The following is a 57,671-nucleotide window of genomic DNA, read 5'->3' as shown; positions in this document are numbered from 1 at the left end:
ATCAGCGCAACTGCTTTATAGTTGGGATTATGCAGGCTATCTCCCAGTTGTGCAAGTGTGGTAAAGTCCTGTACTCCCTGTGCATAAAAGTTGCTCCATATCGTTTGAATACTGGTGGCAGCTGGAATATATTTATCAGGATCAGTATACTGGATCTTAGACCAGTACTGTACATACAGCAGGCTGGTTTCCATAGCTGCATCATTGCCCCAGTAAGTATCTATATTTGCTTTGATCCCGTTAGAGAGCAGGTAATCCGGTTGTGCCGTTTGCGCTTCATTCGGATTTCTGTTTATGCGTTCCAGCTCTTTCTTGCAACCTGATAATATCAGTACTGCACCTGCCAGCCAAAATATATATTTGAATAATTTCATGATCTTCTGTTTAATAATTGATTAGAACGATACTTTCAGATTAACCCCCAGACTGCGTACAGTAGGGATCTGCAACGTTTCCAGTCCCTGCCCGTTGCCAGTATTGAAAGCGGTTTCAGGATCTATATTTGGTACTTTCTTATCGATATACCAGAGGTTACGAGCCGTTACTGTAAAGTTTACCGCCTGTAGTCCCAGTTTGTGACTCAACTCCTGTGACAGGGTATATCCGAGTCTTACTTCGCGTAGCTTAATAAAAGAAGCATCATATACACTGCTTTCATTCAGAGAGCTGTTGTACACCGCTTTATAATAACGCTGTGCAGGTAAGATGGCTTCATTCTTTTTACCATCGGCAGTTACACCATTAAAGATGATACCATCATGATATACTGTTTCGCCATTAGGTGAAGCGGATGTATGATTATCCAAACGTACCGCCGTTCCCTGCTGATTGTTATTTGCATAGTAGTAAGGAATACCTCCATGCTCTTCATCTCGGCCGGGAAGACTTGCAGCCAGCACACCTGTATAAATACCAGTGTAGTTAGTACCAGACCAGATAGAACCACCCTGACGGGTATCAATCAGGAAGCCGAGAGAAAATCCTTTAAAAGAGAAGCTGTTGTTTACACTGCCGGTCCATTTTGGCGTAAAGTATCCGAGGACTTTCTTATTATCATCAATAACAGGTGCACCACTTGCACTCACCAGAATCTGGCCCTGGTCATTGCGTTTGTAAGCCTTTCCGTATAAAGCACCATAACGTTTTCCTTTGCTGGCCAATACCTGTATGTTACCGGAACTACCCAACACATAATCATTCAGAAGACCTTGTTTATCTAACTCTATTACCTTACTTACATTCCTTGCATAGTTGAAATTCACATCCCAACGGAAACCGGAGGCAGAGGAAACTGGTGTTACCCCTAAGGTTACTTCTATACCATGATTATCGATCTGCCCACCATTCAATTGCCGTTGTAAACTTCCTGTCGTCGGACTTACATCCGCTAGTAATATCTGGTTAAAGCTGCTGGAAGTATAATAGGTAATATCTGTTCTGATACGATTATCTAAGAATGCGGCTTCCACACCTACTTCCGTAGAACGGGTCAACTCAGGTTTCAAGTCAGGGCTGTAATATTTATCGCTAACTGTTTCCAGCGGATAGCTACCAAAAGGCTGACTGAAAGGGTAAGTTCTGATAAGTCTATATGGGTCAGTATCTCCTCCCACCTGTGCCCAGCCACCTCTGATTTTCAGGAGTGATAATACGGGACCGGAAATATGCAATGCTTCACTTAATATCACACTTGCATTCACAGAAGGATAGAAATAAGAGTTGCTGGTAGAAGGTAATGTAGAAGACCAGTCATTACGCGCAGTGAAATTCAGAAACGCATAATCCCTGAACGCAAGTTGCGCAGATGCAAATGTGCTGTATACTTTTGCACGGGTTAAAACACTGGTAGAAACAAGCGGATCTCTGGAGTTGTTAAGTGTATATACATCTTTTACTGCCAGTTTAGGTGCCTGCTGATAGTTTTGCTCATATTGATTTGTACGGATGTTACCACCTACTAACGCATCAAGATTGAAATCGCTGTTCAGCTTTTTATTCGCATTTAATGTAAACTCCCCATTAGTTTCTGTTACCACATAATTATCTTCTGTGTAAGAACCGAAGGGAGTACCATTTGTATAATAGGCTACTTTATATTTACGCTTATCATTGTAAGTATCTGTACCTACACGAACATTTGCTGTAAGCCAGTCCTGGATCTTGTAAGAAAGGCGTGCATTACCGAGGAAACGGTTACGCTGCTGGCCAACAGTATTTTCATTCTGAATCCAGTAAGGATTGCTGTAATAGCTATGGTTCCAGTTGAAGTCCGTACCATCTGCATTTTTATAATTACGCAGCAGGCGGGTATCTACCTGACGACCAAACCATATAAACTGCAGGGTTACACTGTTACCACGTCTGCCATCCACACCAGGCAGATTATCTGCACCCGCTTTTGTATAGTTGGCAAAAGTGCTCAACGTTAACTTAGGCGTAATACGATAAGTATTGTTGATAGTAAAAGTATTACGGGTGATGCCTGTGTTAGGCAGGATCCCTGTTTGTTTAGTATTATTGTAAGAAAAACGGTAATCCATTTTTTCATTACTACCACCAACAGACAATCCATTATTCAGTGTGTAGCCGGTTGTATAAAAATCTTTTACGTTATCTGGATGTGCTACAAACGGCACTGCTTCTCCCTTAGAAAAGAATTGTTTGATCAAACGGCCATCCATTTTAGGTCCCCAGCTTTCATCCACACCGTCATTCAGTCCACCGCCTTTACCATCTACATAAGAAAACTGTCCGCCGGAACCCTGTCCGTATGAGTTCTGGAAAGATGGTAATACCAACAGGCTTTCAAAAGTAGCGCCCGAATTCACGGTAATTCCCAGTCCTTTCTGTCCTTTGCCGGTTTTTGTTTTGATTACAATCACACCTGCAGATGCACGGCTACCATATAATGCAGCAGCATTTGGCCCTTTCAGTACGCTCAGGGATTCAATATCATCCGGGTTGATATCTGCAATGGCATTAGCAAAATCACGACCGGTACCTACCCCCAGCTGTTTGTTATCTACCGGTAATCCATCTATAACAAATAGGGGCTGGTTGTTACCAGCAATGGAAGTTTCGCCTCTGATGATAATACGGGAAGACCCGAGGTTACCCTGACTGTTGGTAACAGTTACACCGGCTAATTTACCTGCCAGTGCATTTACCAGGTTCGTTTCCTTTGCCTCAGCAATATCCTTTGATTTCAGTTCCTGCACTGCATATCCCAGGGAACGCTTTTCCTTGGTAATACCTAATGCAGTTACCACCACTTCGTGTAACTGGCTTTCAGTACTCTCAAGCGCAATGTTGATCGTTTTACTGTTGCCCGCCACCTGGTCGATGGGAGTAAAACCGATAAAAGAAAAACGGAGTGTATCTGTAGCACTGGCTACGATAGAGAACTTTCCGTCAGCATCAGCCTGCGTACCACGGGAAGTTCCTTTTACGGAAATGATAGCACCCGGTATACGCTGCGCATCCGATTTGGACGTAACTACGCCGGAAATCCTGTTCTCCTGTGCGTGAGCCAATTGGAAGCCCATTAATAGCAAGAGCAAGATCCTGCCGGCTTTTTGTAATTGTTTATTCATATGTATCAGTTTTAAAGAATGGAAGGCAAAGAAATGCCCGGCCGCCAGATTAGTGGCAGCAATTCGCAATGGTTAAATTATTTAGTAATTGATGATTAGTTACAGCACCCGTGAGGTACCATGCATGACTGGTAAATTGAATCCGTTGGCCTTGTACAGAGGTCTGTGGCAGCGCCTCTATGTACAATATAGGTAATGAACATTATCTCTTCTTTGCTTTGAGTACAGCAGCAAATTTAACATACATTTATTAATCTACAAAACACGTAGACTAAATAGGACAAAATAATATCTAAAGAGGTGCAAATAGAGTTAGACGAGGATATTTATTCTTCCACCAAACCCGCATCCTGTAATAATTTTTTAATGGCGGGGTCATTTCCATACTGAGCAATGGGTGTTTTCAGATTCTTAGCATTAAGGCTTAGCTTATCAAACCGGGGATCAAAAGAGGCGGCAAAGGCATTGCCATAAATGAGGTTTGTCCAGGTATGATAAGGTTCATAACGCCCATATCCACGGTATTGCCAGAACTGGTCCATGTATTGGGTAAACTGCTGCAAGGCATCCCTGAACTCTGCTTCTGTGATCTTTGCTACCGGGGTATGGCGTTTCTGTTCCTGCAATTGTTCTTTGCGGAACAAGGTGATGCTGAAATGAGTCCCTGTATCTTTTTTAGCTGCGGCTACCGCTTCATCCTGGGTTTTGTATCCGTCATCGGCTCCATCAGCGCAAAACATTTGTAAGGAGTCCTGCTTCCTGAAATATTTAAGGGTAGTACAGAAATAGAGATTATCTGCAGATAAAAAAATCATATATACCCTGTCATTGGCATTCACCTTCTTTATAATCTTCAGATGTTCCTGTTCGCCATCCTTTCCCGGCTGCCCCATCATTTTCACCTGTCTGAAAGCAGGGTCCATCCTTTCCACAATCAGCTCATCATCATTGATAGTGAGATGGCATAAAGGAGCTTTGCCGGTGCTGTAAGTATACCACTCACCCTTCTGAGCAAAGGCCGCAGGTGCTATTAAAAGCAGCAGGAAATAGAAACATCGTAACATAATTATTCACTCTTTTGCATGATACTGAATAAAATCTTCTTTTCTTCTTCATCCAGATTTGTGCCGGTTGTGGAATCGGCAGGAATAAAATGTCTTTTAAATGCTTTGATAGTAGCTGTGCTATCTCTGGTATCATATCCTACTATCCGCAATGCCTGTAAAGCATTAAAACCTTCCGGCACTATAACACCAGTGGTATCATACCACAATCCGAAACCTTTTCCGGCCAGTTCCTGCCAGGGGAAATAAGCGCTGGGATCTACCTTTCTGGAAGGAGCAATATCGCCATGCCCAATGAAATTAGCAGTGGGGATATTATACCGGTGCCGTAAGGTATCCAGCAATATCAGCAGGCTGTTGATCTGTTGTGGCTGGAAAGGGGAAAGACCATCATTATCCAGCTCAATGCCAATAGAGCCGGAATTCATATCCGTAACGTTCCCCCATTTGGATAGTCCGGCATGCCAGGCCCGTAGGTAATCGTTCAGCATATGATGCACGGAACCGTCGCGGCACACTACATAATGGGCACTCACCTGTGTGCGTGTTAATGTAAAGGTGCGGAAAGTTGTATCGCAGGAGCCTTGTGCCGTGTGATGAATGATCACATAGTTAGGCTTCCGCATGTTAAAGTTCGTTGTCCCGATCCAACCGGATACCGCAGGTGCTTCATTCACTGGAAATGGGGACGGTTGTTGCTTCAATATTTTCGCGTACTGTTTGGCCTGCTTCCGGTATACTTTATTGGTGGCGCTGTAAGGTTGTTGCGCACAACCGTAAATGGTAACTGCAGCCAGCAGCAATATTAAATGGGAAAACATTTTCATTTGTCCTTCGTCTGATTACAACCTAAGGTAATGATAATCCGACAATTCAGTTACAATGTGAAAGGACGCATGAGGCTAATCTGTTCACAAACGGGTATGAAAGTCTCTGAATCCGGGTTGATAACATTAGGCAAAACTGTTTCTAAAATCAACTGATTTACAATTATTAGGAATAGGCTGTCAGAAAGAAAGCATTGTAAACAACAATTAGTAGCGTTCTTACTGATGTCTTACCATAATGCAGGATATAAGCAATAGTCGTTAAGGAAAGTTGATAGTGAGTAGCACCTTTAGTAGGTGTTTGGTCGGTGGTTGATCGGTGGTTGTTCGGTCGTGACCGATCAACCACCGATCAACCACCGACCAAACACCTATCAACCACCTATCAATCCTTCAAGACACTTCGAACTTTCTCCGAAGACTCTCCGAACTTTCCCAGAACTTATCAGGAAGATCCCTGCAGGTTGTATTAGTCATAAATAGCTATTCACGAGGGAGAGGTAACTGAATAAAAAATGGGCGTATCAGAAGTATGATACGCCCATTTTAAAGTTATTAGCCTTTTTATCTCAAGGCTTGTTTTTCAACATATAAAGCCTCTGAAATCTTATTTCAACTCCTGGGAAAGAGAATAAGGTGCGTCTTTATCAGCAGTACCTCTGTTCTTGTTTGGCAGAGCATCCATATCAAAAGTAACTACACCGCCTTTCATAATCGCATTGTGATCTACCCAGTTATTGGCATAAGGAGCATTGTTAAATTTCACCTCCTTCACATAACGGTTAGTTGCACTATTGTTAGGTGCAGACAATACCAGTTCCTTGCCATTTTCCAGGCGAACCGTTGTTTTTTTGAACAACGGAGCACCGAGTACATACTGTTGTGTACCAGGGCAAACCGGATAGAAACCTAATGCACTGAATACATACCAGGCAGATGTTTGTCCGTTATCCTCATCACCACAATAACCATCAGGCGTAGCTGTATACAGGCGGTTCATTACTTCCCTCACCCAATACTGCGTTTTCCATGGCTGTCCTGCATAATTATATAGGTAGATCATATGCTGAATTGGCTGATTACCATGCGCATACTGTCCCATGTTCATAATCTGCATTTCGCGGATCTCATGAATAGTACCGCCATAGTAGCTATCATCATACACAGGGGCCATCGTAAATACAGAATCCAGCATCTTCACAAACATATCTTTACCACCCATCAGGTTCTGTAATCCCTGGATATCGTGGAATACAGACCAGGTATAATGCCAGCTGTTACCTTCAGTAAATGCATCGCCCCATTTGAAAGGATTGAATGGCACCTGGAATTTGCCATCCTTATTCTTACCCCTCATCAGCTTTGTTTCAGGATCAAATACATTTCTGTAGTTGCGGGCCTGTTTGGCAAATCTTTCTATTTCAGCAGCAGGGCGTTTCAATTCCTTTGCCAGCTTGTAAATGGTAAAGTCGTCATATGAATATTCCAGTGTACGGGCAGTATTCTCATTAATATCTACATCGTAAGGCACATACCCCAGTTCATTGTAGTATTTAGCACCTTTACGACCTACAGAAGTAAGCGGGCCTTCGTTATTGCTGTTTTTAATGAGAGCTTCATAAGCAGTATTGATATCAAAGCCTCTTACACCTTTTAAATAAGCATCTGCAATAAGAGAAGCTGAGTTGGAACCGATCATACAATCGCGATGTCCGGGACTTGCCCATTCAGGCAACCAGCCACTTTCTTTGTAAGCATTTACCAGGCCTTCCATAATATGGGAGTTCATGGAAGGATACATCAGGTTAAAGAATGGGAAGGTAGCGCGGAATGTATCCCAGAAACCATTGTCTGTGAACATATACCCTGGTAATACCTGGCCATTGTATGGACTGTAGTGCATCACTTTACCCTGTGCATCCATTTCGTAGAACTTACGGGGGAACAGCATGGTCCGGTACAGGCAGGAATAGAAAGTGCGTACCTGCTCAGAAGTACCGCCTTCTACTTTTATTCTGCCCAGTTCTTTGTTCCAGGCTTCTTTTGCTTTTGCTTTCACTACATCAAAAGAACTGGTTCCCACTTCCTGTTTCAGGTTCAGGGCAGCCTGTTCAGGACTGATAAAGGAAGAAGCTACTTTTACGTTTACCTTTTCACCCTTTATGGTTGCAAAACCGATCACGGCGCCTACATGGTTTTCCTTTGCTTCTGCCTGTCCCTGCTTCAGCACACCGTTTGTAAAAGTGGCTACATAGGTAAAGGGTTTGTCGAAGGTCAGCTCGAAGTAGTTTTTGAAATTAGCAGGTACGCCACCACTGTTTTTAGTGGTATAACCTATGATTTTATTTTCAGCAGACAGCACTTTTATGTAGGAACCCTTATCCAGAGCATCTATCACTACGAATGCACTGTCTGTTTTAGGAAAAGTAAAGCGTATAACCGCCGCTCTTTCTGTAGGTGTGATTTCGGTGGTCACATCATGATCTGCCAGGTATACACTATAGTAGTAAGGTTTGGCAATCTCAGCCTTGTGGGAGAACCAGCTGGCCCGTTCGTTCTCATTGAACTTTACCTTGCCGGTTACAGGCATAATAGCAAACTGACCATAATCATTGATCCAGGGGCTGGGTTGGTGGGTTTGTTTAAAACCACGGAGCTTGTCGGAATCGTATGTATAAGCCCAGCCGTCTCCCATTTTTCCGGTTTGTGGCATCCAAAAATTCATGCCCCATGGACAGGCAATGGCCGGATAGGTGTTACCGGTGGACAGTGAGCCTTTGGAGGCAGTTCCCATAAGTGGGTTTACCCACTCTACGGGATCAGCTACGCTGTTCACTGTTTGAGCCTTTACGCAGCAGGAAGCCAGCATAAGGGCGGAAAAAACGAATGTTTTCATGTTGAGATCTTCTGGAATTTTAGCATGTATAAAGTCTGTAAAAATAGCTTTTCAAGGGATAAAATACGGTTTATTTTATAAACGGCCTAAATGGCATATTAGCGCCAGCAGTAAGGCTAAATTGTTTTAGCATTAGCAAAAAAGGGGTGTATTTTCTTTCGAAAAAAAATTAATCTATCAATTATAGATAGCAGACTAAACTTTACCTATAAAAAAAGAGTCAAATCGACTGATTATAGGCATTCACCGATTAAAAATCAGTATATACTTTTTTTTATACCGATTAAACACATTCTGTCGTTAGTTTGTAAAGGGATAATTAATAGTAAGACGTTTTTGGTGCAATGCCTGGCAATCATTCTGCCTATGTCAAGTCAAAAGTTCGAAAATGGCCATTGTATTACAGATGAATGTTCGACAATCATTATTTCGGTGTCATGTGACCCCAAATCTTCCATATGTTTTAAAATTATATCATGAATAGATCTTTTACCTCAGTCGCTTTAAGAGTGGCGCTCGTTAGTGCCTTTTGCAGCAGCATGTTCGTAGCCTGCCGTAAGGATACCAAATCCAGCCAGGATAACAATGGTACCGGCACTACCACGACTGCTGTTACAGATGAAGATTCCCTGAAATATCTTATGTACCGGACAATGCAGGTAACCTATGTAGATGGTGGCCGTAATACAACTACTACCCTTCCTACTTATTACTGGTATTCAAATGTGCCTACCCTGGACCCGGTGAGCAGCACCTATGTAACCGCAGAAGACCTGCTGACTGTCATGAAAACATATTCCAAAGGAACAGGCAGCACTGCATTGGACAGATATAGCTTCCTGGACCGTACAGGCGATTTATCTACCGCATTACAGGATGGCGTTTCTGAGGTAAATCCCAAAGTAAGCGCTACCGGCAGTTACGGAATGGAAGTGAGTTATGCCTCAGATGGTACTAAAACATACCTCTACATTCTGTATGCGGATAAAAACTCCCCGGCAGGCTTACAAGGCCTGACACGTGGTGATGAGATCACCGCAATCAACGGAGATACCGCAATCTCTTACGACGGTTCTACCGGAGCCCATACTACCAAAGTTATTAATGCTATTTACAAATCAACCTCTGTTACCCTTAAAGTAACCAAAGGCACTACGAATACAAGCGATACCTACACTATCAACGCCGGATCATACAATATCAACCCGGTACTGTTTGATACTACTTTCACCGTTGGCGGACAAAAAGTGGGATATTTCGTTTTCTATACTTACACCAGCACTGTTAATACAAAAGGAGCGTATACCAATACCAAAACAGTACTGGATGCCTTATTCAGCAAGTTTAAATCGGCAGGCGTCACAAATATGATTATAGATCTCCGTTATAATGGCGGCGGATCTGTAACTACGGCAGAATACCTGGATAGCGTACTTGCTCCTGCCGCAGCTGCGGGTAAACCAATGTATTATTATCTCTATAATGATAAGCTAACGACCAACATGTCATATGCCGGGCTGGAGTCCAGCGTTAACTTCCCAGCCAGCACGGGAGGCTTTTCGCTCAATAATGTATTCTTTATTACAACAAAAAATACGGCTTCTGCAAGTGAATTGACGCTGAACAACCTCAAACCATACATGAATGTGAAGCTGGTGGGAGACAGTACTTATGGCAAACCGGTGGGATTCATCACATTTACTATTTCAAAGTATGACAGCACACATACCGAGAAATACCTGGCCGACCTTTACGCAATTAACTTTGCGACTGAGAATGCTAACCATACAGGTGGTTATTTTTCAGGAATTGCACCAGACCAGCAGGCAAATGATTATATCAATGTACCCTGGGGCAATTCCCATGACGACAACCTGGATTATATATTCAACTATATAAGCAACGGAAGTTTCACAAGAACATCTGCCAGTGCCCGTCTTGCAACACAGAGCGCACTCAATCTGAGGGCTTCTCTCCCAACATCAATAGCATCCCCACGCTTTAATGGTATGGTGGACTATAGGCTGGGTAAACGCCTGAAAAACTAAGACAGACTAAAAGCCAGGTAAAGTAATTACCTGTGCTGATCGAAATAATTAATGCTGAGTGCAGTCCTCAATACCTGTATGTCCGCTGCCGTAAGCAGAGGGGTTTTCGAAACAACGGAAGCCTCTTCTAATTGCGGCAGCGTTCTTATTCCTACCACTGCAGAACTTACTGCCGGATGTTCCAATACAAATCTCAGGGCAGTCTGTACCGGCGTACGCTCCTTGCCAGACAAGGAAGCTACGGCCTTCGCAGCGGCTGAGATCTCTTCTTCTTTATAACTGAAGTACGGCTCAGCCGGTTTACCAGCCAGCAGTCCTTTGGCAATGGCTCCTCTTACCAGCAGGCCTACATGCTCCTCATGCAATAATGGCAACATGCTTTCTTCAGGACGTCTGTCCAGCAGGCTGTATTGCATCATTACACTCACTATGTTTGAACGTTTTACATATTCACGGATCACATTCGGCCGCATAGAGGAGATTCCATAATACCGGATCTTCCCTTGTGACTGCAACAGTTCAAAAGTAGCGACGATATCATCTATAGGGTCTTCCATGGTACCACCGTGCAACTGGTAAAGATCGATATAGTCTGTTTTCAGTCTGCGTAAACTGCCTTCAACAGCTTTCATGATATAATCCTTACCTGGATTCCATTCCCAGCCACTGCCATCAGGTTTCCACTGGTTGCCTACTTTGGTGGCAATAATGGCCTCTTCCCTTCGTCCTTCCAGGGCTTTACCAAGCTGTTCTTCATTATGTCCATGCTGATAGAGATCGGCGGTATCGAAAAAGTTGATACCGTTGTCCAATGCAGCATTCACCAGGGGAATATTCTCCGCGGTATTATTGCTTAATGACATACAACCAAACCCGATTTCACTGATATCAAGATTAGAGTTGCCCAGGATTCTGTAATTCATACTCCTAAGTTAAGTATTTATGAATTTCTTGTTAGCGTTTCCCTTTCAGGGATTGTTTTTATAAACCCATCAACCGGCTTATTGAGATATTTCATCCTTGTATATCTCATTGCTTTAACCACCCCTTTAATCTGAAAAGGCTCTTTCAATGCTTCTTTATGCTTAAGTTTTAATACCAGGCACTCAGTATTATTCTCCTGAAATAACTCATGATCAGGCGGATATACCTCTTTCCGGGGTTTCCAGTCATGACCCGTAATTTCATATATTACAGGGATGCCTTCCCCCTCAATATACGGTGCACAATACCCGAGCAAACCGTTTCCCAGAGACGGAAGAAATTTTTCAAAACAAAACAAGGGGGCTTTAGTCTCTTTCAGATAATTTATCAGACTGGTATTGCCTTTTGCTATATAGGGAATGAATATAAATACTTCCTCTTTCCTATAATCCGTTCTTGTGTTATGATAAGCTTCCTTAAATAATGTGGCTACATCCTTGTTGACAATATTGGAAATATAATCTCTGATCAGGGAATTGGTGGACACCTGTCCCGGATTTAATGCTATCCCTCTCACTCCTTCCTGCTCATTTTGAGCCATAAGATTTTTAAACTGCTTCAGTGTTCCCTGCCCTGGGTAAAAAACTACAGTATCCATTACTTCTGTACGCTGCCTGTTCTTTTTGTACTCACTGTCATTTACTTTATTTCTTAAATAATACATACGGACCAGATCAATAGGATGTGGAAGATCCGGCTGATCTTCATTTTCTGATTCTACTGTTCTGTAACGGGCGTCAAAAAGATAGGTGAGGTACGTTTTAGCGGGATAATCCCTTTTCTGAACTTTTAAAATAATGTCGGGACGGAAGGCTTCAATGTTGTTCTCATCATATTTATCATTGTACGATAATTCCATACTTAATTCCAGTATATCACCATTCCCAAATTTAAACTTGAATCTGGCGTTCATCTTCTTATCCGGCAAAAAACCAAACTGAGCGAGCGTTGGTTCCGGAACCTTTACCATCTCAATCAGTTCACAATCCAATGATTTAATTACTTCTGCCATATTCAGGAAACACCAGAGTTTATATACATAAGGACTATCTTTTAGCTCCAATGCGTTCAGCCCTTCAAACAATCCATATCCTTCATTTAATTTCTTCCAGTCATCCAGCAGCCCATCATATCCTGATTTAAGAGATAATACATGCGACATTGTCCTGATCTCACTTATATCACTTACAGATTGAAAAAAAGGATCGTCCTGTAATACCCATAATGCCTTCTCCACAAATTCCAATTGCCCTTTATACTCATTTGACATTCGTTTACCTGACTCGGATTTTTTTACAGACGGATAGATTTGCCGAAACTTATTAATGACATCCCGAAGAATAAATTTCACTACACGGTTATCATTATTATCTTCCAGCTTCCTTCCCCTGGGAATCATAAAAAACTTATGGGGATTACCTCTAAACCTGCTCATTTTTGCCGCCAATGCCGGTTTAGGAGAACTCACCTGCTCCTCTTTTCCCCATACTTTATTTTCTGTTCCCGAAATATGTGGATGGTCCAAAATATACTGAAAATGTTTAAGGAGGCTATTGTAGATATTGTCAAAAACAATCCACCATACAATCTCATGATATTCTCCGGAAATATTATAAAAGGAATGATCTGTAATTTTAATATAATCAAGGATCAGACGGGGATAAATCCTTTCAATATCCTTTATCATCAATGGAACATCTCTCTTTAAGGCCACCATTGCAGAGAAAACATCAAACCGGAAAACAACCGTTTTAGGAATAGTTCCCCTAACGTAATTAATGTTCAGTTCAAAAGAACCCATGCAGTTTCTGAATTCGAGATTGCCAAAAACAATCGGACACCCATGTTTAGTATACTGTACTTTAAAAACGCGTTCTACCTCTTTATTCTTTGAATAGATTTTAGGTTCTGAGATATCTCCTATAAATTCAATGGAGATCAGGTATTGCGTATTTTCAAAGAAAACCGGATAGTTGGCAGATTCTATCTGCCTGTTTTTCGCCATACAGCTTTTCGGGTCTATTATAGAAAAGTCCCTTAGCAGTGGCATATCTGAAAATGAATATGCTGTTGCGAAATACTTCTCTGTATTTCTGCTTTTTGCTTTATAGAATGTCTCAGAAAAAATACGTTCCGCGTCCATATATTCCTGTGAAATCTCCAGCAAAAAATCTGCGTGATCAATTATTATTATATTCATATTAATTCCAAAATGAGGTGTATCCTGAATTACTTAGCTGGTGCAGCATTTGTGTCAGTTTCTTAGAACTCGCCGGAAACTTATACTTAATCTTTTGCAGCAACTCTTTAATTATATGCATGCATTTTTTCTCATTACCCTCAATCCTTGATAATATTTTCATCATGATCATTTCATCAAGGCAGATATTTAACCAATTATCCTGCGGTGTATCCGGTGGCAGTAATTCCTCATTATGTGCACAGTAGATCAGTATTTCATTCCTTACGCGATAGGCAAATCTGAAATGGGAATTAAGTAATACAGCATTTATATTTTCCAGTTCTTTTATCACTTTACGACTAACATCAAGGTGCTTATGATAGGCTGTATTTACATCATGAAACTTGTTATTTAAAAATTCTGCATTGATATAGTTTGTCGTGTATTCCCCGTTATCATCCGATACTTCAAGTCCCTCTTTCATATTAAACTCATTCATCTCTATTGTCATAGCCCTGTCCAGTACCTTACGACTAAAAGCATGGGTAGTTTCATCCATATTTACAGTACCAACTACCACAAGATTAGGAGGCAGTGTAATGCCCGATGAAAGAAACTGCAGGCATAGTGGTTCATTATCCTTCAATCCTATTTTTCGCCAGAATAAGGCATCTTCTTCGCTATACAACTGTATATCATCGCTGCTAATAAAAGCTTCCGAAATAATACGTCCATCATTGAACTGCCGGGTTTCAAGAATGCTCAGATACTCTGCAAAATATTGTTCCACCTTGGCTAGGTTCATTTCATCCAGACATAAAAAGAACGGTACATGTGAATAACACCAGGCTTTTACAATAAAGCGCATAAAAGCTGTAACATTATATTTCAGGCTACCAGCCCTCTGTGTGGCATAACCAATTAGCTCTGAAGAGTCGTACCAGTCAGGCTTTACCTTTATCAGCTCAAAATTTCCCGGTTTATCACTATGCTGCAATTCTTTTTCAAAACATGCTTTATATGCGAGAGACTTTACTAATCTTGTTTTCCCCACTCCGCTTATCCCTGCCAGTAGAACAAATGGCTTAGTTTTGATCGCCATTAAAACCTGCCGGTATTTATCATTAAATTTTATGGTAGCCGGGATTGTCTCTACACAGGCAACTTCTTCCTCCTGATAGTCTGTTTCAGGCTCATACACGCTTGGAGTTCCGTATAAAGAAATTTCTTCTTCTATTTCAGAACACTCCGGTATTTCTGTGCGTAAGAGCAACTCCTTATTACAATACTCCAGCAATTCATATGCGTCTCCCTTTCTGAATATTAATTGTAAGTCATTGACCCTTGCCAGTCTGTCTTTAGGTCTGCTAATCTCTGCATTCCAGAGAGGATAAATCTGGTTCCGACCCAATGGCCTTCTCCAATCCCATCCGGGAGGTATAATCATCTGATCCATTACACGCAGCTTTTGTAATACATCATTTTTTCTGGCGAAATACGTTTGCCCTTCATATTCAAAGCCCCATTCATTTGTAGATAAGTTAGGCAGGGTATATACTTCCTCTCCCGTAAATACTGTAAAAAATGCTTTATTCCTGGGCTTATGGATACAGAAGATCATGTCACCGGTATTGTAATCACCCAGCTGATGAGAGCAACAGAAAAGATATTTCTCATCATTGGATATGAGGTGAGGATAATTGCTCCTGCTCCCTTGCCTGATTTCACATATTTTAACGTTCTTCATCTTGCATGTTTACAGCAAAAATATAGATTTACCAGTACACAAAAAACATACAAATCGATGATTACCAATATGTTGTAACTAAAATCATCATATTGACAACAGACATATTGTATCGATAATTATCTAATCATGAAAAACTTATGTATCCCTCTGTTTATAAGCATTTGGCCTAAATTGATTTTTTTTGGAAATTTTTCTACATTTTGCACGTATAACCTTGGTCGAATGGCTCGAATGATTGTCATTAACCCATTTTTGTAATTATTCTTTATGGAGCAGGTACAGATCGGCAAATGTGTTTATATCATTAACACAGGAAAGAACCTTTATAAGATCGGCAAAACCGGCGATCTTCAGAAAAGACTGGCATCCTATCATACCCATCTACCCGTTATGTTTCGCGTGGTCAGGCAATATGCCTCTGCAAACATGTCAGACCTTGAGGAATGCCTTCACATCATTTTCCAGCACAAAAGAGTAAAGGGTGAGTGGTTCGAACTCAGCAAAGACGATCTCGTGATCTGCGATAACATTGCCCGCAATTATGCATTAACCAATTTGCATAAACAGGCCAGGAAGTATGCAGTAATTCATTACAGTGATAATCCGCTGTTGCAGGTAATGGAAGCTAATGAAAAGTACCTGCAGGATTACTCCCGTGTAGCCCAGGATATTGAACTTGGATTAAATACAGATGAAGTATTTGAACTACATGAAGGCACGGTAGCCAAAGCTGTGATTGAAACTGTACGCCGCCTGTTAAAATACCGTACCCCCAATTCCGAATTCCTGAGCAAATGGCTGGAGATTGTAAATGACCTTGGCTGCGGTATGAGCGAATCAGCCATACTGGAAAGGTACAAAGGACAGATAAGCCGTACTACTGTTCAGATGATCAAACGCATATTAAGAAATCAGCTATATTAAGTTCCCTGCAGAGATAAAGTCATCCTTCGTTCATCCTCCGTTAAAAAACGAAGGATGAACGAAGGATGACTTTATCTCTTTACGACCTCTTCAATATAAAATGTTAAAATAGACTATTTGTTAAACCTCAACGTTAGATAGATATCTAACTATAAACATGCAATAATTAAGAAAATGAAAAGCAGGATATATATGCTGACAATGCTTATGGCCCTTGTAAGCATCTTAGCAGTAAACAGCGCATCCGCTCAACGCGGTGGGGGAAGAGGGCACGCATCATTTGGAGGAAGGGTATCTGTCGGTGTTGGCGGTGGTTTTTATGGTGGCGGCGGTTACTACCACGGCGGGGGGTATTATCATGGCCCCAGATATTATGGGCCCCATTATTACTACAGACCTTACTTTTACGGTCCTCCAATAGGGCTCCGTATCGGTATACTGCCTTATGGCTTCCTGACTTTTAATACCGGCTTTGGCCCGTATTACTATTACGACGGTACATTCTACCAGCCATATTACGATCAGCAAAAGAATGAAGAATACCAGGTAGTAGATCCTCCAATGGGAGTAGTAATTCCTTCCCTTCCTAAAGGTGCTAAAACGGTTGTAATAGACGGTAACACCTATTATCAGAAGAACGGAACCATCTACCAGGAAGTGCAGCAAAATAATGTAACCAAGTATGTGGTAGTAGGTAAGGACGGACAACTGGATACAGGAGATCAGCAGCAGGAGCAACCGCAGAATAATACAGCACCTCCACAGGAGCAGGTGATGGCACAGTTGCCTGATGGTTCAAGAGGAGTAGAAATTAATGGCCAGCAATTATATGTTTCTCCTGATGGGATGTATTACCAGGAAGTAACAAATCCGGATAATTCCAGAGGTTACAAAGTAGTAGGTAAAATGTCGGCAGAGAATTAAGTAATAGGGAGAACAAATTTTATGGGTGGAATATGGTAGTTCGCTGCTATATTCCACTTGTCTTTTTTAGCTGAAAGTGAAAGACATTCTTTAATATAACAAATTAACAAATATTACCTTTCTGTTACGATTGTGTCTAAAATTCCACACAATGCTTCTTTTATTGAGAATATTTCAGTAGCTTTAACTAGCTTTTAACATTTATGAGTGCCTAGCTCTTAATGTATCTCAGAATAATCGATAACCATCTTTATTTTATTTTTATGGAGCCCTTATCCCGCAATCAAAAAAAAGAAGCCCGGCAGGGAATTTCCCTTGTGCAGTTGTTATATTCTTTTCAAGTTCAATTAAGTCATGTTCAATTGTTGTAAACGTATTGATGCCTTAAAAGGATAATCTTTTCACCCCCTTTTATTTCTTTATGCTGTTAATAAACCCGGTAACAGGTCTTTTCAACATGTCGAAAAAGCATCAAACCACTCTGCTGCCATTGCAATTGTTTATGTTCGGGAATCTGGCAGTTTAGCCTTATATACTCCACATTATGAAAACACATTCCAGTTCGTAAAAACAGGATGGGATTGCTTTGTATACATGTAGCCCAGGCATCCCGGATTCAACAGAAAAAGTAAAGTATTACAGCGGTATTAAATAACACGATGATTGCCTAAATCATGGTACGGGCAAAATATGCCCGGAACCAAAATCAAAACCCATATGAAGACACCTGCTATTATCGGGATCACCCCCTTTGAAAGTCCTGATGTAAAACTCGCACTGGCCCTGGCAAAAGCAAAAGCTTTTCCCGTGTTACACCTTGGACGCAACAAGGCTCTTGCCATTGAAGCACTGAAAGAATTAACCCTGAAAAGCGAACAGAATTTTGGAGTATGCTTTTCCTCATCAGATCTTTCAGATCTCCCCCTCCCGGAACAGGTTTCCATTGTAATTGCTCCCTATGGCATTAAACTGGCAACCAGGAAAAACGTACAACTCTTTTATCAGGTGCACAACCTCTCCGAAGCCTTGCTGGCAAAGGCAGACAAGGCTGATGGGATCATCGTTAAAGGAAATGAAAGCGCTGGCAAAACCGGCGAAGAATCTGCTTACATCCTGTTCCAGCAGGTAGTGAAAGCACTACCTAATACGAATATATGGGTACAGGGTGGTGCAGGTATCCATACCACTGCAGCACTCATTGCTACAGGTGCAAAAGGTGTAATACTGGACAGCCAGTTGGTGCTGTTCCCGGAATGCAATGCGCCCGCAGCCATCAAAAATGTATGTGAGAAATTAAATGGCAATGAAACCCGCATCATTGATAACTTTCGTGTACTGGTTCGCCCGAACTCTCCTGTTATCCCTGAAAATGCACAATATACAGATCTGGAAAAATACCTTGGACCTATTGATCTGGATAAAGGCTTACTCCCATTGGGACAAGACATTGCCATTTCAATCGATCTGGTTAAACGATATAAAAAACTCAGCAGACTGATTACAGGTATGCTGGAAGGCATCCGTGGCCACCTCCACCAGGCAAAGACATTAAATGTAATTAGTCCGGGAAATGCGCTTGCACAGGAACTAAATATCCCTTATCCTATTGCACAAGGACCCATGACGCGGGTAAGTGACGTACCTGCCTTTGCTGAAGCAGTGGCCAATGCGGGTGCATTACCATTTGTGGCCTTGTCCTTATTAAAGGGAGAAAGTGCCCTGCAGCTCATCCAGCAAACAAAGCAACTGGCCGGCGACAAAACCTGGGGTGTAGGGATTCTTGGATTTGCACCACAGGAATTGCGCGACGAGCAGATAGAATATATTAAACAAGAGAAACCTCCCATTGTATTGATTGCCGGCGGCAGGCCCTCTCAATCCAAAGCACTGGAACAAATGGGTATCAAATCCTTTCTGCATGTGCCCTCCGCTTCATTGCTGGATATGTTCCTGAAAGAAGGAGCCAGAAGATTTGTTTTCGAAGGCAGGGAATGCGGCGGCCACGTAGGCCCCTTATCCAGCCTGGTGTTATGGGAGAAACAGATAGACCGCTTATTACTCGAAGATCATGCGGATCAACTGAATATCTTCTTTGCCGGTGGTATCCACGATTCCCTGTCTACCGCTTTTATTTCCGTAATGGCAGCGCCACTGGCAACGAAAGGAGCCAAAATAGGGGTACTGATGGGTACAGCCTACATCTACACAAAAGAGGCTGTTGAATCAGGCGCCATCCTCCAGCAATTCCAGGATCAGGCAATTTCTCATACTAGTACCGTGTTACTCGAAACTGCGCCCGGTCATGAAACCCGGTGTTTGCAATCGCCCTTTACACATTTTTTCAATGAAGAGAAACGCAGATTAATTACGGAGAATCTGGATAAAAAAGAAATATGGGGACGCCTGGAACAACTGAATGTTGGTCGACTGAGAATCGCGGCAAAAGGTCTCGACAGGAAAGAGAATGACCTGGTAACAGTTGATCTCAAACAGCAGGTAAATGATGGAATGTATATGATCGGGCAGGTAGCTGCATTGAGGAATGAGATCGTTTCCATGACCGAATTACATAAAGAGGTAGCGGAAAATAACTTCAAACATATCCAGGCAGCCGTTTTGCCGGCACCGTTATATGCTCCTGAGAAAGCGTTGGACGTTGCCATTATAGGTATGGCCTGCATTTATCCTGGTGCAAAAAATATTGAAGAATACTGGAGTAATATTCTTGAAGGGAAAGACTGCGTAACTGAAGTACCAGATGAGCGCTGGAATAAATCATTATACTGGGATCAGGAATCTACTGATGGTAATAAAACACCTTCTAAATGGGGTGGCTTCATTCCCCGGATCGACTTTGATCCGGTTGCCTTCGGGATTCCTCCGCAGTCACTCGCGGCAATTGATCCTACACAATTACTGAGTTTACTGGTAGCCAAACAGGCACTTGAAAATGCAGGCTATGGCAATAAAGATTTTAATGCGGAAGATGTATCTGTAATCATTGGTGCAGAAGGAGGAAACGACCTGGCTAATAACTATGGATTCCGCTCCCTGTACCGCCAGATTTTTGGCGAAATGCCGGCAGAACTGGATGATGCATTACCTAAACTGACCGAAGATTCCTTCCCTGGTGTACTCGCCAACGTTATATCCGGTCGCATTACCAACAGGCTGAACCTTGGAGGAAGAAACTATACTGTAGATGCAGCCTGTGCTTCCTCCCTCGCGGCAATTGACCTCGCATGCCAGGAACTGATCCTCGAAAAGTCAGACATGGTGCTGGCAGGTGCCGCAGATCTTCACAACGGGATCAACGATTACCTGATGTTCTCAAGTACGCATGCATTGTCTAAAACCGGCAGGTGCGCTACTTTCGACTCCGCAGCTGATGGTATTGCATTAGGAGAAGGAGTTGCTATGGTGGTGCTGAAAAGACTGGCCGATGCGAAAAGAGACGGCGATAAAATATACGCAGTAATAAAAGGAGTAGGTGGTTCAAGTGATGGCAAGAGTCTGGGACTAACTGCTCCACGCAAAGCCGGGCAAATAAAAGCACTGGAAAGAGCATACGAACAAAGTGGAGTATCCCCTGCCGCGCTGGGCCTCGTAGAGGCACATGGTACCGGCACAGTAGTAGGCGATAAAACAGAATTAAGTGCTATCTCCGATATGCTGATCCAGTCGGGCGCAGTGGCCGGACAAGCACACCTGGGTTCCGTAAAAACACAGATAGGGCATACCAAATGTGCAGCCGGACTGGCAGGACTAATCAAAGCTGCACTCTCTGTATACCACGGTGTTAAACCTCCTACCCTACACATAAAAGCGCCTAACAGTTATTATAATGCATCTACCAGCCCCTTCCTATTTAATACTGAAGCAGGGTTATGGATGGATGATCAACGGCTGGCAGGTGTAAGCGCCTTCGGCTTTGGTGGTACTAACTTCCATGCGGTAATAGAAAATGAAGGGAACCAACCGGAAGACAATACCATTATGAAATCATGGCCTGCAGAACTCTTCGTATTCAGGGGAGATACGCAAGCCGCCATGAAACAACTGTTACAATCTGTACGTGCCATCCTGGAGAACAATGATACCATCTCCCTGAAAGATATTGCTTACAGCCTGCTCGTTAAAAACGATCAGCCCATCCTTTTATCTATCGTAGCAAGTAACAGGGAAGACCTGATGCTGAAAATAGAACTTGCATTATCCGGTGCTACCGCGAAAGAGATCTATGCTACACAGCCATTGGAAGGTAAAGTGGCATTCCTGTTCCCCGGACAGGGCAGCCAGCGGATCAACATGGCCAGAGAACTGTTCGTTGCATTTCCGGCCATGCGCAGATTGCTGAAAAACAATCCTGCCTATGAAAAGATCCTCTTCCCGAATGCGGTATTCAATGAGGATGCTGCTAAAAAACAAAAAGAGCAGATCAAAGATACCCGTGTTGCTCAACCGCTGTTAGGCATCGTAGATCTCGCCATTGCCAACTTCTTAAAAGAGCTGGGCATTCAGCCGGACATGGTGGCTGGACACAGCTATGGAGAATTACCCGCTTTATGTTTTGCCAATGTGTTTGCAGAAAACGAACTGGTATCACTCTCAGAAAAAAGAGCTAAAGCAATTTTAGATGCAATAGAAGATGATAAGGGTGTGATGGTTGCTGTGAACTGCTCCGGCGATGAATTATCGACCATTGCAAAAGAAGAGAATGGGGTGTATCCAGTGAATCATAATTCTCCGAAACAATGGGTACTGGCCGGTACCACAAAGGATATGGAGCGATTGATGGAACAACTGAAGCAATCAAACATATCTTATAAACAACTGGAAGTTGCCTGTGCATTCCACAGTCCTTTATTATCAAAATCTAAGGCGCTGTATAAAACAGCTATCAGTAAAGTATCTTTTAATACTCCATCTATACCGGTATGGTCCAATACTACTACAAAGGTATATCCGGCAGCTGCTAAAGAGATTAAGGAACTGCTGACAGATCATCTTGTTAAACCAGTTCGCTTTACGGAAGAAGTAGAGCAAATGTATAAAGCCGGCGCCAGGGTATTTATAGAAGTTGGTCCGGGTAAAGTATTATCCGGGCTTACAAAAGCCATCATTGGTAAAGATGAACTGATCTTACATACTGAAGATAAAAATGCGTTCAATCAATTACTCTCCACTATTGCGAGATACATTGCCAGTGGCAGGGATGTAAAACTGGAAAAACTATTCGATGGCAGAGAGCCACAGCAGCTGCAATTAGATACTCCTGAACAATATAAAAAGAGTAGTACAGTATGGTATGTAAACGGACAATTATCCGTACCATCAGTAGGTAAGCTGCCTGCTCATGGAGCATTGCCCATTACTGAACCTTTACAGTTAAAAGGCAGTGAAATAAGAACAGTTGTAACGGCTAATGGTGGTGCAGAAAACATGGTACAGGAATACCTGAGTAATATGAAGTACATGATGCAGGCACAAAGAGATGTGATGCTGAGCTTTATGGGCCATGTACCTCAATCTTTTAGTCAGCCGCAGATAATACAGGAAGCACCGGCAAAAGTTATTCCAGTGCAGGCTCCTGTTCATCAGGAAACAATTCATGTAAATATCAAGAGAGATCCGAAAAAGATCCTGATAGAAGTTGTAAGCGAAAAAACAGGTTATCCCCATGAAATGCTGGGCATGGACATGGATATGGAAGCAGATCTGAGTATTGATTCTATCAAGAGGATGGAAATTATCGGGGAACTGAGAACACAATTAGGTGGTTTTAAAACTGCCGGCAAAAGTGATGAAGCCGTGGTAGAACAACTTGCAGGAATAAAGACCCTGAATGGATTATTACAGTGGATCGCAGATAATGTGGATCAGAGCCTCCCTGATACAGGTGGCATTTCTTTACAACACGCCGTTCAGCAACCGGCAGCTGCAAAAGGCTGGACAGAACAGGATATCAGAAGTACCATCCTGCTCACTGTCAGCGAAAAAACAGGATATCCGCAGGAAATGCTGGGACTGGATCTTGACCTGGAAGCTGATTTGAGTATCGATTCCATTAAACGGATGGAAATTCTCGGAGAGTTAAAAGTTAAAATAGGAGGATTTAATCAGGGCGAAGATAAAACTGAAGCATTGGCTGCTATTAAAACATTAAACGGATTAGTGAACTGGATTGTTGGGAATATGCCTGCCGAAACAGCAACAGCGGTGACGGTTATAGAGCAGACTCCTATCCCTAAAACCAAAGAAGTATTATCCCGTATACGGTTTGCACTAGCTCCTTCCTATTTTGAAAATATCCTTCCGGCAAAACTGGCCGATCAAAAGTTTGCGATCACTGATGATGGCAGCAAAGTGGCCTTGTCTATCAAAAAACTGCTGGAACAACAGGGAGCATCAGTAAATATCATTACTGCTAATGATTCCCTGGAAGGATATAACGGACTGATTATCCTTGATATTTTGTCTACTCCTAACAGACAGGATATCTTAACGGCTTTCTCTACCATTAAAAAACTGGATCCGAAAAACGTGAAATGGATTTATGCCATCTCCGGTATAGAACAAACTTCGTCATCCGATACCAAACAACTCAGGCATTTCCAGGGATATCCCGGCTTCTTTAAAAGCCTGGATATAGAATGGGAACAAACTAAGTGCAGAAGCATTAGTCTTACGGGCATCCTGTCTCCCGAAGAAATTGCCTCCATCGCACTTGATGAGATCCAACATCCGGACCAACCATCAGAAGTGATTTACCAGGATGGCAAGAGGCATATCTTCCAACTCATCCCTTCACAAATCCCCACAGGAGATACTCCGAATATCCAGCTGGATAAGAACGGCGTTATTCTGGTACTCGGAGGCGCACAAGGGATTACGTCAGAACTGATGATCCGCTTTTCTAAAGATTACCCTTGTCATTATATCCTGGTAGGCAGATCTGCAGATCCACGTAATGACGGGCAAAATAAATATGCTGCCTTCAACAGTAAAGAGGATATCAAAAAACAACTCATTGCAGAAGGCCAGCTCACCAAACCTGCTGAAATAGAAAAGAGAGCATCAGACATTCATAAATCAAACCAGATCCTGCATACTATCACTTCGCTGGAAGCCAATGGGGCAACTGTTACTTATCATACTCTGGACCTCCGGAATGAACAGGAACTGAGCCATCTTATCAGCAGTGTATATAAAGAATTCGGGAGGATAGATGGTGTGATTCATGGTGCAGGATTATTAGAGGATAAATTATTCCAGCAAAAAACATCAGACTCTTTCGAAAGGGTATTCTCTACAAAAGTAACACCACTTAGAATTCTCGCAGAACAACTACGTCCCGATGTGCAATTTGTAATCCTGTTTTCCAGCGTTGCATCCGTATATGGTAACCGCGGACAAACAGACTACGCAGCAGCCAACAGTGTAATGGACCGTTACGCATGGGAGCTGAAAAAAACGCTGAAAGGTAAAGTGATTGCTATCAACTGGGGCCCGTGGAAAGGAACCGGCATGGTATCTCCTACCCTGGAGAAAGAATATGAACGCAGAGGTATCCCGCTGATTCCCCTAAAGGACGGCATGGAAATCTTTGTGAACGAACTGAAGTACGGTAATGAAAGCCAGGTGCTTATCATGGCTGAATAGTCTCACTCCCTAAACTATCTGAATGAAAACCCAGGTTGACGTAGCCATTATAGGAATGTCCGGTATTTTCCCCGGTGCAGGAGATCTGAAAACATTCTGGCACAACATTATAAACAAAAAAGATGCTATCCAGACTGTGCCTGAAAACCGGCTGGACGCATCCTTCTTCGATCCTTTGTCGAACGCAGTAGACCGTTTCTATTGCCGTCGCGGCGGATTTATAGATGAATTTGCTTCTTTTGATCCTATTCAATTCGGCATCCTTCCCTTAGCTGTAGAAGGTACTGAACCGGAACAACTGCTTACGCTCGCACTGGCCCAACAGGCATTACAGGATGCAGGTGTTCTGGAAAGAGATCTGGAGAAAACAGGCATCATCATAGGAAAAGGAAATTATACCGGTCCGGGTGCCACCAGGGCAATAGAAATTGTAAGAACCGGAGAACAAATTGTACAGGTACTGCAAACGCTGTTGCCCGATCTGAAAAGTGAAGACCTGGACAAAGTGAAAAAAGAGTTCCAGTTGAAAAAGGGGCGTTTCGGCCCCGATACAGCAATGGGGCTGATTCCTAATCTTGTAGCTTCATTAGTTGCCAACAGGCTGAATCTGGGCGGCGCGGCCTATACTATCGACGCTGCCTGTGCAAGTTCACTGATTGCAGTTGATCATGCCATTCAGGAATTAAGTTCTCACAGGTCTGATATGATCATTGCAGGAGGCGTGCATGTTTGTCAGAATGCTCCCTTCTGGAGCATATTTACACAACTGGGTGCTTTATCCAGAGCCGGTCAGATTCGTCCTTTCGATCAGCGGGCCGATGGTTTGCTGATAGGAGAAGGATGCGGTTTCGTAGTACTGAAAAGGCTCGAAGATGCCATAAGGGACCAGGACCGGATCTATGCTGTAGTGAAAGGCACCGGTGTATCCAGTGATGGCGCCGGCACCAGCGTAATGAGCCCATCCCTGAAAGGACAATCCAAAGCGATCCGCCAGGCATGGCAAAATGCAGAGATAGACTTAAAGGAAGTGGGCTACATTGAAGCTCACGGCACAGGTACACCTCTCGGAGATAAAACAGAACTGGAAACACTCAGTAATATATTCGGAAACGGCAAAGGATTACCCAAAGCAGGTATCGGTACCGTCAAATCCATGATCGGTCATGCTATGCCCGCAGCAGGTATAGCAGGACTCATCAAAACAGCATTATCATTATATCATAGCAAACTGCCTCCTACCCTTCACTGTGAAGAACCTTTACAGATCATGCAGCAAACCCGCTTTGAACCTGTAAAGGAAACACTGGACTGGAACCTGCTGGACCTTCCCAAACGTGCAGGCATCAACGCTTTCGGCTTCGGAGGCATCAACGCTCACGTAGTAGTGGAAGGCTTTAGTGACCCTGTCAGAACCATCTTCAATGGATTTACACCCGCTCCAAAAGCAGATGTATTGTTGCTGGCCAGAGCAGATAGTGATACACTCATCAAAGCACTGGAAAGAAATGAAACAGATCCGGGGCGCGGCAATTACAGGATTGCATTATTCAATCCCACTCCTGAACGTATTAAGAAAGCTATCAAAATTGTAAGCAGGAATCTTCCCTGGAGAAATAAACAGGATATCTGGTTCACGAACGATCCACTGATAAGCAAAGGCGGTAAAGTCGCCTTCCTTTTCCCAGGGCTCGACGGATTATCAGGAGGTGAAGTGGACAGCGTTGCAGCACATTTCAACCTGCCCAGATTTGAGTCTGACCAAGCCACTACAGATGGCGTATTTGATTCAGCACTACAACTTCTTGAAAAGAGCAGGATCATGGATACTGCACTGAAACAGCTTGGGATATTACCAGATCTGAATGCAGGACATAGCCTGGGAGAATGGCTGGCGGGAAGAGCTTCCGGAATGGCAGAAGAATCGTCTGTGCTGGCACTACTACAGGAGTTAAACCCTGCATCTTTTGAACAACAGGATGCACAGTTTCTGGTAATTGGCTGTGGTTATGAGCGGATAGCGCCCTTTCTCAAAGATATCAAAGAGCTCTATCTGTCCATGGATAACTGTCCGCAGCAGGTCATCCTCTGTGGCATCGGAGAAGCAGTAGAAAAGCTGATGATCATTCTCAGAGAAGAACAGATTTTTCATCAGATATTACCTTTCCAGTCAGGTTTTCACTCTCCTTTCATGGAAAACAAACTGGAGATTTTATTTACAGGAATTAACAAGGTTAACTTTAAGAAGCCAACCATTCCGTTGTGGTCCGCTACCACATTGGATCTTTATCCGGAAACACTTGAAGCAATCCGCGATCTGAGCGTTGATCATCTTATAAAACCCGTGCGTTTCCGCGAACTAACAGAGAAATTATATGATGAAGGTGCGCGGGTATTTATACAAGCAGGCTCCGGTGGATTAATCGGATTTGTAGATGACACTCTTAAAAACAAAACATACAGTGCCATTGCCGCCAACGTACCTGTAAGATCAGGGATAGAACAGTTACAACGGGTAATGGCAGCTCTATTCATTGAAGGGAAAGAAATTAATTATTCTTTCCTGGGAATAGAGAACAAGCCAAAATCGGCCCCTGTAAAATTACAGCTTGGTTCTCCGCTGGTAAGAGATTTAGTATCCCTCAAAAACTTGTCCGTCAGGAAAACAGTGCCGGTATTTGAACCCACTGGTGCACCGGTTATGAAGGCATTCCTCGAAAACTGTGATGAGATAACCGCTATTCAGGAAGAAATCATTGCACTATTCAATGACAAACCAGCACCTCTCAAACCGGTTTCCCACCAGTTGAACATTTCACTGGAAAACAGCCCCTATCTGATAGATCATGCGCTGATCAGGCAAAAGCCGGGATGGCATTGTCCGGACGATATGGATCCCGTGATCCCGATGACAATGATCTTTGAACTTTTTGCAGACATAGCAAGAGAAAATGCTCCCGGTAAAATAGTGCAGAAGATCTCTCATATCCAGGTTTTCCAATGGATGAAAGTAGCTACGCCCTTTACAGAAACAATTAAAGGCGAATGGCAGGATGCTACACATATCACCTTGAACCTGGAAAATTATGCGAATGCAACAGTAGAACTATCATCAAAATATACACAGCCATCAATACAGTCTTTAAGTGCCGGCACTCCTTTACCCATCACCATAACGCCTCAGCAGATCTATGAAGAAAATATGTTTCACGGACCGGCATACCAGGGAATCAGGAAGATAATCACTATGGGAGATAAAGGCATTACCGGCATTATAGAAAGTAGTACCGGCAAAGGTTCCTTACTGGATAATGCAGGTCAGTTGTTTGGCCTCTGGTTGCAGCTTACGTTGGAAAAAGACCGCATTGCATTTCCTGTAAAAATCCAGGAAATAGCCTTCCACGGCGATATGCAGGATCAGCAGGGCACCTTTGAATGTACCTGTGAACTTACAGAACTGAATGATGAATTTGCCACTGCCAACTTTATCCTGAAAAGAGATAACAAAATATGGGCGGTGATCACCGGATGGCAGAACAGGCGCCTTGAAATAGATGATACACTCTGGCGCATTTCTATGTCACCCTTACATAATAGGATGTCTCAAGAAATAGCACCAGGCATCTTCTTCTTTCACAATGCATATCAACGCGTAGTATCCTGGGATTTTATTCTTAAAAGATATCTTAATCAAACAGAGAGAACATATGTCAAGGCACTGCTGCCCAACAAACGTAAAGAAAGAATCATCAGCCGGGTAGCGGTAAAAGATGCGGTAAGAGCCCTGCTGAAACAGCAGAAAAATGAAGCATACTACCCCATAGAATTTGAGGTGCGCACAGATGCAACAGGAAAACCATTTACGGATGGACTGATGACTAATGGCATCCATATTTCTATCGCCCATAAAAACACAGATGCTGTAGGAATTGCCCGCTTTGATACACCTGTAGGAATAGACATAGAAGAAATCAGTGAGAAAAATACAGGCTTTAATGATCTCGTTTTTCATGAAAGTGAACTGGCATTAATTGCTGACAAAGACCACACAGAATGGATCATCCGCTGCTGGGTAGCAAAAGAAGCATACGGGAAATATCTTGGCAAAGGCCTACAAGGAAATCCTAAATCATATGTCATTGAAGAGATCAGCGGAGACACTCTAAGGATTAAAAACGTTATCATAAAAACAATTAAACACAATAATTATATAATAGGATGGACACAGTAATTACACACAGAAAATTGAACAGCGAAGAAATATTGGCTGTATTGAAAACATTTATCACCGAAGTTATCGGGCAAGAGTTCGTAGAAGAAATGGATATCACCAGGGAAAGCTCTTTTACCAGAGATCTGGAAATGGACAGTATTGAAATTGTATCATTTTCAGAAAAAGTGAAAGCGCATTTTGGAGAACACATTGATTTTACCGGTTGGCTTTCGGGCATGGGTCTGGATCAACTGATCAACCTTAAACTGGATGACATCATAAACCACATCGAAACATGCCAGTAATCAAAGTAAACAACGCCACAGTACACATTCAGGAACTGAATAAAGGGGCTAAAGAAACCATTTTGCTGATTCATGGTATGTTCAGTAATCTATCCGTCTACTACTTCAACATCGCTCCTATCCTGGCGCAGAACTTTCATGTAGTGATGTACGACATGAAAAGCCATGGCATGAGTGCGAAGTCGAAAACCGGATACGATCTTAACACTATGACAGACGACCTGCTGGCTCTTATGGAAGCACTGGAACTAAAATCAGTATACCTGGCAGGATACAGTTTTGGCGGACTGGTTGCACTAAAGATGGCCATGCGCTATCCCGGCAGGGTAAAAAAACTGGCAGTGATAGAAGCTCCTGACCCCAGCGATGATGAAACACTCGGTATGATCGACATCTATAGTAAAGAGTTCCTTGTAGACTACATCAACAACTTTACTGATACTACGAAAATGCGTATGGGTAAGCGACAACTGGATAAAAATCACAAGATGTACGAATACCTTTTCAATGAAACATCTATCAAGTCAGACATGCACAACGAAAGAGCATTCTTTTCCGATACAACCATCAGTCATGTATCGCATGATACATTGCTGCTGTATGGCAAAGCGTCCAACTGCGCTGATTCGGGAAGGAAATTGTATGATAAGATAACAAGATCCAAACTGGTCTTCGTAAACGGAGATCATAATGTTCCAATTCAACAACCGGAAGAAATTGCTAACAGGCTGAAAGACTTTTTTGAAGGATGGCAGATCAAATTCAAACAAATCAATAGCAGAATATGGCAAGGTTTGCGTTCATAGTTCCTCCCCTTACAGGTCATGTTAACCCCACACTGAGCCTGGGTGCCGAACTATTACAAAGAGGGCACGAAGTAGGCTGGATAAGCCTCGATGCTTCACTGGAAACCCGTTTACCCCAGGGAGGTATACTCCTGTTGGTGCAATATGACCAGAATGATACTGAGAAAAGAGACAGTGAACAATATCTGGATCAGATCACCAAAAAGAATGTATCCGGTATAGAAAGCATCAAGTTTTTATACGAAGAGGTATTAATACCCCTTAACAGATTCATGTTCGAAGGTATAACCACACTGCTGGAAACCTTCAGGCCGGATGTGGTTATTAATGATCATCAGCTTTTTTCCGGCGCCATTGCTGCTTACAAAAAGCAGATCCCCTATGCTACTTCAGTAACAGCACCTGCGGCTGTTAAAATGATGGAAGATCTTCCCGGTGTGCACGAATGGGAGATCAAACAGATCGTTGCCCTGCAACAGGAACTTGGCATACCGGATGATACATCCATTGTATGCTCTGATGCTCTTACCATGATCTTTACCTCGAAAGATTTCTTTGGCGACATGTCACTGCCTCCCGGATATAAATTCATTGGCCCTGTAATCCGGGACCGGGCAGCTATTACTTCCTTCAACTGGGAAAGACTTTACCACATCGGCGATCATCCCCGGATCCTGGTTTCTATCGGAACCACCTTCGATCATACCTATAAGAAAGAATTCTTTCAGAAAGTGATCGACGCATTGGGCAATGAACCGATATCTGTAGTCGTAGTATCTGATCAGTCTCTTTTTGAAGAATGGCCGGATAACTTCATTGTACAGGAAAAAATACCACAACTGGAACTATTACCACATCTGGATGCAGTTGTATGTCATGGCGGGCATAATACTGTATGTGAAAGCCTGTCACATGGTCTGCCCCTGGTGGTGATCCCTATTGCATATGATCAATCGCACGTAGCTGGCCGGGTAATCCAGGTAGAAAGCGGTTTAAGGCTGAATTATAAACGGTTCAAAGCAGCACATCTGCAAACAGCTGTATGGGAAATTATCCGCAACCCGGCATACAAAAAAGCCGCTCAACGAATTCAGCAATCCTTTGAGAAATCCGGTGGTGCTACTACAGCTGCAAACCTGCTGGAAAAACTCGTACCCCAGCTACAGCCATATCATAGCCTCGCATTTTACCGCAACCGCTTTTATTAATTATAAAGACACAAGGATTATGTCAAAATTCATGTTTGTGGTACCGCCCTTCTTTGGGCATATCAGTCCTACGCTAAGTGTAGGCGCCAGTTTGATAGCCAGAGGTCACCAGGTAGTATGGGTGGGTATCAAAGAGTTGGGAAGTGAACATATCCCGGCAGGAGGGCAATTCATTGTTCCTCATGAAGAACTTGCAGAACATCAAGCCGATATTCAGCGTATCCTGAAAATACAGGATGATGGGCCTAAACTCTCAGGCATAGAAACCCTGAAACTGGCACTGGAAGATACCTATATCCCCTTCTGTCGCTATATCATGAAAGGTCTGTCCAGAGTAGTAGATGAATATCAGCCAGATGTGATTATCAGTGATTGCATCACATTTGCCGGCGCTATCTGTGCTTATAATAAAGGAATACCCTGCGTAACCACTACACCAGTCCCCCCTGATGTTACAGGAGATACAATGCAGTCGCCCAAAATCTTTGAGTGGCAGCAAAATCTCATCCAGGGATTACAGCGTGAGTTTGGCATTTATACGGATGAATATGTAATCCATTCCAGGGAAATGAATATCGTATTCACATCCAGGGAATTTGCCGCCAGTAAAGACACCTCTGAACATATGAAATTTGTAGGTCCGGTAAAAGGAAGACCAAACAATACCCCGTTTGACTGGGACAGGCTGGCTGCCGTTACCACCCCTAAAGTATTTGTATCGCTGGGAACATTGCTGGTAGACATCCGCAAAGATTTCTTCCAGAAACTCATTGAAGCGTTTGCAGATCAACCGCTGACAATCATAGCAGCAACAGATCCTGCCATCTTCGACAAATGGCCGGACAACTTCATAGTGCAGGGATATGTACCCCAATCCACACTGATGCCCAAGATGGATGCCGTCATCTGCCACGGAGGATTTAACACCGTGAACGATGCTTTTATGAATGGTTTACCCATGCTGATTACTCCTATTGCATACGACCACTTTCATACAGCATCCCTGATAGAGAATGCTGGTTGTGGCGTAAAGTTGCGGTATAAAAGATTGCGGATAAGTGATCTGAAAACGGCAATGTGGGATGTACTCGAAAATGATAAATATCGTCTGGCTGCGCAACACATCAGGGATACATTTATCAAAGCAGGTGGTAATGAAAAGGCCACAGAATTACTCGAAACATTTGCACAGAAAACTTTTCAGGTTACCAACATATGAACAGACAATTACTCTTCCTTGAAAGGATCCTGTATGGGGATGGTTTTACGCCATTCAATATCGTCTTTGTTGTAAAAATAACCGGCACTATCTCCTATGGAAATCTCCGGAATGCCCTTACAAAAATACAGGCCAAACATCCTTTATTGAGATCGGGTATTAAATCGAATGATAAGAAGATCCCCCATTTCTTTTTGAATGAGAGAGTACCGGAAATTCCTATCCGCATAGTAGAACGGAAGCACGACGACGATTGGATAGAAGCATCAAAGGCTGCCTGGGCAAATGTTTTCGATACCCGGAATGGGCCATTGATGGGTGTTACCTGGGTAAGATCTCCAGACATCTCAGAATTGCTTATCAGTCTCCATCATTGCATGTGCGATGGTGGCGCATTATTGTTGTTGGTCCGCGAAATGCTGGCCCTGCTGGACAACCCGGAAAAGGAGATAGGGCAACATACCTCCTTCACCACAATAAAGGATATTGTTCCTGCGGCCATATTAAAAAGCCGGAAGAATATATTAAAAGCAAAGTTCAGTGGTGCAGTTTTAAGACTTGCCCTGTCTGCGGCGACCGCTTTTATCAGACCAGGAAAAATAAAGATTAACAGGGAAGCTGACTATCTTATCAGTTGGAAATTCAGCAAAGCAGATTCTTCAGCATTATTCAAAGCATGTTCTGCGGCAGGTGTTACAGTAAATACGGCCTTATGTGTAGCATTCCTGAATGCATTCAGAGAAGTAAAGGGTGATAATGCACATAATAAGATCACCTGCCCTGTAGATATCAGAAAGTTTGTAGAGAACATAGATAAGGACACCATCTTCTCCTTTGGCCTCGTTCTTACATTATCGATAGACAAAGATCCCAATATGCAATTCTGGGACAGAACCCGCTTACTACAAAAAAAGGTGACATCAAAAATGGCGGATATGAATCCATACGAATTCCTGATGGCATTTGAAAACGCACACTCATCGGTACATAAAATGAGGAAGATGCTGACCTATGGTAAAGTTGGATATGATCTGATGTTCTCTAACCTGGGCAAACTGGACATTCCGCAACATTTTAATTCTTTTGATATTGAAGCCATCTACAGTCCTTCTGTTATTGGTCCATTTGCGAATCCAACCACTATCATCACATCCACTTTTAACAATCAGATAGATTTTACATTTATTTCTAATGATGGGGTGCTGGACCGTGCAGATGCACGGGCTATCAGAGACAATGCAATTGCATTACTCCAGCGTGAGGCTACCCTGCCGGTAACAGAACCCGTACATCATAACAATTTTAACCATGAACAGAAAACTAATAATCGGTGAAAGGATCATGTATGTGGATGCAAAAACAACTGTTAATTGTGTGTTTGCCGCAAAAATACGTGGTACTATCAAAGAGGAAAACCTGAGAATAGCGCTCTTGGAAATACAAAGAAAACACCCACTATTACGGGTAGTGATCAGAGAAGATGAGCAGGGCAGACCTTACTTTGTTTCCAATACCAAGATCTCCCAAATTCCGCTACGCATAGAAGAACGGTTTTCAGATAACGACTGGATAACGGTTTCCGAGGCAGAGTGGGAAAACCGATTTGATGTAAAAAGAGGCCCACTGGCCAGAGTAGTATGGCTGAGATCAGCCAATGTGTCTGAAATCCTGCTGGTATGTGCACATTGTATCTGTGATGGCACCTCTATACTTACCCTCATGCGGGAAATTCTTCAGGTGCTGGACCAGCAGGATATAGATATGGAACCTTATGAATCCTTTGAGTCTGTCAACTCCCTCATTCCTTCATATATCCTTTCAAACAGGAAAATGAAGATGAAGGCCTGGTTAATCGCCAAAATAGCGGGATGGGTTTTATCATTCAAAACCACTAAGCATAAATCGCCTCCCGATAAGAGCTATTTATTGAACTGGAAGATGGATGAAGAAAGCTCCACTGCACTTATCAACCTTTGCAAACAGGAGAAAACTGCACTTCACGCTGCTTTTTCTGTAGCATTCCTGGAAGCCATGCGAGAGCTTAAAGGGGATAAAGCAAAAGGTCAGGTGATCTATCCGGTAGATATCCGCCGGTATATTTCTGAAATAAAAAATGATCATTTGTTTGCCTTCGCGCCTATTGAGGAACTCCCCGTAGACAAAGACAGCAATACGGACTTCTGGACCAAAACCAGGAAGCTCCGAAATGATCTGGCTGGAAGAATAGACGTCATGAATATCCACGAACTATTATTGATAAGTGAATACTTTCATTCTTCCGTGAAAAAACTCATTGCTTATCTGAAATCCAGCGAAGGCACCCATGATGTGACACTTTCTAATATGGGACGCCTTAATATCCCGGACAGCTACCAGTCATTCCATCTGGAAACTATACACAGCCCTAGTGCCAGTTTCCCCTGGAGAAACCCGAATACTCTGATTATTACCAACTTCCGGAGAGAAATAGACTTCTCATTTATTTCCAGCGAAAGCTTTCTCTCAAAGGAAGATGCGACAATTATCAAAGACCGGATGATGGAACTACTGGTTGAAAAAATAGCGGTATTACAACAAGCTTTATAAATATCCCCATATGGAACTACCCGGAATAAGGACAGATGAAGCCCTGTTAAAGAAATTTACCAGGAAACAACTGCTTATCTCTATTATTTCCAATGTGATCATTAACGGAGTGGTACCCTATATCAACTTTGAGGACAAGCATGCTGTTCATCTCTTTAAAGGTGCTCAGCCGCTGGCAAGATTTATTTTACCTATGGCCGTATTTCTTCCCTTTTTTATCACTTTAGACGTATTAAAAAAGACAATCGCGTTAATAGAAGGAAATAACGCCAGCCTGCCCTTCTCTCCTCACTTCCCTAAAAATAAATTCCTATTTAAAACAGCTGGTTTAAACGCAACTGTTACATTATCAACAATGTTATGTTTAATGCTTGGTTTACATGTATCCCTGCCGGACAATTATACCTTTGATGGAACCGTTCTAGCTATTGTATCGGGATTGTTAGGTGGAGCTATGGCTGTAATTTTTGTCTTACAGCCTATCAGCAAGGTAAAAAAGCTGTATCCTGCCTAACACTCGGGAATATTACATAATTTAGTGACAGTGAAGTTCACCAAATAGAACCATGCATGAAACGGATTATCGCATTGATTGCGTTCATATTGCCAGTTGCGCTGAACGCCCAGACTAAGCTGGCTGAAAATATAGTTGAAGATCTTACCCATAAAATAGCAGAGCACTATGAGCTCAAAAATGACCTGGGGACACTTTTTATAGCAGACCAGCTATCACGTAGTGGTGCCGGCGGATTGGATATCGATAAAACGATGGCCGAACTGAAAGGTGATCCGGCAGCCCTGGATGCTGCATTAAAATTCTACTACCAATACAGTGATTGTAACAGGCAGCAGTTGATCGCAAACTTAAGGGCCCTGGGTATCCAGAGCAATAGCGTATTTCCTGTGGCGACTTATACCGTCAATAAATTTAAAGGAGAAGCCAAAGACTTACAGGAGGAGAAAGCAGCCCTGGTAAAATCAGGAGGCATGCCCGTTCTGCCTCCCCCCGGTTCGGTAAAACCTAAAGCGAAACCCACTGTAGCGGCTACTACTGATAATGAAAACATTACCCCTGCGCAACAGACTACAACAGAAACCGCAGCAACAACTACTGCCAGTGAGCCTGCTGCTAAAACTGAAGATACCTATAACTGGGACGTACGTACACTTTTCAAACTCCGTCGGCCCGAACAACTGGTAGAACTATATGGTAAAGAAAATGTGGCTTCACATCCGGCTACAGATTTGCAGGGCAATGATGCAGGTATCGCTTATTATGTATTTCCTGACACTGACAACGAAATGGAAGTAATTTTTGATGGAGAAAAGGGTACGGCAATCACTTTCACAAAAGAACATGCAAAGTGGAAATCTCCTTTTGGAATCAAAGTGGGCGATCCGATCGATAAAGTAGTGAAAGTAAACGGCAGGAACTTTAAAATAAATGGATTTGAATGGGAAGACGGTGGTATTGTTGACAGCTGGGAAGGTGGAACAATAGCAGGTAAAGGGGTATCTGTCCAGTTTAAAGTGAATAATACCGGAGAGCCAAAATATGACCAGGTAACTGGTGGAAAAAAGGTGAATAGTGATATGTCCGTGTTAAAAAAGCTGGATGTGGTAGTAGAGAAGATCGTTTTTAAAAGCAACTAATAAAAATATTCCTGATGAGAAGGCTGTATCATACTTTTGATACAGCCTTTACTTTTATATCAAGCTGTTAGACTTACTAATTTAACCAGATTGAAAATGAAAGAGATACAGCCATATCGTAACCATTTGGACGACTTTTAAGCCCTTCTTTTATACCAGTAACTTATTATTGATAGCATACTTAATCAGCATTGCTGTATTCCTTACTTCCAGCTTTGCCAGTAAATTTTTACGGTGACTGTTCACTGTATCTGCGCTGATAAATAGTTGTTCCGCAATCTCAGGATTCGTGTTACCTTCTGCTATAAGGACCAGCACTTCTTTCTCCCTTCTGGTAAGATGAGGAAAATGATGTCTGCTGTTATTGTGTTCATTCTGAATAGCCTGCTTTGCCTCCTTCGAAAAATAATTATCTCCACTGTACACAGTATGTATTGCATAAAGTAACTCTTCCCGGTCTACATTATTCAGCAAATATCCACTGGCACCATTCTCTACCAGTCCGGTTGCATACTTTCCTTCATTAAGAGAACTCAGACCTATTATCAGGATATCCGGGTGTTCCATCCTTATAGTGGCACACAAATCAATGCCATCCATATCCGGAAGATCAACATCCATGAGGATCAGATCAATAGTATGGGATTGTAAAAAGGTCAGGCAGTCATTCCCATTTCGGGCATGTCCAACTATTTCTATCTCCTTTTCACTATTCAACAGTGAGTACAATCCTTCCAGTATTAATGGGTGGTTATCTAAAACATACAGGCGGATCATGTTTTTTCCGGTTTTAAGACGCTAATGACAAACAGTTAACGGGTTACAGGTTTTGAATGTAATTGGCATTACTCTAATGTAATATAAGGAAAGTTTGCCAGAGATATCAGGACAAAAGTAAGCACCTGTCCCATGCCGGTGTAGTAGCAGGATCAAGTGCCGCAATCAGTACTAATCCTAATCCGGTAATCCCTTCCAGCAACCCATAACAGTTAATATATTTTTCATCAGCATAAAACTTAAACCCGGCCAGTCCGTCTTTCCAGGTATTCATTTGCAGTGTTTGTTGTAGCCAATGGTCTGCACCTTCCAAAAAGAGCGGATCTTCAGTTGCTAAATAAGCTCGCCTGTATATATGCGCAATACCAGCACCTCCATGACAGAAACAGGCATCATGCACACTCCCGTTCTTGGTATTTCTATGTTGTAACGTGTGTGTAAAAATGCGATGTGCTTCTTCTTTGTAAAGATCATTCTGCAACCCCATCCCTACATTCATTAAAGTGGCGGCAATGCTCAGATCACCATAACACCAGCCTAGCCGGCTTTGTTTTCCTGTCATTGCTTCATTGCGGGTATCCACCAATACAGGATAAAGTGAACTGATTCCTTCCTCGGGCTTATTTTTGGTTGATAACAACCAGCTGATACTCTGATCAAGTAAGGGTGATACATCAATCCCTTTCTGATGGATTTTTCCTAAAACAGAGATAATAGCGGGTATACCATGTGCTAATCCCAGGTTAAAAGCTGGTTCTTCAGGTCGTTCTGCCTGAGTTCTGGAAAAATGATCCCGCCAGCGGAGACCTTTTTCATCCTTATAAGCCGTCTTTTCCAGCTGCTTTACCAGTGTATTCAAATAAGGTGAGGGCTGTTCCTTTTCCAGGAAATATAATGCAATACCCAGCCCCTGATGCAGGAAATCATACTCTTCCTGCACTACCTGCTGCTCCATAATATTTCCCAGTAGTACATCCACTTCCTCAAAAGTATCTTCTAGTCCATCTTCGCTTGCAAAACCGGTATTAATAAGATGCTGAATAGCCCATACCATTCCCGATACTCCATTGCAATGCGAAGGTATCAGTGCTTCCTCTGACAAAGCCTGTATGCTTTTTAATAATAGTTGATGCACCTTTTTGAGGTGTTTCTTTTTACCGGTGAGATTGTAGTAATAAGCATAGAATAAAGCGTAACCGCTATACCCGGACAATAAACCCGGCAGGTTTTCCTGCTCTGTGTAATAATCCAGTGCAACACTTATCTCCTGTAAAACCCTAATGGCATCCTTTTTATAATCCATATGAAAAATAATGATGGGACTGAATAAAGGTTAAGATACCTTATTATCAGTCCCATCTTCCAGCTAATAAATTTAATTAGAAACGGCAGGAATCAACGCTGCATATCGGAGCACCCTGACTAATGTCATCTGTGCAAATTTTAATGGTAACGGGAACTCCTATTCCCATCAGATGCTGGTTTAATTGACTTAAACTAGCTATTTTGATTTTACCCAGGCTCAGTTTTTTTTCAGATTTCTTTTTCATAAGATCAATTTTTAGGTTAATTAAAAACGGCAGTTATTAGGATCACCCAGACTAAGACAAAGCACGGTAATAGTAGGAAGTTCAGCATTCATGTTATTTTTTGACTTGCTCAAACTGGCTACTTTAATCTTACCAAGATGCAGTTTCTTCTCAGATTTCTTTTTCATAAAATCAGATTTTGGTTAATTAAAACGACAAATGTCAAGACTACACATTGGAATACCATTACTTAGGCAAAGCAAGGTAATCGCAGCTTCGTCATTGATATTCTTTTTTGTCTGGTTCAGACTGGCTATCTTAATTTTACCAAGCTGTAGCTTCTTTTCAGATTTCTTCTTCATAAGTTCAGATTTAATGGAATTAAAAGCGACAGGAATCTTCACTACAGACAGCTGCACCCTGACTCATATCGTCCTGGCATATAATAAAAGAGCAAAACGTAGTGGCAATACCATGCTGGTTTTGTTTTGCCGGACTTAAGCTTGCTATTTTAATTTTGCCAAGCTGCAATTTCTTCTCAGTTTTCTTCTTCATAAGATCAGATTTAATGAAGTTAAAAACGGCAGAAAACTTCACTGCATGCCTGACAATTGTCTATGGATACAGTACAGTCGCCACTGGCAACAGCAGCATGCGGGCGTTCTTTTGTCTGATTCAAACTGGCAATCTTAATTTTACCAAGTTTTAATTTTTTTTCAGATTTCTTTTTCATAAATCAGGTTTTAGATTTAGTTTTTACCATCTGGCGGAGGGATACATTTTAAAAGACTACATCCTGTGTAGGTGGGTGCATTGGCATTAATGTTAGCCATTTGTGTACTGCTCAGTGTTGCAATTTTAATTTTGCCAAGGCTGAGTTTTTTTGTGGATTCTTTCTTCATGATTAACAAGGGTTTTTGTGTGAGTTTTGAAATGCATTATAGGTTGAAAATAAAAGGGAAACCGCCTATGCAATATTGATAGCACAGATGATCTCCCGACAGCAGCATTTTAAAGATAAAGATAAAGGCAGGTTACCTTCATCACAGGAAAGGGGGATTTTTTATGCTTTTTGTCAAGTGGGGAAAATATCCCCTTTTCAGGGGGGATCTGATCCTGATCAAATGGGCTAACTTATTCTTTGTTTACATGCCCTTGCATTATTATGATAGCCGCTAAAGATTTCTATTTACTCAGAACACCGCTGTTGCCGGTAAATTTCAAAGACCAGTTCACCCAAATCACTTACAAAGAACTGGCAGATAAGATCAGCCACATTTTCCGTGATCCTTATTTAACAGAAGCGATCTATATCGCCTCGCCCGAGTTGTACCAGGAACTTGTTAAATGGCAACAAGGCTTATTTACGGGAGAGAAAGAGATCCAGAAACTGGTACTGGCCTTATTCAGATATATACTGCGCATGTGTACCCGCTGCACACCATATGGCCTGTTTGCCGGTAGTGCGACAGGACAATTTGATAATACCACCAGTATTGAATTGGCTCATCAGGATCTGCATAAAAAGCATTGCCGCCTGGACATGAACTATGTAGCAGAATTAGTGGCTACCATCTCACAAATACCGGAAATACAATCGCAACTAACGTTCTATCCAAATAATTCTTTGTACAAGATCGCAGATGCCTTCCGTTATGCTGCATTTACCATCAATAATAAATTCAGACATTATACATTAACATCGGTCAACTATTCCGACTATCTGCAACAAATACTCACAACCGCCGCAGGAGGTGCATCTATTCATACACTATGCGCCAGCATTGTCAGTGAGGAGATCTCCAATGAAGAAGCATTGGAGTTCATTCATGAACTAATTGAAAGTCAGATCCTAATAAGCAGCCTGGAACCTACTGTTACCGGCGAAGAGTTTTTCTCTCTATTTATTAAGAAGCTGGAAGCCTTGGAGAACACAACTCCGGTTACAGATCATTTATCCAGGATTCAGACGCTACTTCGCCAGCCCAACACCAGTATTGATAAGTATCTTCAAACACATATGCTGGTAAAAAGCCTGTTACCTGATACTAACAGTAAAGACCTGGTACAAACCGATCTGTTCCTATCTACTATTCATAATACCATCAGCGGCCATCTCATCAATGATATACAGCAGCAGATCATACCTTTATGGAAGCTGTCAAAGCTCAATAACAATCCCGACCTCCAACAATTCTGCCAACGCTTCAGGGATCGGTATGAAGAACAGGAAATACCACTCGCTATTGCACTTGACACAGAATCCGGCATTGGCTATTCAGGGCATACAGGCAGTTCTGCAGATCATACTCCGCTCATAGATAATATTTATATAAAGAACACAGACGACGCCAAAACCATCTCCTGGAATAAAATGCAGCAATTCCAGTTTCAGCGATTACAGCAATGTTTGCGTAATCATGAAACAGAAATAGTACTGACGGATGATGACCTTAATGAACTTAAAGAAACGGATATACCCTCCCTTCCTGATAGCATGTACCTGATGGGAAGTATTCTGGGCAGCAGCGCTGCTGCCGTTGATACAGGCAACTATCTGTTTGAATTCAGCTCCTGCGGCGGACCATCCGCAGCCAACCTGTTGGGAAGGTTTTGTCATGGAGACGCTGTGCTCAGCGAAAAAGTAAAGGATTGCTTACAGGAAGAAGAGCGTAATAATCCTGATTGTATCTATGCGGAGATCATTCATCTGCCGGAAGCCAGAACTGGTAATATCCTGGCACGTCCACAATTGAGAGATTACGAGATTGTATACCTTGGTAATGGCAGTGTAGCTGCAGATCATCAGATTCCCATTACAGATCTGATGGTTAGTGTAAAAAATAATATCGTAATCCTCCGGTCGAAAAAACTTAATAAAAGAGTCATTCCCCGTCTGAGTACAGCACATAATTTCAGCATGGGCAGTCTGCTGGTATATAAGTTTCTCTGTGATCTGCAGTTCCAACAGTTACATCATGCTGCAGGCTGGCAATGGAGCCTGCCGGGTGAAGAACGTTTTTTGCCAGCCGTACGTTATAAAAAAATCATCCTGAGTAAATGCACCTGGATCCTTTATAAGAAGGATTATCCAGCGTTAAAAGACAATGGCACTACCCTTCTTAAAGAGGTTGGGAAACAATTACAGCTTCCCCGGTATATTACAATTACAGAAGGTGATAACGAGTTGTTTATTGATATGGAAAGTGACTCATGCCTGCAATTGCTCGCAACAACCCTGTTGAAAAAAGAGCGGATTATTATCCAGGAAATGCTCTCCACACCAGATAATTGCTGGGTTACATCAACGAATGGCAGCTTTACACATGAGTTAATCATTCCATTAAAAAGCACTTTACTTAAAAAAGAACAGACAGCTTCACCTGTTTATAAAAACATGCCTGTCAGGAGTTTTATAACAGGTAGCGAATGGTTGTACATAAAGATCTATTGTGGAACCAATACTGCCGAAAAGACACTGAAATCAATTATTAAACCACTAATCCGCGAACTTGAAGCAGCACATATCATTGATAAGTGGTTCTTTATCCGGTATACAGACCCCGATCATCATATCAGACTAAGGTTTCATAATTCGGTAAACCCTTTATTCTGGAAAGTGATACTGGAAAAACTACATACCGCTCTGCAAGAACATAATGAAAGAGAATTAATTTATAAGATCCAAACGGATACTTATATAAGAGAAATTGAGCGCTATGGCGAATTAACCATGGAATTAAGCGAAACTATTTTCCACCTGGATAGTGAAGCTGTGTTGGATTGCATTGATCTGCTTGAAGGAGAAGAAGGCGAAACCTTTCGCTGGTTATTGGCTGCCCGTGGTATTGATATTCTGCTACAGGATTTCGGATATACCTTGCTACAAAAAACTACTCTCCTGAAAAGAATCCAAAAGCATTTCTTTGAAGAATTCGGAGGGGATAAAGCATTACAGACCCAATTAAACGATAAGTACAGACAGCATATGCGACAACTTAGCAGCTTCCTGGATCAACAACAGGATACCGCGAATGAAATTGAGGAAGCCACTGTTTTATTTTATACCCGATCTGAAAAAATTCGTGCGATTATCAAAGACTCAGAATCGCTTCACCAATTAATACCCAGCTATATCCATATGTTCCTGAACAGGATGTTGATCTCTAATCAGAGAAAACATGAATTGGTGATCTATCATTTCCTGAGTAAATACTATGATTCTCAACTAGCAATTGCAAAGAAACAAGCTACATAAAACGTAGCCCCTGCATTTCCCATTCTTTCGACATATCTTCTTCTGTTACTTCAATGGAAATATTACCTATTCCTAGATAGTGGATATATTGGTTAACGTTTTCCATTCCATAAAAGGATCACTTACTGATACAAAAAGTATGTCTAAATATCAGATCTTGCCTTTCAGACTTAATTAATTTTTCCCAAACAATGCTATTCATTCATATTATTAGCTTACAATCTGTTTGTATTTCTGGGAAACAGATACGACGCTAATCATAGCTTGATCTTTAGCCCATATTCTGCTTTTATAGATAATAATGCCTCCGCATTACCTTTTGCATCATCAACAGGATTATGGGTGTGTTTTGTTTTTCTAAGATGCTTAAAATTCTGAAACGTATCTTTTACAACTCCTTTGAACAGGCTGCCAAGGTTTTGAGAACTATGTCCAAAAGGGTTTGAGCCTGTAAAATGATGAAAGTACCAGCATATGAACATCCAGTCAAATCCGTTATTATCACTGATGAAAACAAGCCTGTCTTTACAGTTAAGTTTTAGCCAGGCACTAAAATCATTCAACACTTTTGTTGGATCTTCAAAAGTGAGGGTTTCTTCTCTGGTGAAGCCTGATACTGCTAACGCTTCAGGAATATAGTTTTCAGAAATGGGCCTGAGTTTTCCGTAGAACGATACATCTAACTTTTCGTTTACTAGGATGGCACCAAAAGAGATCAAAGAGTAATCCCCAGGAATAGGGCCATCACTTTCTACGTCGACCATTATATAAGCCATAAAATAGGTTTAGGATGATAATAAGTTACTATTCCCCGATACAAAAAAAACATTCTCTTTAGTATTCCAATCTTTTAACCATTAAGGCCCTGCAAAAAGCCATTCAGGTCATCGTCTTTATCCAGACCCAATTTCTGCTTGACCCGGTAACGGCTCATCCTAACACTTTTGGCTTCAACATGCATTAGCTGCGCAATCCGGCGGGTATCCATTTGAAGATACAGATAAGCACACAGCTTCAGGTCAAGCAAAGTAAGTTTCTTCTCTGCTTTCTCGTTAAGCAATTGAAAAAAATCGGGATGTACTTGCTGGATTTGAAGTTTGGCATGCTCAAAATCATTGTCCAGCATCATTTCTTCCTTCAATATCTTGTGCATATTCACTTCATTCCCCCCGGTCAGTTTATCCTTTAAATTATGCAGCATCTGATTTTTGTGCTCCAGTTGCAGTACATTGGCCATTACTTCCTTCTTCAACTGTTGCCGCTGTACCTCCAGCAATTGCTGTTCGGCCTTAAGCCTTGCCTGTTCTTCCTTTTCAAGCTTTATCTGTAGCTCCGAATCCTGCTTTTCAAGTTGCAGCTGCTTTTCAAGCTGCAAAGAATAACGTAACCTGAAATAATATGATCGAAAGAGGAACAATAAGCACAAAAAAGAGGCAATTGCAACACAGGCATATAAAAATGTTTGTTGCTTTTGGCTTTTCTCGCGCTCTTTCAAAAACCGCACTTCATTGTCTTTTTTTTCAGTTTCGTATTGTATTTCCAGTTTCTGGGCATTCAATGCCTTTTGCTGATTAAAATTCCTGTTGTTGTATTCAGTTACTTCCTGCTGAAACTTCAGGGCCTTTTGGTAATTGCCGTTGCGCCTATAAAAATCGGTAAGAGCCTGCGTTACATTGATCATAGTATAATAGTACGGCGGCTGTTCGGTCAACATCACCTGATAAGCCTCCAACAAATAACGTTCTACCTCCGTATCCTTACCATCACGCTTGGCATACTCGCTCAATATACCCAGACTACTAGCCACTACATCCTGACAGTTTGATGCATCTTTTAAGACTGTTCGGGCCCTGTTTGCATAATAAATGGCCTGCGTTTTGGCCTTGCTGTCCTCAGGCTTAAAATACTTCAGGTAATAGCTGGCAAGATTAATGCAGTTTATCCCATAAGCATAATTGTTTACCTGCCCCGGATATTCGGTGTAAAGGCTTTCCGATTTTTCAAGGTAATATAAAGTGCTGTCCAGCTCCACTTTCTCCTTGCCTGCATTGTATTTATACTCATGGGCTATCGACATTGCATTATAGCAATTGCTCAACAGGTTGTAATCCCTTGTCATTAAGGCACTTCCCATAGCCAGCCTGGCATATTTATATACTTTGTCCTCATTGTTCCAGTTCGAATTGATCACATAGAGTTGGTAATAGATTTTGGCGGAAATATAAGGATCGGTTTTCTTTTCCAGCTCTGTTAACGCCATTTGACAGAACTTCATCACGTATTCCGAATTTTCAAGTGTTTTAAAAAACAGAGCCTGTGCATAATAGGCATAGGCCAGGGCTATGGGATCATTAGCCTGCTTTGCTATTAATAGGACAGTATCGCTCAGGGACTTTAACTCGCCAAGTTCCTGTGCGCTGATCTTGCTGTTTAATAACACTACATAGGCTTTAGTAGCATCGATATAGTCATTATTGTTCAAAGCGATCGAAGCACTCTTTCGAGCCGTTTCAATAGCCTTTTTATAATTCTTATTAACCCGGTAATATTCTGCCAATTGGTTTAACATTACCGGTTTCTCCTTCTCGCTTAATTGAGCATGGTCAATCACTGATTGTAAACTATCCGGAAGGTTGGTTTGGGCAAAGCTGCTCAAATGAAATATATAAACAAACAGGAATAGTAAAAACTTCATAATGCCAAATTACTATAAATTGATAGAATAGGACATGAAACTGCCATAAATAACACCCCTTTACATGAGTATAATCATTTAAAATACAGCCATTTATGAAAATGCGTAGTCATATTGTAGACGCGTTTACAGCAGGAAGTAGATATTCTGTAGCAGGCTAAAGTTTGATAATGACTAAATGCCAATCCACCTTTGTCTGGGCAATAATGCCATAGTTAAAGAATCATACTATGAACACAAAAACATTATCAATTGTATCTTATGTAACACTTATCGGATGGTTCATCGCCTATTTTTCCGGAAAAGAAAAAACAGATGCACTGCTCAGGTACCATTTAAGACAATCTCTTGGCCTGGCCATTGTAAGTATTCTTTTTAGCATTGCATTGAATGTGATTGCAACTATTATCCCCTCACTTTCCTTTCTTAGCCTGCTTGGATTTGTTATCATCGTATTCTGGGTCCTGGGTATCATCAATGCTGCCAGCGGTACGCTAAAACCTATTCCGTTTTTAGGAAAAGCATTCGAGAATAAATTTGCTTTCATTGGTTGATTGATATAAAAGCTCATCTAAGCTTATCAGGCATCGAACCGGAAATAGTATTTAATACCCTATAAACATAGATCATGAAAAAGTTAGTCTTTGGTATTTCTTTCTGGTTTATATACATGCTAGGGTTCACAGTTGTGCTGCCAACGGTTCTATACTATACTACAGGTGGTCTGGAAACTCCGCCAGAGGAAAGTGCCACCATGGCCTTTATATACCTGGGGCTTGGCATCATCATCTGGCTGGCTATTATCTTGTTGTATAGCCGATTTTTTATTACGCTGGTCTTTGCAGATAAACAGCGTTTAGAGAAAACAGCAAAGGAAGGGATAATTATTGCAGCAAAAATAACCAGCAAAACGCAAGTTGGAACGGTGCGTGATACAGCAGTGCTTAATCTTAAACTGGCATTTAATAACCTTGTCGGTACTGCTGTAGAAATACCTTACCAACTGAATGATGGCAAGCCCTATGAAAACCGCTTCGAAGTGGGCAATACTATAGAGATGTGTGCCAGCTTAGATGAGCAAAACTCAATATTTGTTCCCAAAACTGTACAAGTGTTACGCAACAAGGGGACCATATTTCTCTATTCTTTTATTTTTTTATTCTTGATTATGGCTGCCATTATCTATCCTGTTTTTTCTTATCAGCTGGAAAGCCAGGGATCTGGCTGGCGCTTTCTAAATCTTTCGCATCCCTGGATTATGGTGCCGCTAATAAACCTTGCCGTTGGCGCATTTATATGGTTCATCCTGAACTTTATCGGAAAAGCATCAGGCAATCCGGCGCAGCCGCTCCGCATGATATTATATGGCATAAAGACTACAGGTACCATTTTAAATTATAGCCAGACGGGTATGTACATTAACGAGCAACCACAAGTGCAATTCGAAATTGAATATACTGATCAACAAGGCTACAGGCAGACAACTCTTTGTAAAATGATAATCTCATTGCTCGATTTACACAAAATAGCTACAGGCCCCAAAGAGATCATATATCTGCCTAGCCAACCTCAAAACATCGTATTTTATGAAGACCTTACATTATAATGTTATTATTGTTTTGCTGCCCCTTTTTTTGCTGGCATCCTGTAAAGAGGCAAAAAAAAGCATTGAAGAAACCTTGCACCCAAAGCCACAGAAAAGAACTGCACCAGCAACCGACAACAACACATCTTCTACTGTAATTTTCTCCTCATCCAGCACCTTTTCAACAACTCAGCAACAGAGTTATAAAAGCATTTTTGAAAGTGAAGGAGCCTTGGATAGCATTCAGCAGGAACTCCGGAATATGCCCCATCTTATAGGGAAAAAACTATTCTTCCTGCAAGGTTTCTATTTTTACGACTATCAGGGTGGCATGATTTCTATTGACCTGCAAGACCCAGACAAGCCCGAAAATGTTGATACTTATACTTACAGCAATGGCGAATGGCAAATGCAGAAACCGGTGCAGATTACAGGGAATTTTGCGCTTAAATCATTGCTCATGTCCCTGGATGAAGTAAAATTCAGCACGGCGAAAAAAGTATATGATATTGCAGTAGAAAAATCAAAAACTATTGAAGATGCAGGACCAATAAACCATGTCTATTTTAACCAGATTAAAGTAGTACATGTAAAGGAATGGTATATCATGATAAATGGAGCCAGGCACAATTACCGGGTTAAGTTTGATGTAAACGGGAAACTTATGTCGATGGAATAGCATGTTAAAACCCAGGGCTACTATCGCTGTATAACCCTGGTTGCTCCTCAAATTATTTCCATGCTTTTATTATTTAAAGTAGAATCAAAAGAAGACCCTACTTACCGATACAAAATTTGCTAAAAATAAAATCCAGTTGATCTTCATTTGTAATCTGTCCTGTGATTTCCCCCAGAAAATGCAAACATCTGCGTATATCCAGTGAAAGCAGATCACCCGGCAGTTGATTATCTAACCCTTGTTGCACATCTAACAATGAACGTAACACTTCCTGCAATGCAGCATAATGCCGGGCATTAGTAACGATAGTATCCTCTGTATTAATATCTCCCCTCATTACCTTTTGTACCAGTGTATCTTTCAGCTCCTGAATATATTCATGCTGACGCGCGGAAATAAACAGAATTCCGGGAATGCTACTGAATGTCTCCTGTGTAGTCCGCAAACCTGCTATATCTGATTTATTTCCGATCAACAGGTAATTAATACTTTCACGTTCAAACGTTTCAGTTTGCAATTGTAAATCCTCAACACTCGTTTCATTCACATCAAAAAGGTATAACACAATACCAGCCTCCTTGATCTTCTCCATTGTTTTCTGCACCCCTATACTTTCGATGGTATCAGTACTTACACGGATCCCCGCTGTATCTATTAATCGGAACAGTATCCCATCTATATTCAGTACTTCTTCGATCGTATCACGGGTAGTCCCTGCAATTTCGCTTACGATAGCACGGTTTTCATTCAACAAAGTATTTAACAATGTAGATTTTCCGGCGTTCGGTTTTCCAACAATGGCAGTATTTACACCGTTTTTAATCACGTTCCCCATTCTAAAGGAATCCACCAGATGTTGCACCATCTTCATAGCCTCACTAATAAGACGATACAATTGTGTACGGTCAGCAAATTCAACATCTTCCTGGCTGAAATCCAGTTCAAGCTCTATCAATGCAGAAAAGCTGATTAGTTGTTCCCTGAGTACGTATAATTCTTTTGAGAAGCCGCCTCGCATTTGTTGCATAGCTGTCTGATGACTCGCAGCAGAATTACTAGCTATCAGATCTGCTACAGACTCTGCTTGGGTAAGGTCTAATTTACCATTTAGAAAGGCCCTCATGGTAAATTCTCCTGGTTTAGCCATTCTCGCACCTGATTGGATACAGGCATCAATAATCTGTTGCTGGATATATGGAGAACCATGGCAGGAGATTTCGATGATGTTTTCCCCTGTATAAGAACGTGGAGCGGTAAACAGGCTGATGATCACTTCATCAATTATTTTCTCTTCAAACACGATTGCTCCAAAGTGAAGTGTATATCCGGGTTGGATATTCAGGTTTTTAGAGGGGAAGATCGAGTTACAGATCTCAATCGCTTTTTTTCCGCTCAGGCGTATTATGGCAATAGCACCTATCCCTGGAGCTGTGGCCAGTGCTACAATAGTATCGTCATATCCTGTAAGATTATTCCCTAACATGGGCGCAAGATACCGATAAATAAAAAATCCCTGTACGGGCGATGCCTGTACAGGGATTTTTAACTCAAATATTGTTCTCTGTTACTCTTGCAAAGTAAAGCGGATAGGAAGGTTGAACTGTACGGATACCTGGCGACCATTTTGTTTACCAGCTTTCCATTTAGGCATGATTTTCACCACGCGAACAGCTTCTTCTTCCAGGCCACCACCTTTTGCAGCGCCAACAGTTTTTACATCTTTGATATTACCTTCAGAGTCTACCACGAACTGCACGAACACAGTACCTGAGATTGCATTCTCCTGCGCTACGCGGGGATAGTGAATGTTTTTGCTCAGGAACTTCGCCAGCGCTTCCTCACCACCAGGGAAGGTAGGAGGTTGTTCTACGAAGGTGAAGATCTCTTCTTTAGGAGGTGGCGGTGGTGCTTCTACCACACCGGTACCTTTACTATCTTCCAGCAATCCTGGGTCAATACCGTTAGGATCACCTTCTACGGTTTTAGTACTTACCGCTTTATCCTTTATCTGCTCTATTTTCGGTGGTTCCTCATCTGGTGGTACCTCATTATCCTTTTTGATAATAGGAGGAGTGAACTGTACAGACGGTTTCACCGGTGGAGGTGGAGCAGGTGGAGGCGGAGGAGGAGGTGGTGTTTTCGGATCGTCCGGGATCTTCACATCCTCCATCTTAATCTGCTCAATAACAGGTTTATTCGGGTTATCCCTTTCAACCTTCATTATATAGTTATTGATAGCGTAACCAATGATAACAAGCAATATCAGAGCAGCACTACCTATTACAGCATTACGTACCCTTTTATCATATTGTCGTCTCAGGTCATAAGCTCCATATTCCTTATTCCTGTTTTCAAACAGGATATCCAGAAAGTCGGACTTTGCGAGTTTAGCGGTATCCATTGTTTCAATTTTATAAGATGGATGCAAAAGTTAATTATTCCCTGACTATTGGTTACCACCGGCGTTTGCTGCTTCAGTCTGAGTGATCCAGGTTTTATCCTGATCACTGATATCAACTGTTGCATAACGTTGAATACGGTTAATAGCCATTTCGTCCAGTATGTCTACAAAGTCTTTATAAGTGGCATTATCATCTGCCTTTATAATAACTACAACATCCTCTGGTTCACCTTTTGCATTCCTTAATTGAGCAACCGCATCCCGCTTCTTGATGATTACATCACGAATGCCATTTGTATTGGCAAAGGTGGTTGCTTTGAAAAAATCAGGATTGGCGGATGCATTCGGGTCCTGCGCCAAACCTTCATAATAGTATACCCGATCCTTCTTTCCTAGCAGTATTGTGAGGGCAGTGCTTTCTTTTACCTTATTCTGCTCCTTCTCATCCTTCGTGTCCTTCGGCATGATCAAGTCCATTGTTTTGGGCTTGCTCATGGTGGTAGTCAACATGAAGAAAGTGATCAGCAGAAAACCCAGGTCCACCATCGGAGTCATATCTACACGGGTAGATTGTTTCTTGGATTTCGTTCCCTGGTGTTTGCCTTTCCCGCCACTACTGCTGGTATCCATTTCTGCCATAGTAGCTCTTTTTTTAAGTTTTCAAAAGCAGCACTGTACTTTAGTACAGCCCGCTGTTTACTAGATTATTAATGTTGGTCACGGGCCAGAGCGGCGGCAGTACCTGCTGGAGCTGCCTCCAGATTAGTAACCAGGTTCAGCTTCTGGATCTTTTTATCCTTGAAGGTATCAAGGATAGCCTTGATCTTAGGATAAGGTGTTCCATTGTCTGCCTTGATACAATACTGTAACCTTGGATTTCCGCCCTGTGCTGATCTCGCATATTCAATCCAGACAGCTACTTCATTATTAGTAGAGTCTGTAGGAATACCTGTTTCAAGACCTGATTTTTTCCTTTCGGCTGGTTTAACTGCCAGATAAGCTTTCAGATTCTTGATTTCAGTACCTACGCTGGCACCAATAGTAAAGCTGTTAATTTCCTGAGGAGTGAGACCCAGGTGATACTGAGTGTTCAGATCCTCTATGAGCTGCTGCCTTTTAGGCTGGCCGTCCATACTGAAGAAAACCCTACCATCTTTGTCAACTGTCAGCATGATCACATCAGAATCAGGCAACAGTTTGGTATTGATTGAAGACGGAGTAACCACAGTTACCGGTTCGTCCGGCTTGAATTTAGTTGCCAGCATGAAGAAAGTGAGCAGCAAGAAGGCCACATCACACATCGCTGTCATGTCGACAAGCGTGCTCTTCCTGGGCATTTTAACTTTAGGCATCTTTACTCCTTTTTTGGTTTACTTTATATAGATTCAAAACTGCTGTTATTCCACACAAATAATTAAAAATTATTTGTGGTTAGCAGCAAAGCTCTGTGTTAAAGTAAATCCAGACTCATCGATTGCATAAGTGATGCTATCAATGTTAGTAGTAAAGAAGTTATACATGATGATCGCTACAGCGGAAGTACCGATACCTAATGCAGTGTTGATCAAGGCTTCAGAGATACCCATCGCCAGTTTGGAAGAATCCGGAGCACCAGAAGCTGACATCGCAGAGAACGATTTGATCATACCCAATACCGTACCGAACAGACCTAACAGGGTAGCAACGGAAGCAATGGTAGATAAGAACACCAGGTTCTTTTCCATCATAGGCAGTTCCAAAGCAGTTGTTTCTTCGATCTCGTTCTTGATACTCAGGATCTTCTGATCTGTGTCCAGTTCAGTGTTAACGATCATTTCTTTGTACTTCTTCAGACCAGCTTTCAGTACGTTACCAACAGAACCCTGTTGTTTGTCACACTCTGCCAGTGCAGCATCCACATTCTTGTTAGCCAGGTGATACTGTACTTTTCTTACCAGCTCAGCACCGCTGAATTTACCTTTCGCTTTGCTAATGTAAAGGAAACGCTCAATTACCATCGTGATGCAAATAAGTAATACAGAGATAAGGATAGGTACAATCACACCACCCTGATAAACAGTGGCAAACCATTTCCCGATACCTTCTTCAACTGGATGTGCATTTGGCCCTTTAATCCCTCCCTGAAAATTAGAAGGATTTCCCAATACGAAAATATAAAAGAGAACACCTATAACGATACAAATAGGTACAGCCAACATTGCAAATAAGTTGGATGATTTTTTAGGTTGATGAGAAGTCGCTTTGGCAGAAGCTGGAGTCACAGTTGTTTTAGTCTCAGCCATGTTGATTGAATTTTAGTGTTAAAGATTAAACTATTGTTTTTTGTTATTTCTGCAATATAAATACGTGATTCGCAAAGATATACGGTTGATTCAAAAAAACAAGTGTAGCTCAAAAAATCTCACAAAATTTAATCTCTCCCTCAAAAGCCCGCCAGTAGCTGACTTTGCAATACCTTTTTTTTATTGAGCGTACACTTAAAATATTTAAATACAACTAATATCAAAGAATGGGTTACCACCCTTAATGATTACTGTCCTTAGAACCTGAAAATTATTGATTTTGTTCAAAGTTGGACGCACAATTTAAGAAATTTTTTAAATGTTCCAACAGAAATTTTATTCTCCGTTTTTCGTCTATTCCCCGCCACCACACACACTTTCCGTTCATTCTCCTCGTTTTTATCATTATTTAATTTCATCCGCATTCTTCTTTATTCAGCAATATTCATCTCATTCACACCTTCCGAAAAGGCTTATGACGCGGGCGTTGCCGCAGGTCAAACGCATCGTAATATAAACATAAAAGATGCTATATCAATAAATTTGTTCATAAAATATAACAGGTGCAGATACTATTTCACATAACAAATAAGCAGCCGACATACCAGCCAGAATTTCCATTCCTATAGCTTTTGCAGCGTTTATGGAATTCCCGGATAAGTTACTGCTTAATATGTTTATTTGCAACTTACTTAATGAAAAAACAACCTGGATCAAAAACCACCTTTAATAAGTATCAATGAATAAACATCTTATCCAACCCTTTGCTACAATTGTAATTAGTACACTTATACTGGCAATTACCTTCATTTCCCCAGTATATGCGCAAAAGAATAAAAAGAAGGAAACTACTGCCCTTCCTCCCAAAGATTCTACAGTACGTCCTCCTATGCCAGCTAAAAATGGTCCAAAAACAGATCCTAAAAAATTCAGCGAGATCATTAAAGCTGATGCTAAGGCAGATACAGGCCTGTTCAACATCTACAAACAGGATGATAAAGTATTTTTTGAGATACCTGATTCTTTATTGGGGAGAGATATACTCATTGTGAACCGTATATCAAAATCTGCTGCAGGCCTACGTTCGATGATGATTGGTTATAGTGGTGATGAAATAGGTGAGAATGTTATCCGTTTCGAAAAAGGGCCCAACAATCGTATCTTCCTCAAAAACATTTCTTACTCTGAAATATCAAAGGACTCTGCACAACCCATGTTCAATGCGGTGATGAACTCTAATATTCAGCCGATTGCCGCAGCCTTTGATATTAAAGCTTTCTCTGAAAAAGGGAACAGCAGCATAATTGATCTGACTGATTATATCCAGGGAGATAATGATATACTATTCTTTGATCAGGGTACAAAAACCAGCCTCAAGCTAGGCGCAGTGCAGCAGGACAAATCCTATATCGTTGATGTAAAATCTTATCCTATCAACACTGAAATCAAAACAGTTAAAACATATTCAAGAGCAGGCGGACAGGGCGGGCCATCGCAAGGAGGTAACGCTACACTGGAATTGAATTCTTCAATGATCCTGTTACCTGCTACACCCATGGAACCCCGCTATTTTGATACCCGTGTTGGATATTTCACTACTTCACTTATTGATTTTGATGCAGATCCGCAGGGTGTAAAAAGATTATCAATGATCACCCGCTGGCGCCTGCAGCCCAAGCCAGAAGATCTTGAAAAATATAAAAGAGGGGAACTGGTAGAACCTGCGAAACCCATTATATTCTACATAGATCCTGCTACTCCGAAAAAATGGGTGCCTTTCCTGATTCTGGGTGTGAATGACTGGCAAAAAGCTTTTGAACAGGCCGGCTTTAAAAATGCCATCGTTGCCAAAATGGCTCCAACCCGCGAAGAAGACTCTACCTGGAGCCTTGAAGATGCAAGATTTTCTGCAATTGTATACAAACCTTCAGATGTACCTAATGCCAGTGGCCCCCACATACATGATCCCCGCTCTGGTGAAATTATGGAAAGCCATATCAACTGGTACCATAATGTGATGCATTTACTCCGCAACTGGTATTTTGTACAGTGCGCTCCTAATGATCCACGGGCGCGTAAGATGCAATTTGATGATCAGTTGATGGGGGAACTAATCCGTTTTGTTTCTTCTCATGAGGTAGGTCACACCCTGGGTCTTCGTCACAACTTCGGCTCCAGCTCTGCTTATCCTGTAGAAAAACTGCGGGACAAAGAATGGGTTAAACAAAATGGACATGCTGCTTCAATTATGGATTACGCCCGCTTTAACTATATAGCACAGCCAGAAGATGGTATCACAGGTGCAGATCTATATCCTAAGATCAACTTCTACGACAAATGGGCTATTGAATGGGGATACCGTCTGATTCCTGGAGTAAATGATCCGGAAGCTGAAAAATCAACGCTGAACAAATGGACTATCGATAAACTGAAAGAAAAGAAATACTGGTTCGGTACAGAAATGAATCCTGACGATCCCAGGTCACAGAATGAAGACCTTGGTGACAATGCAATGAAAGCAAGTGCATACGGTATTAAGAATTTACAGCGGATCATACCTAATCTGATCAACTGGACCAGCGAAGCAAATGAAGATTACGCAAATCTTACGGAGCTTTATAGAGAAATAAGCACCCAATTCGGTCGTTATATTGGGCATGTAACCAAAAACATAGGGGGCATCTATGAAACTCCAAAGACGGTGGAACAGGAAGGAGGCGTTTATGAGAGTGTCCCTAAGAGCATACAACAGGAGGCGGTACAGTTCCTTAACAAACAAGTATTTGCTACTCCAAAATGGTTGCTTGATAAAAACATATTAAGCCGTACAGGTACTAATCCCATGAGCATTATAAGTGCACGTCAGAATGCCGTATTAGATAGAGTACTGAGTGTTAATACTCTAAATAAGCTAATCAGCGGTGAAGCAACAGATGAAAATGCATATCAGGCTACGGCACTCCTGAATGACCTTAAAAAGGGTGTTTTCGGAGAGTTGTCAACGCATCAGACAATTGACGTATATCGCAGAAATCTTCAAAAATCTTATATACAGCATTTGCAGGATCTAATTACTGTGCCTGATCAATCAGGTAATAAATCCATGATGATAATGGTGGCTCCTCAATCACCTACAGATGCTACCAAATCAGATGTAAGCAGTATTGCGCGTGCACAACTGGTATCATTACGGAGTGAGATACGTGCTGCCATAGCTGCTATGCCGGATAATATGAGTCGTTATCACCTGAGTGATCTTTCAGAAAGGATTAATCACTTATTGGATCCTAAATAACAGTTTTATAAGTGCTTGATTTAAGACAGTCCCGGGCAAAATCCGGGACTGTCTTATTTTTATCCAATAGTTGCTGCCTGTGGTTGCTTAATATATTCCTATATTTATACACTGAACCTCAAGAATGTGAAAGAACGCACTTCAAAAATTACCATTTACGATATCGCGAAGGTACTTAGCCTGTCAGCGTCCACGGTTTCAAGAGCATTGCAGAATAATCCACTTATCAACCAGGAAACGCGGGAGAGAGTAAAGGGAACTGCTTTGGAAATGGGCTATGTACCTAACTGGATAGCTTCAAGTCTGCGGAAAAAACGATCCAATATTCTTGGATTAATTGTCCCCCGTACATCTATGTATTTTCAAAGTACTGCTATCAGTGGTATCCAGCATGATGCCCACAAGTATGGCTTTAGTATCGTAATTGGACAGTCTGATGACACCGTAGAAATGGAAAAGGAACTGGTCCAAACCTTCTTTTCTCTTCGTGTTGACGGTCTTCTGGCTGTATCCTCTATGTTTACAACAACCTACGAGCATTTTAGTCCATTCATCAGAAATAATATTCCCTTAGTATTCTATGACCGCGTACCAGCTGATTTTAAGGGATATACAATTACCGGTGATGATTTCAGGGGAGGCTATCTTGCCACGGAGCATCTTATCAAACAGGGGTGCAGACGTATTGCTATATTTTCAGGGATGCTTACATGTAATCTTTACCAGCAACGCTTGTCAGGTTATAAAGCCGCATTAGCAGATAATAATATTTCTTTTGATGAGCAACTGCTGTACGTCCATACTTTGACTTCCGAAGCGGCTACTATTGCTGCACAAGAATTGCTTTCCCAAGAGATACTTCCGGATGGCCTCTTTGCAGCCAATGATACATCTGCGGTAGCTTTTATACAGGAGGCGAGACGGCATGATGTCAGCATTCCTGGCACAATAAAGGTAGTTGGTTATTCAAATGATCAATCTTCGCGCATTATTACGCCCAGTTTGACCACTATTGAGCAATCTGGCTATAATATGGGGCAAAAAGCAGTAGAAACGATTGTGCAGCTGATTAATTCAAGTGAGACGAAGGACGTTACCAAGAACTTTGTGTTTCCGGTAGAACTGATACCCAGGGAATCTACTGAAGGGAAAAATAACTGATAAGTTGAATTCTTTTGAATTTTTTGTCTTTACTGGGTTAGTACAATAAAAAAAGCCCCGACAATTGTCGAGGCTTTTTTCAATAAATATGGCAGCTACCTACTCTCCCGCATGATTGTGCAGTACCATCGGCCATGAGGGGCTTAACTTCTCTGTTCGGAATGGGAA

At 41.9% G+C, this 57,671-nt stretch carries 42 protein-coding genes (1 of these 42 running past the window's edge); 19 read left to right on the top strand and 23 right to left on the bottom strand.

Annotation, left to right across the window (positions count from 1 at the left end; translation table 11 throughout):
- The 5 genes from BM176_RS26660 to BM176_RS26640 all read right to left on the bottom strand — a co-directional run.
- Positions 1–374, bottom strand: partial view of a SusD/RagB family nutrient-binding outer membrane lipoprotein gene (locus BM176_RS26660; RefSeq protein ID WP_090107462.1) — the 5' portion only. The gene continues 1,057 nt to the left of window position 1, outside the view; the window shows 374 of its 1,431 coding nt (coding positions 1–374); it begins with the start codon at positions 372–374; its stop codon lies off the left edge, out of view.
- 21 nt (positions 375–395) lie between these two features.
- Positions 396–3,593 carry a SusC/RagA family TonB-linked outer membrane protein gene (locus BM176_RS26655; RefSeq protein WP_090107461.1) on the bottom strand — a complete coding sequence of 1,066 codons (3,198 nt, stop codon included), beginning with the start codon at positions 3,591–3,593 and terminating at the stop codon, positions 396–398.
- Positions 3,594–3,919: 326 nt separating this feature from the next.
- Positions 3,920–4,657, bottom strand: a complete 738-nt coding sequence (locus tag BM176_RS26650; protein WP_090107460.1) for a hypothetical protein — start codon at positions 4,655–4,657, stop codon at positions 3,920–3,922.
- A gap of 2 nt (positions 4,658–4,659) precedes the next feature.
- On the bottom strand, positions 4,660–5,484 hold the full coding sequence (locus BM176_RS26645) for an N-acetylmuramoyl-L-alanine amidase (protein WP_090107459.1): 825 nt from the start codon (positions 5,482–5,484) through the stop codon (positions 4,660–4,662).
- A 607-nt stretch (positions 5,485–6,091) separates the two neighbouring features.
- Positions 6,092–8,380: a GH92 family glycosyl hydrolase gene (locus tag BM176_RS26640; protein WP_090107458.1), complete on the bottom strand. Its 2,289-nt coding sequence runs from the start codon at positions 8,378–8,380 to the stop codon at positions 6,092–6,094.
- Between the two features lie 476 nt (positions 8,381–8,856).
- On the opposite strand from BM176_RS26640, the gene BM176_RS26635 reads away from it, so the two are divergent.
- Entirely contained in the window at positions 8,857–10,428 is a 1,572-nt protein-coding gene (locus tag BM176_RS26635) for a S41 family peptidase (protein WP_090107457.1), read from the top strand.
- Positions 10,429–10,454: 26 nt separating this feature from the next.
- On the opposite strand, the gene BM176_RS26630 is transcribed toward BM176_RS26635, so the two are convergent.
- The 3 genes from BM176_RS26630 to BM176_RS26620 are packed head-to-tail and all read right to left on the bottom strand — an operon-like array spanning position 10,455 to position 15,341.
- On the bottom strand, positions 10,455–11,351 hold the full coding sequence (locus BM176_RS26630) for an aldo/keto reductase (RefSeq protein ID WP_090107456.1): 897 nt from the start codon (positions 11,349–11,351) through the stop codon (positions 10,455–10,457).
- Between the two features lie 17 nt (positions 11,352–11,368).
- Positions 11,369–13,612, bottom strand: coding sequence for a DUF2357 domain-containing protein (locus BM176_RS26625; RefSeq protein WP_090107455.1), 2,244 nt, complete (start codon positions 13,610–13,612; stop codon positions 11,369–11,371).
- A gap of 1 nt (position 13,613) precedes the next feature.
- Positions 13,614–15,341, bottom strand: a complete 1,728-nt coding sequence (locus BM176_RS26620; RefSeq protein ID WP_143097938.1) for an McrB family protein — start codon at positions 15,339–15,341, stop codon at positions 13,614–13,616.
- A gap of 270 nt (positions 15,342–15,611) precedes the next feature.
- Here BM176_RS26620 and BM176_RS26610 point away from each other — a divergent pair, with 270 nt between their 5' ends.
- The 12 genes from BM176_RS26610 to BM176_RS26555 all read left to right on the top strand — a co-directional run bounded on the left by BM176_RS26610 (position 15,612) and on the right by BM176_RS26555 (position 36,841).
- Complete coding sequence (locus BM176_RS26610) at positions 15,612–16,268, top strand: GIY-YIG nuclease family protein (RefSeq protein WP_090107452.1); 657 nt, start codon at positions 15,612–15,614, stop codon at positions 16,266–16,268.
- A gap of 174 nt (positions 16,269–16,442) precedes the next feature.
- Positions 16,443–17,192 (top strand): DUF6515 family protein, encoded by a 750-nt coding sequence (locus tag BM176_RS26605; protein ID WP_090107451.1) that lies wholly within the window; start codon positions 16,443–16,445, stop codon positions 17,190–17,192.
- Positions 17,193–17,909: 717 nt separating this feature from the next.
- Positions 17,910–24,854 (top strand): type I polyketide synthase, encoded by a 6,945-nt coding sequence (locus BM176_RS26600; protein WP_090107619.1) that lies wholly within the window; start codon positions 17,910–17,912, stop codon positions 24,852–24,854.
- A gap of 22 nt (positions 24,855–24,876) precedes the next feature.
- The gene (locus tag BM176_RS26595; protein WP_090107450.1) at positions 24,877–29,082 is read left to right on the top strand and encodes a type I polyketide synthase; all 4,206 of its coding nucleotides are present in this window, start codon (positions 24,877–24,879) and stop codon (positions 29,080–29,082) included.
- Positions 29,070–29,369 carry an acyl carrier protein gene (locus BM176_RS26590; protein WP_090107449.1) on the top strand — a complete coding sequence of 100 codons (300 nt, stop codon included), beginning with the start codon at positions 29,070–29,072 and terminating at the stop codon, positions 29,367–29,369. The genes BM176_RS26595 and BM176_RS26590 overlap by 13 nt, the downstream gene beginning before the upstream one ends.
- Positions 29,360–30,175, top strand: coding sequence for an alpha/beta fold hydrolase (locus BM176_RS26585; protein WP_090107448.1), 816 nt, complete (start codon positions 29,360–29,362; stop codon positions 30,173–30,175). The genes BM176_RS26590 and BM176_RS26585 overlap by 10 nt, the downstream gene beginning before the upstream one ends.
- A complete protein-coding gene (locus BM176_RS26580) occupies positions 30,154–31,383 on the top strand; it encodes a glycosyltransferase (protein WP_090107447.1) in 1,230 nt (409 codons plus the stop codon). The genes BM176_RS26585 and BM176_RS26580 overlap by 22 nt, the downstream gene beginning before the upstream one ends.
- A gap of 19 nt (positions 31,384–31,402) precedes the next feature.
- Positions 31,403–32,602, top strand: coding sequence for a glycosyltransferase (locus BM176_RS26575; protein WP_090107446.1), 1,200 nt, complete (start codon positions 31,403–31,405; stop codon positions 32,600–32,602).
- The gene (locus BM176_RS26570; protein WP_090107445.1) at positions 32,599–33,936 is read left to right on the top strand and encodes a condensation domain-containing protein; all 1,338 of its coding nucleotides are present in this window, start codon (positions 32,599–32,601) and stop codon (positions 33,934–33,936) included. The genes BM176_RS26575 and BM176_RS26570 overlap by 4 nt, the downstream gene beginning before the upstream one ends.
- Positions 33,911–35,188, top strand: a complete 1,278-nt coding sequence (locus tag BM176_RS26565; protein ID WP_090107444.1) for a condensation domain-containing protein — start codon at positions 33,911–33,913, stop codon at positions 35,186–35,188. Before BM176_RS26570 ends, BM176_RS26565 begins: the two co-directional genes overlap by 26 nt.
- 10 nt (positions 35,189–35,198) lie before the next feature.
- Positions 35,199–35,702: a hypothetical protein gene (locus tag BM176_RS26560; protein WP_090107443.1), complete on the top strand. Its 504-nt coding sequence runs from the start codon at positions 35,199–35,201 to the stop codon at positions 35,700–35,702.
- A 56-nt stretch (positions 35,703–35,758) separates the two neighbouring features.
- Positions 35,759–36,841: a hypothetical protein gene (locus BM176_RS26555; RefSeq protein ID WP_090107442.1), complete on the top strand. Its 1,083-nt coding sequence runs from the start codon at positions 35,759–35,761 to the stop codon at positions 36,839–36,841.
- A 150-nt stretch (positions 36,842–36,991) separates the two neighbouring features.
- On the opposite strand, the gene BM176_RS26550 is transcribed toward BM176_RS26555, so the two are convergent.
- The 8 genes from BM176_RS26550 to BM176_RS32605 form a co-directional block, all read right to left on the bottom strand.
- Positions 36,992–37,618 carry a response regulator gene (locus BM176_RS26550; RefSeq protein ID WP_090107441.1) on the bottom strand — a complete coding sequence of 209 codons (627 nt, stop codon included), beginning with the start codon at positions 37,616–37,618 and terminating at the stop codon, positions 36,992–36,994.
- A 106-nt stretch (positions 37,619–37,724) separates the two neighbouring features.
- Positions 37,725–38,921: a lanthionine synthetase C family protein gene (locus BM176_RS26545; protein WP_090107440.1), complete on the bottom strand. Its 1,197-nt coding sequence runs from the start codon at positions 38,919–38,921 to the stop codon at positions 37,725–37,727.
- 76 nt (positions 38,922–38,997) lie between these two features.
- Positions 38,998–39,168, bottom strand: a complete 171-nt coding sequence (locus tag BM176_RS32630; RefSeq protein WP_177230561.1) for a hypothetical protein — start codon at positions 39,166–39,168, stop codon at positions 38,998–39,000.
- A gap of 20 nt (positions 39,169–39,188) precedes the next feature.
- Entirely contained in the window at positions 39,189–39,335 is a 147-nt protein-coding gene (locus tag BM176_RS32625; protein WP_177230560.1) for a hypothetical protein, read from the bottom strand.
- A gap of 15 nt (positions 39,336–39,350) precedes the next feature.
- On the bottom strand, positions 39,351–39,509 hold the full coding sequence (locus tag BM176_RS32620) for a hypothetical protein (protein WP_177230559.1): 159 nt from the start codon (positions 39,507–39,509) through the stop codon (positions 39,351–39,353).
- 19 nt (positions 39,510–39,528) lie between these two features.
- Positions 39,529–39,702: a hypothetical protein gene (locus tag BM176_RS32615; RefSeq protein WP_177230558.1), complete on the bottom strand. Its 174-nt coding sequence runs from the start codon at positions 39,700–39,702 to the stop codon at positions 39,529–39,531.
- Between the two features lie 19 nt (positions 39,703–39,721).
- Positions 39,722–39,880, bottom strand: coding sequence for a hypothetical protein (locus tag BM176_RS32610; protein WP_177230557.1), 159 nt, complete (start codon positions 39,878–39,880; stop codon positions 39,722–39,724).
- 16 nt (positions 39,881–39,896) lie between these two features.
- Positions 39,897–40,049, bottom strand: a complete 153-nt coding sequence (locus tag BM176_RS32605) for a class I lanthipeptide (RefSeq protein ID WP_177230556.1) — start codon at positions 40,047–40,049, stop codon at positions 39,897–39,899.
- A 263-nt stretch (positions 40,050–40,312) separates the two neighbouring features.
- On the opposite strand from BM176_RS32605, the gene BM176_RS26540 reads away from it, so the two are divergent.
- The gene (locus BM176_RS26540; protein ID WP_090107439.1) at positions 40,313–43,405 is read left to right on the top strand and encodes a lantibiotic dehydratase; all 3,093 of its coding nucleotides are present in this window, start codon (positions 40,313–40,315) and stop codon (positions 43,403–43,405) included.
- A 257-nt stretch (positions 43,406–43,662) separates the two neighbouring features.
- Here BM176_RS26540 and BM176_RS26535 read toward each other — a convergent pair whose 3' ends face one another.
- Positions 43,663–44,181 carry a 3'-5' exonuclease family protein gene (locus BM176_RS26535; protein ID WP_090107438.1) on the bottom strand — a complete coding sequence of 173 codons (519 nt, stop codon included), beginning with the start codon at positions 44,179–44,181 and terminating at the stop codon, positions 43,663–43,665.
- Positions 44,182–44,255: 74 nt separating this feature from the next.
- Complete coding sequence (locus tag BM176_RS26530; protein ID WP_090107437.1) at positions 44,256–46,100, bottom strand: hypothetical protein; 1,845 nt, start codon at positions 46,098–46,100, stop codon at positions 44,256–44,258.
- A 230-nt stretch (positions 46,101–46,330) separates the two neighbouring features.
- Between BM176_RS26530 and BM176_RS26525 the strand changes: the two genes are divergently transcribed.
- The 3 genes from BM176_RS26525 (at position 46,331) to BM176_RS26515 (ending at position 48,364) form a co-directional block, all read left to right on the top strand.
- Positions 46,331–46,654, top strand: coding sequence for a magnetosome magnetite crystal formation protein family (locus tag BM176_RS26525; protein ID WP_090107436.1), 324 nt, complete (start codon positions 46,331–46,333; stop codon positions 46,652–46,654).
- Positions 46,655–46,728: 74 nt separating this feature from the next.
- Positions 46,729–47,706, top strand: a complete 978-nt coding sequence (locus tag BM176_RS26520) for a hypothetical protein (protein WP_090107435.1) — start codon at positions 46,729–46,731, stop codon at positions 47,704–47,706.
- Positions 47,687–48,364, top strand: coding sequence for a hypothetical protein (locus BM176_RS26515; RefSeq protein WP_090107434.1), 678 nt, complete (start codon positions 47,687–47,689; stop codon positions 48,362–48,364). Before BM176_RS26520 ends, BM176_RS26515 begins: the two co-directional genes overlap by 20 nt.
- Before the next feature lie 97 nt (positions 48,365–48,461).
- Here BM176_RS26515 and mnmE read toward each other — a convergent pair whose 3' ends face one another.
- From mnmE to BM176_RS26490, 5 genes are all read right to left on the bottom strand, one after another.
- Positions 48,462–49,847, bottom strand: coding sequence for a tRNA uridine-5-carboxymethylaminomethyl(34) synthesis GTPase MnmE (mnmE, locus tag BM176_RS26510; RefSeq protein ID WP_090107433.1), 1,386 nt, complete (start codon positions 49,845–49,847; stop codon positions 48,462–48,464).
- An 81-nt stretch (positions 49,848–49,928) separates the two neighbouring features.
- On the bottom strand, positions 49,929–50,765 hold the full coding sequence (locus BM176_RS26505; RefSeq protein ID WP_090107432.1) for an energy transducer TonB: 837 nt from the start codon (positions 50,763–50,765) through the stop codon (positions 49,929–49,931).
- A 45-nt stretch (positions 50,766–50,810) separates the two neighbouring features.
- Positions 50,811–51,404 (bottom strand): ExbD/TolR family protein, encoded by a 594-nt coding sequence (locus BM176_RS26500; RefSeq protein WP_090107431.1) that lies wholly within the window; start codon positions 51,402–51,404, stop codon positions 50,811–50,813.
- Between the two features lie 68 nt (positions 51,405–51,472).
- Positions 51,473–52,117 carry an ExbD/TolR family protein gene (locus BM176_RS26495; RefSeq protein WP_090107430.1) on the bottom strand — a complete coding sequence of 215 codons (645 nt, stop codon included), beginning with the start codon at positions 52,115–52,117 and terminating at the stop codon, positions 51,473–51,475.
- A 69-nt stretch (positions 52,118–52,186) separates the two neighbouring features.
- Entirely contained in the window at positions 52,187–53,047 is an 861-nt protein-coding gene (locus BM176_RS26490) for a MotA/TolQ/ExbB proton channel family protein (RefSeq protein ID WP_090107429.1), read from the bottom strand.
- Between the two features lie 739 nt (positions 53,048–53,786).
- Here BM176_RS26490 and BM176_RS26480 point away from each other — a divergent pair.
- Entirely contained in the window at positions 53,787–56,342 is a 2,556-nt protein-coding gene (locus BM176_RS26480; protein WP_090107427.1) for a zinc-dependent metalloprotease, read from the top strand.
- A 126-nt stretch (positions 56,343–56,468) separates the two neighbouring features.
- Positions 56,469–57,503 (top strand): LacI family DNA-binding transcriptional regulator, encoded by a 1,035-nt coding sequence (locus BM176_RS26475; RefSeq protein ID WP_090107426.1) that lies wholly within the window; start codon positions 56,469–56,471, stop codon positions 57,501–57,503.
- Positions 57,504–57,671 lie beyond the last annotated feature (168 nt).

The organism is Chitinophaga sp. CF118 (genome assembly GCF_900112615.1).
Classification (GTDB): domain Bacteria; phylum Bacteroidota; class Bacteroidia; order Chitinophagales; family Chitinophagaceae; genus Chitinophaga.
This window is presented reverse-complemented; position numbering and strand designations above follow the sequence as displayed.

Bases quoted from the DNA above. Each gene is read 5' to 3' on its own strand.
- BM176_RS26655 (WP_090107461.1), bottom strand. From the start codon at position 3,593: ATGAATAAACAATTACAAAAAGCCGGCAGGATCTTGCTCTTGCTATTA.
- BM176_RS26650 (WP_090107460.1), bottom strand. From the start codon at position 4,657: ATGTTACGATGTTTCTATTTCCTGCTGCTTTTAATAGCACCTGCGGCC.
- BM176_RS26645 (WP_090107459.1), bottom strand. From the start codon at position 5,484: ATGAAAATGTTTTCCCATTTAATATTGCTGCTGGCTGCAGTTACCATT.
- BM176_RS26640 (WP_090107458.1), bottom strand. From the start codon at position 8,380: ATGAAAACATTCGTTTTTTCCGCCCTTATGCTGGCTTCCTGCTGCGTA.
- BM176_RS26635 (WP_090107457.1), top strand. From the start codon at position 8,857: ATGAATAGATCTTTTACCTCAGTCGCTTTAAGAGTGGCGCTCGTTAGT.
- BM176_RS26630 (WP_090107456.1), bottom strand. From the start codon at position 11,351: ATGAATTACAGAATCCTGGGCAACTCTAATCTTGATATCAGTGAAATC.
- BM176_RS26625 (WP_090107455.1), bottom strand. From the start codon at position 13,612: ATGAATATAATAATAATTGATCACGCAGATTTTTTGCTGGAGATTTCA.
- BM176_RS26620 (WP_143097938.1), bottom strand. From the start codon at position 15,341: ATGAAGAACGTTAAAATATGTGAAATCAGGCAAGGGAGCAGGAGCAAT.
- BM176_RS26610 (WP_090107452.1), top strand. From the start codon at position 15,612: ATGGAGCAGGTACAGATCGGCAAATGTGTTTATATCATTAACACAGGA.
- BM176_RS26605 (WP_090107451.1), top strand. From the start codon at position 16,443: ATGAAAAGCAGGATATATATGCTGACAATGCTTATGGCCCTTGTAAGC.
- BM176_RS26600 (WP_090107619.1), top strand. From the start codon at position 17,910: ATGAAGACACCTGCTATTATCGGGATCACCCCCTTTGAAAGTCCTGAT.
- BM176_RS26595 (WP_090107450.1), top strand. From the start codon at position 24,877: ATGAAAACCCAGGTTGACGTAGCCATTATAGGAATGTCCGGTATTTTC.
- BM176_RS26590 (WP_090107449.1), top strand. From the start codon at position 29,070: ATGGACACAGTAATTACACACAGAAAATTGAACAGCGAAGAAATATTG.
- BM176_RS26585 (WP_090107448.1), top strand. From the start codon at position 29,360: ATGCCAGTAATCAAAGTAAACAACGCCACAGTACACATTCAGGAACTG.
- BM176_RS26580 (WP_090107447.1), top strand. From the start codon at position 30,154: ATGGCAAGGTTTGCGTTCATAGTTCCTCCCCTTACAGGTCATGTTAAC.
- BM176_RS26575 (WP_090107446.1), top strand. From the start codon at position 31,403: ATGTCAAAATTCATGTTTGTGGTACCGCCCTTCTTTGGGCATATCAGT.
- BM176_RS26570 (WP_090107445.1), top strand. From the start codon at position 32,599: ATGAACAGACAATTACTCTTCCTTGAAAGGATCCTGTATGGGGATGGT.
- BM176_RS26565 (WP_090107444.1), top strand. From the start codon at position 33,911: ATGAACAGAAAACTAATAATCGGTGAAAGGATCATGTATGTGGATGCA.
- BM176_RS26560 (WP_090107443.1), top strand. From the start codon at position 35,199: ATGGAACTACCCGGAATAAGGACAGATGAAGCCCTGTTAAAGAAATTT.
- BM176_RS26555 (WP_090107442.1), top strand. From the start codon at position 35,759: ATGAAACGGATTATCGCATTGATTGCGTTCATATTGCCAGTTGCGCTG.
- BM176_RS26550 (WP_090107441.1), bottom strand. From the start codon at position 37,618: ATGATCCGCCTGTATGTTTTAGATAACCACCCATTAATACTGGAAGGA.
- BM176_RS26545 (WP_090107440.1), bottom strand. From the start codon at position 38,921: ATGGATTATAAAAAGGATGCCATTAGGGTTTTACAGGAGATAAGTGTT.
- BM176_RS32630 (WP_177230561.1), bottom strand. From the start codon at position 39,168: ATGAAAAAGAAATCTGAAAAAAAACTGAGCCTGGGTAAAATCAAAATA.
- BM176_RS32625 (WP_177230560.1), bottom strand. From the start codon at position 39,335: ATGAAAAAGAAATCTGAGAAGAAACTGCATCTTGGTAAGATTAAAGTA.
- BM176_RS32620 (WP_177230559.1), bottom strand. From the start codon at position 39,509: ATGAAGAAGAAATCTGAAAAGAAGCTACAGCTTGGTAAAATTAAGATA.
- BM176_RS32615 (WP_177230558.1), bottom strand. From the start codon at position 39,702: ATGAAGAAGAAAACTGAGAAGAAATTGCAGCTTGGCAAAATTAAAATA.
- BM176_RS32610 (WP_177230557.1), bottom strand. From the start codon at position 39,880: ATGAAAAAGAAATCTGAAAAAAAATTAAAACTTGGTAAAATTAAGATT.
- BM176_RS32605 (WP_177230556.1), bottom strand. From the start codon at position 40,049: ATGAAGAAAGAATCCACAAAAAAACTCAGCCTTGGCAAAATTAAAATT.
- BM176_RS26540 (WP_090107439.1), top strand. From the start codon at position 40,313: ATGATAGCCGCTAAAGATTTCTATTTACTCAGAACACCGCTGTTGCCG.
- BM176_RS26535 (WP_090107438.1), bottom strand. From the start codon at position 44,181: ATGGCTTATATAATGGTCGACGTAGAAAGTGATGGCCCTATTCCTGGG.
- BM176_RS26530 (WP_090107437.1), bottom strand. From the start codon at position 46,100: ATGAAGTTTTTACTATTCCTGTTTGTTTATATATTTCATTTGAGCAGC.
- BM176_RS26525 (WP_090107436.1), top strand. From the start codon at position 46,331: ATGAACACAAAAACATTATCAATTGTATCTTATGTAACACTTATCGGA.
- BM176_RS26520 (WP_090107435.1), top strand. From the start codon at position 46,729: ATGAAAAAGTTAGTCTTTGGTATTTCTTTCTGGTTTATATACATGCTA.
- BM176_RS26515 (WP_090107434.1), top strand. From the start codon at position 47,687: ATGAAGACCTTACATTATAATGTTATTATTGTTTTGCTGCCCCTTTTT.
- mnmE (WP_090107433.1), bottom strand. From the start codon at position 49,847: ATGTTAGGGAATAATCTTACAGGATATGACGATACTATTGTAGCACTG.
- BM176_RS26505 (WP_090107432.1), bottom strand. From the start codon at position 50,765: ATGGATACCGCTAAACTCGCAAAGTCCGACTTTCTGGATATCCTGTTT.
- BM176_RS26500 (WP_090107431.1), bottom strand. From the start codon at position 51,404: ATGGCAGAAATGGATACCAGCAGTAGTGGCGGGAAAGGCAAACACCAG.
- BM176_RS26495 (WP_090107430.1), bottom strand. From the start codon at position 52,117: ATGCCTAAAGTTAAAATGCCCAGGAAGAGCACGCTTGTCGACATGACA.
- BM176_RS26490 (WP_090107429.1), bottom strand. From the start codon at position 53,047: ATGGCTGAGACTAAAACAACTGTGACTCCAGCTTCTGCCAAAGCGACT.
- BM176_RS26480 (WP_090107427.1), top strand. From the start codon at position 53,787: ATGAATAAACATCTTATCCAACCCTTTGCTACAATTGTAATTAGTACA.